The organism is Pseudomonas sp. MIS38 (assembly GCF_019891575.1).
Taxonomy (GTDB): Bacteria; Pseudomonadota; Gammaproteobacteria; order Pseudomonadales; family Pseudomonadaceae; genus Aquipseudomonas; species Aquipseudomonas putida_A.
The window spans coordinates 110,017-166,158 of record NZ_JAFLXF010000010.1; the positions used below are offsets into that span (position 1 = coordinate 110,017).

Annotated in this window: 58 protein-coding genes, 1 tRNA gene and 1 pseudogene (1 of these 60 only partly in view); 51 read left to right on the plus strand and 9 right to left on the minus strand. The window is 58.3% G+C overall.

Annotated elements, in window-relative coordinates:
* Positions 1-262 precede the first annotated feature (262 nt).
* The 32 genes from J1G18_RS13785 (at position 263) to J1G18_RS13940 (ending at position 25,546) form a co-directional block, all read left to right on the plus strand.
* Entirely contained in the window at positions 263-742 is a 480-nt protein-coding gene (locus J1G18_RS13785) for an HNH endonuclease (RefSeq protein WP_223007877.1), read from the plus strand.
* A 113-nt stretch (positions 743-855) separates the two neighbouring features.
* Entirely contained in the window at positions 856-1,194 is a 339-nt protein-coding gene (locus J1G18_RS13790; RefSeq protein ID WP_223007878.1) for an MFS transporter, read from the plus strand.
* Complete coding sequence (locus J1G18_RS13795) at positions 1,191-1,538, plus strand: hypothetical protein (RefSeq protein WP_047297554.1); 348 nt, start codon at positions 1,191-1,193, stop codon at positions 1,536-1,538. The genes J1G18_RS13790 and J1G18_RS13795 overlap by 4 nt, the downstream gene beginning before the upstream one ends.
* Positions 1,539-1,590: 52 nt before the next feature.
* Complete coding sequence (locus J1G18_RS13800) at positions 1,591-2,214, plus strand: putative metallopeptidase (protein ID WP_223007879.1); 624 nt, start codon at positions 1,591-1,593, stop codon at positions 2,212-2,214.
* Positions 2,215-2,245: 31 nt separating this feature from the next.
* Positions 2,246-2,707, plus strand: coding sequence for a DUF2280 domain-containing protein (locus J1G18_RS13805; RefSeq protein ID WP_223007880.1), 462 nt, complete (start codon positions 2,246-2,248; stop codon positions 2,705-2,707).
* Complete coding sequence (locus J1G18_RS13810; protein ID WP_223007881.1) at positions 2,694-3,995, plus strand: terminase large subunit domain-containing protein; 1,302 nt, start codon at positions 2,694-2,696, stop codon at positions 3,993-3,995. Before J1G18_RS13805 ends, J1G18_RS13810 begins: the two co-directional genes overlap by 14 nt.
* 7 nt (positions 3,996-4,002) lie before the next feature.
* Positions 4,003-5,466 carry a DUF4055 domain-containing protein gene (locus J1G18_RS13815; RefSeq protein WP_223007882.1) on the plus strand — a complete coding sequence of 488 codons (1,464 nt, stop codon included), beginning with the start codon at positions 4,003-4,005 and terminating at the stop codon, positions 5,464-5,466.
* Positions 5,459-6,502 (plus strand): minor capsid protein, encoded by a 1,044-nt coding sequence (locus tag J1G18_RS13820; RefSeq protein WP_223007883.1) that lies wholly within the window; start codon positions 5,459-5,461, stop codon positions 6,500-6,502. Before J1G18_RS13815 ends, J1G18_RS13820 begins: the two co-directional genes overlap by 8 nt.
* A gap of 82 nt (positions 6,503-6,584) precedes the next feature.
* The gene (locus tag J1G18_RS13825; protein ID WP_223007884.1) at positions 6,585-7,283 is read left to right on the plus strand and encodes a hypothetical protein; all 699 of its coding nucleotides are present in this window, start codon (positions 6,585-6,587) and stop codon (positions 7,281-7,283) included.
* Between the two features lie 6 nt (positions 7,284-7,289).
* The gene (locus J1G18_RS13830; RefSeq protein ID WP_223007885.1) at positions 7,290-8,342 is read left to right on the plus strand and encodes a coat protein; all 1,053 of its coding nucleotides are present in this window, start codon (positions 7,290-7,292) and stop codon (positions 8,340-8,342) included.
* 212 nt (positions 8,343-8,554) lie between these two features.
* The gene (locus J1G18_RS13835) at positions 8,555-9,109 is read left to right on the plus strand and encodes a hypothetical protein (protein ID WP_223007886.1); all 555 of its coding nucleotides are present in this window, start codon (positions 8,555-8,557) and stop codon (positions 9,107-9,109) included.
* A gap of 40 nt (positions 9,110-9,149) precedes the next feature.
* The gene (locus J1G18_RS13840) at positions 9,150-9,539 is read left to right on the plus strand and encodes a DnaT-like ssDNA-binding protein (protein WP_223007887.1); all 390 of its coding nucleotides are present in this window, start codon (positions 9,150-9,152) and stop codon (positions 9,537-9,539) included.
* 3 nt (positions 9,540-9,542) lie between these two features.
* Positions 9,543-9,902 (plus strand): hypothetical protein, encoded by a 360-nt coding sequence (locus J1G18_RS13845; protein WP_223007888.1) that lies wholly within the window; start codon positions 9,543-9,545, stop codon positions 9,900-9,902.
* Positions 9,902-10,477, plus strand: a complete 576-nt coding sequence (locus J1G18_RS13850; protein WP_223007889.1) for an HK97 gp10 family phage protein — start codon at positions 9,902-9,904, stop codon at positions 10,475-10,477. The genes J1G18_RS13845 and J1G18_RS13850 overlap by 1 nt, the downstream gene beginning before the upstream one ends.
* Complete coding sequence (locus J1G18_RS13855) at positions 10,474-10,869, plus strand: hypothetical protein (RefSeq protein ID WP_223007890.1); 396 nt, start codon at positions 10,474-10,476, stop codon at positions 10,867-10,869. Before J1G18_RS13850 ends, J1G18_RS13855 begins: the two co-directional genes overlap by 4 nt.
* 8 nt (positions 10,870-10,877) lie before the next feature.
* Positions 10,878-11,276 (plus strand): hypothetical protein, encoded by a 399-nt coding sequence (locus J1G18_RS13860; protein WP_223007891.1) that lies wholly within the window; start codon positions 10,878-10,880, stop codon positions 11,274-11,276.
* Between the two features lie 64 nt (positions 11,277-11,340).
* Positions 11,341-12,501 carry a phage tail tube protein gene (locus tag J1G18_RS13865; RefSeq protein WP_223007892.1) on the plus strand — a complete coding sequence of 387 codons (1,161 nt, stop codon included), beginning with the start codon at positions 11,341-11,343 and terminating at the stop codon, positions 12,499-12,501.
* 79 nt (positions 12,502-12,580) lie between these two features.
* Complete coding sequence (locus J1G18_RS13870) at positions 12,581-13,066, plus strand: hypothetical protein (RefSeq protein WP_223007893.1); 486 nt, start codon at positions 12,581-12,583, stop codon at positions 13,064-13,066.
* A gap of 47 nt (positions 13,067-13,113) precedes the next feature.
* Positions 13,114-13,308, plus strand: coding sequence for a hypothetical protein (locus tag J1G18_RS13875; protein WP_262415579.1), 195 nt, complete (start codon positions 13,114-13,116; stop codon positions 13,306-13,308).
* A gap of 59 nt (positions 13,309-13,367) precedes the next feature.
* Positions 13,368-13,808, plus strand: coding sequence for a hypothetical protein (locus tag J1G18_RS13880; RefSeq protein ID WP_103484242.1), 441 nt, complete (start codon positions 13,368-13,370; stop codon positions 13,806-13,808).
* A gap of 9 nt (positions 13,809-13,817) precedes the next feature.
* Positions 13,818-14,117, plus strand: a complete 300-nt coding sequence (locus J1G18_RS13885) for a hypothetical protein (protein ID WP_223007894.1) — start codon at positions 13,818-13,820, stop codon at positions 14,115-14,117.
* A 57-nt stretch (positions 14,118-14,174) separates the two neighbouring features.
* Positions 14,175-17,570, plus strand: a complete 3,396-nt coding sequence (locus J1G18_RS13890) for a phage tail tape measure protein (RefSeq protein ID WP_223007895.1) — start codon at positions 14,175-14,177, stop codon at positions 17,568-17,570.
* Between the two features lie 18 nt (positions 17,571-17,588).
* A complete protein-coding gene (locus tag J1G18_RS13895; protein WP_103484239.1) occupies positions 17,589-18,173 on the plus strand; it encodes a hypothetical protein in 585 nt (194 codons plus the stop codon).
* Positions 18,173-18,775 (plus strand): hypothetical protein, encoded by a 603-nt coding sequence (locus J1G18_RS13900; RefSeq protein WP_097090050.1) that lies wholly within the window; start codon positions 18,173-18,175, stop codon positions 18,773-18,775. The genes J1G18_RS13895 and J1G18_RS13900 overlap by 1 nt, the downstream gene beginning before the upstream one ends.
* 2 nt (positions 18,776-18,777) lie before the next feature.
* The gene (locus J1G18_RS13905) at positions 18,778-19,176 is read left to right on the plus strand and encodes a DUF6950 family protein (protein WP_095668793.1); all 399 of its coding nucleotides are present in this window, start codon (positions 18,778-18,780) and stop codon (positions 19,174-19,176) included.
* Positions 19,173-22,106, plus strand: a complete 2,934-nt coding sequence (locus tag J1G18_RS13910; protein WP_223007896.1) for a DUF1983 domain-containing protein — start codon at positions 19,173-19,175, stop codon at positions 22,104-22,106. The genes J1G18_RS13905 and J1G18_RS13910 overlap by 4 nt, the downstream gene beginning before the upstream one ends.
* Positions 22,103-22,456 carry a hypothetical protein gene (locus tag J1G18_RS13915; protein WP_223007897.1) on the plus strand — a complete coding sequence of 118 codons (354 nt, stop codon included), beginning with the start codon at positions 22,103-22,105 and terminating at the stop codon, positions 22,454-22,456. The genes J1G18_RS13910 and J1G18_RS13915 overlap by 4 nt, the downstream gene beginning before the upstream one ends.
* On the plus strand, positions 22,453-23,115 hold the full coding sequence (locus J1G18_RS13920) for a hypothetical protein (RefSeq protein ID WP_223007898.1): 663 nt from the start codon (positions 22,453-22,455) through the stop codon (positions 23,113-23,115). Before J1G18_RS13915 ends, J1G18_RS13920 begins: the two co-directional genes overlap by 4 nt.
* A gap of 26 nt (positions 23,116-23,141) precedes the next feature.
* Positions 23,142-24,005 carry a hypothetical protein gene (locus J1G18_RS28030; RefSeq protein ID WP_262415580.1) on the plus strand — a complete coding sequence of 288 codons (864 nt, stop codon included), beginning with the start codon at positions 23,142-23,144 and terminating at the stop codon, positions 24,003-24,005.
* Positions 24,005-24,421, plus strand: coding sequence for a hypothetical protein (locus J1G18_RS13930; protein ID WP_095668797.1), 417 nt, complete (start codon positions 24,005-24,007; stop codon positions 24,419-24,421). Before J1G18_RS28030 ends, J1G18_RS13930 begins: the two co-directional genes overlap by 1 nt.
* A 58-nt stretch (positions 24,422-24,479) precedes the next feature.
* Positions 24,480-25,028, plus strand: coding sequence for a glycoside hydrolase family 19 protein (locus J1G18_RS13935; RefSeq protein ID WP_095668798.1), 549 nt, complete (start codon positions 24,480-24,482; stop codon positions 25,026-25,028).
* Positions 25,028-25,546: a lysis system i-spanin subunit Rz gene (locus J1G18_RS13940; protein ID WP_223007927.1), complete on the plus strand. Its 519-nt coding sequence runs from the start codon at positions 25,028-25,030 to the stop codon at positions 25,544-25,546. Before J1G18_RS13935 ends, J1G18_RS13940 begins: the two co-directional genes overlap by 1 nt.
* 6 nt (positions 25,547-25,552) lie before the next feature.
* Here the strand turns inward: J1G18_RS13940 and J1G18_RS13945 are convergent, their stop codons facing one another.
* Positions 25,553-25,933 (minus strand): hypothetical protein, encoded by a 381-nt coding sequence (locus J1G18_RS13945; protein WP_316851781.1) that lies wholly within the window; start codon positions 25,931-25,933, stop codon positions 25,553-25,555.
* Between the two features lie 224 nt (positions 25,934-26,157).
* On the opposite strand from J1G18_RS13945, the gene J1G18_RS13950 reads away from it, so the two are divergent.
* From J1G18_RS13950 to J1G18_RS13975, 6 genes are all read left to right on the plus strand, one after another.
* A tRNA-Pro gene (locus tag J1G18_RS13950) sits at positions 26,158-26,226 on the plus strand.
* 318 nt (positions 26,227-26,544) lie between these two features.
* Positions 26,545-33,174 carry a DUF3320 domain-containing protein gene (locus tag J1G18_RS13955; protein ID WP_135296194.1) on the plus strand — a complete coding sequence of 2,210 codons (6,630 nt, stop codon included), beginning with the start codon at positions 26,545-26,547 and terminating at the stop codon, positions 33,172-33,174.
* A gap of 304 nt (positions 33,175-33,478) precedes the next feature.
* Positions 33,479-34,372, plus strand: a complete 894-nt coding sequence (locus tag J1G18_RS13960) for a hypothetical protein (RefSeq protein WP_227451413.1) — start codon at positions 33,479-33,481, stop codon at positions 34,370-34,372.
* A 29-nt stretch (positions 34,373-34,401) separates the two neighbouring features.
* On the plus strand, positions 34,402-34,791 hold the full coding sequence (locus J1G18_RS13965) for a hypothetical protein (protein ID WP_016774052.1): 390 nt from the start codon (positions 34,402-34,404) through the stop codon (positions 34,789-34,791).
* Between the two features lie 167 nt (positions 34,792-34,958).
* On the plus strand, positions 34,959-35,246 hold the full coding sequence (locus J1G18_RS13970) for a hypothetical protein (RefSeq protein WP_016774053.1): 288 nt from the start codon (positions 34,959-34,961) through the stop codon (positions 35,244-35,246).
* A 70-nt stretch (positions 35,247-35,316) separates the two neighbouring features.
* Positions 35,317-36,417: a hypothetical protein gene (locus J1G18_RS13975; protein WP_135296192.1), complete on the plus strand. Its 1,101-nt coding sequence runs from the start codon at positions 35,317-35,319 to the stop codon at positions 36,415-36,417.
* A gap of 169 nt (positions 36,418-36,586) precedes the next feature.
* Here the strand turns inward: J1G18_RS13975 and J1G18_RS13980 are convergent.
* Positions 36,587-36,856: pseudogene (locus J1G18_RS13980) on the minus strand (Arm DNA-binding domain-containing protein); the annotation flags it as partial.
* 295 nt (positions 36,857-37,151) lie between these two features.
* Between J1G18_RS13980 and J1G18_RS13985 the strand changes: the two are divergent.
* The 3 genes from J1G18_RS13985 (at position 37,152) to J1G18_RS13995 (ending at position 38,777) form a co-directional block, all read left to right on the plus strand.
* Positions 37,152-37,814: a DUF2625 domain-containing protein gene (locus tag J1G18_RS13985; protein WP_135296191.1), complete on the plus strand. Its 663-nt coding sequence runs from the start codon at positions 37,152-37,154 to the stop codon at positions 37,812-37,814.
* Positions 37,815-37,910: 96 nt separating this feature from the next.
* Positions 37,911-38,255, plus strand: coding sequence for a hypothetical protein (locus J1G18_RS13990; RefSeq protein ID WP_139055541.1), 345 nt, complete (start codon positions 37,911-37,913; stop codon positions 38,253-38,255).
* Positions 38,256-38,354: 99 nt separating this feature from the next.
* On the plus strand, positions 38,355-38,777 hold the full coding sequence (locus tag J1G18_RS13995) for an RDD family protein (RefSeq protein ID WP_097088693.1): 423 nt from the start codon (positions 38,355-38,357) through the stop codon (positions 38,775-38,777).
* 31 nt (positions 38,778-38,808) lie between these two features.
* Here the strand turns inward: J1G18_RS13995 and J1G18_RS14000 are convergent, their stop codons facing one another.
* Together J1G18_RS14000 and rtcR are read right to left on the minus strand one after the other, a co-directional pair.
* Positions 38,809-39,069 carry a hypothetical protein gene (locus tag J1G18_RS14000; protein WP_027611570.1) on the minus strand — a complete coding sequence of 87 codons (261 nt, stop codon included), beginning with the start codon at positions 39,067-39,069 and terminating at the stop codon, positions 38,809-38,811.
* A gap of 174 nt (positions 39,070-39,243) precedes the next feature.
* Entirely contained in the window at positions 39,244-40,851 is a 1,608-nt protein-coding gene (gene rtcR, locus J1G18_RS14005; protein WP_134786807.1) for an RNA repair transcriptional activator RtcR, read from the minus strand.
* A gap of 205 nt (positions 40,852-41,056) precedes the next feature.
* Here rtcR and J1G18_RS14010 point away from each other — a divergent pair, with 205 nt between their 5' ends.
* From J1G18_RS14010 to J1G18_RS14030, 5 genes are all read left to right on the plus strand, one after another.
* Positions 41,057-42,604 carry an RNA-binding protein gene (locus tag J1G18_RS14010; protein WP_223007899.1) on the plus strand — a complete coding sequence of 516 codons (1,548 nt, stop codon included), beginning with the start codon at positions 41,057-41,059 and terminating at the stop codon, positions 42,602-42,604.
* A 335-nt stretch (positions 42,605-42,939) separates the two neighbouring features.
* On the plus strand, positions 42,940-44,166 hold the full coding sequence (locus J1G18_RS14015) for an RtcB family protein (RefSeq protein WP_027611573.1): 1,227 nt from the start codon (positions 42,940-42,942) through the stop codon (positions 44,164-44,166).
* Positions 44,167-44,180: 14 nt separating this feature from the next.
* Complete coding sequence (locus tag J1G18_RS14020) at positions 44,181-44,969, plus strand: nucleotidyltransferase domain-containing protein (protein WP_210558985.1); 789 nt, start codon at positions 44,181-44,183, stop codon at positions 44,967-44,969.
* 8 nt (positions 44,970-44,977) lie between these two features.
* Positions 44,978-46,006 (plus strand): RNA 3'-terminal phosphate cyclase, encoded by a 1,029-nt coding sequence (gene rtcA / locus J1G18_RS14025; protein ID WP_223007900.1) that lies wholly within the window; start codon positions 44,978-44,980, stop codon positions 46,004-46,006.
* 106 nt (positions 46,007-46,112) lie between these two features.
* Positions 46,113-46,442: a hypothetical protein gene (locus J1G18_RS14030; protein WP_007961262.1), complete on the plus strand. Its 330-nt coding sequence runs from the start codon at positions 46,113-46,115 to the stop codon at positions 46,440-46,442.
* Between the two features lie 57 nt (positions 46,443-46,499).
* Here the strand turns inward: J1G18_RS14030 and J1G18_RS14035 are convergent, their stop codons facing one another.
* On the minus strand, positions 46,500-46,913 hold the full coding sequence (locus J1G18_RS14035; RefSeq protein WP_223007901.1) for a VOC family protein: 414 nt from the start codon (positions 46,911-46,913) through the stop codon (positions 46,500-46,502).
* Between the two features lie 202 nt (positions 46,914-47,115).
* Here J1G18_RS14035 and J1G18_RS14040 point away from each other — a divergent pair, with 202 nt between their 5' ends.
* Positions 47,116-48,927 (plus strand): ABC transporter ATP-binding protein, encoded by a 1,812-nt coding sequence (locus tag J1G18_RS14040; protein WP_223007902.1) that lies wholly within the window; start codon positions 47,116-47,118, stop codon positions 48,925-48,927.
* Here the strand turns inward: J1G18_RS14040 and J1G18_RS14045 are convergent.
* The 3 genes from J1G18_RS14045 to J1G18_RS14055 all read right to left on the minus strand — a co-directional run bounded on the left by J1G18_RS14045 (position 48,924) and on the right by J1G18_RS14055 (position 52,228).
* The gene (locus tag J1G18_RS14045) at positions 48,924-49,868 is read right to left on the minus strand and encodes an alpha/beta hydrolase (RefSeq protein WP_098964607.1); all 945 of its coding nucleotides are present in this window, start codon (positions 49,866-49,868) and stop codon (positions 48,924-48,926) included. The genes J1G18_RS14040 and J1G18_RS14045 overlap by 4 nt on opposite strands.
* A gap of 109 nt (positions 49,869-49,977) precedes the next feature.
* The gene (locus J1G18_RS14050) at positions 49,978-50,976 is read right to left on the minus strand and encodes an NAD(P)H-quinone oxidoreductase (RefSeq protein WP_134786800.1); all 999 of its coding nucleotides are present in this window, start codon (positions 50,974-50,976) and stop codon (positions 49,978-49,980) included.
* A gap of 61 nt (positions 50,977-51,037) precedes the next feature.
* Positions 51,038-52,228, minus strand: coding sequence for a YbfB/YjiJ family MFS transporter (locus J1G18_RS14055; protein WP_134786799.1), 1,191 nt, complete (start codon positions 52,226-52,228; stop codon positions 51,038-51,040).
* A gap of 109 nt (positions 52,229-52,337) precedes the next feature.
* On the opposite strand from J1G18_RS14055, the gene J1G18_RS14060 reads away from it, so the two are divergent.
* On the plus strand, positions 52,338-53,213 hold the full coding sequence (locus J1G18_RS14060) for a LysR family transcriptional regulator (protein ID WP_223007903.1): 876 nt from the start codon (positions 52,338-52,340) through the stop codon (positions 53,211-53,213).
* Positions 53,214-53,384: 171 nt separating this feature from the next.
* Complete coding sequence (locus tag J1G18_RS14065) at positions 53,385-53,873, plus strand: hypothetical protein (RefSeq protein ID WP_227698838.1); 489 nt, start codon at positions 53,385-53,387, stop codon at positions 53,871-53,873.
* A 52-nt stretch (positions 53,874-53,925) separates the two neighbouring features.
* Here J1G18_RS14065 and J1G18_RS14070 read toward each other — a convergent pair whose 3' ends face one another.
* On the minus strand, positions 53,926-54,648 hold the full coding sequence (locus tag J1G18_RS14070) for a pirin family protein (protein WP_095136690.1): 723 nt from the start codon (positions 54,646-54,648) through the stop codon (positions 53,926-53,928).
* 220 nt (positions 54,649-54,868) lie between these two features.
* Here J1G18_RS14070 and J1G18_RS14075 point away from each other — a divergent pair, with 220 nt between their 5' ends.
* On the plus strand, positions 54,869-55,819 hold the full coding sequence (locus J1G18_RS14075) for a GlxA family transcriptional regulator (protein ID WP_223007904.1): 951 nt from the start codon (positions 54,869-54,871) through the stop codon (positions 55,817-55,819).
* 90 nt (positions 55,820-55,909) lie between these two features.
* Positions 55,910-56,142 carry the start of an ATP-binding protein gene (locus J1G18_RS14080; RefSeq protein WP_223007905.1) on the plus strand. The gene runs 1,237 nt beyond the window's last position, so 233 of the gene's 1,470 nt are visible here — the first part of the coding sequence; the start codon lies at positions 55,910-55,912; its stop codon lies off the right edge, out of view.

A 56,142-nucleotide genomic window follows, 5' to 3' on the forward strand; every position in this document is an offset into this window, starting at 1 on the left:
CGATGCATAGGGGCGTTGACGTTGAGAAGGCCTTTGGCGGACAGGAGGGGAAAGACCCTCGAATCATGCGGGTGAATGCGCAGGCTGATGCGTTCAGCCCTCGAAGGTAGTTGGCCAAACCGACTGAGCGAAGGCTCTCGGGCCTGCTGAAATGCAGGCAGCCAACCCAAGCAGGAGTTCAGCACCTGCCACCCGCACCTATTCAGGGCCTCTGCACTTGCAGGGGCTTTTTTACGAGAATCTGAAAGTCACGGAGGCATCCATGCCCACTATTCAATTAGCGGGGCGGGATGTAATCGTCGACGCCCAAGATGCTCATCTGCTTGCCGAGTACGACTGGTATATCCGACCCTCCGGGTCAACTGCATACGTTCAAAAAGTGCTATTCGAGAACGGTATTTATGTCGGCTATCGGAGTTTGCATAGGGTCATTACTGGATGCGAGGACGGCCTGGTGGTCGATCATAAGAACGGCAATGGATTGGATAATCGCCGCGAAAATCTGCGGATTTGCACTCAGGCGGAAAACCTGAGGAATCGGAAAATCAACGAGAACAACACGTCTGGGTTCAAGGGCGTTTTCTTCGACCCTGGAACACGAAACAGTAAGCCTTGGCGATCCCGCATTGCTGTCGGTGGTCAACGAATCAATCTCGGCCGATTCGGAAGTCCCGAAGAGGCTCATGCGGCGTACTGCAGGGCATCCGCTGAGCGTCATGGCGAATTCTCCCGAACGGCGTAATCACTCATTTGCCCGCACTGCCGGCTTTTCTTTTTCGGCTCCCCACACCCATTGCTCCGAGCTGGGAGTGCAGCGGGGCCGACCTATTCACATGCACCCAGGGAGTCGAGCGCATGGAGTTATTGCAGCGCCTGCTCGACAAGATCGACAGGTTTGAATTGCTGATCGCAGGACTGGTCGGTGCTGTCGTCGCAAGCTGGTGGCATAAAGACGATCTGGCCGACTGGCGCGCCTGGCTGATCTTCCTAATCACCGGCATCGCCTGTTCGCTGTACCTGACGAGCATGGTCAGCACCTATCTGGGTGTGACCGAGCCGAAGATCGTCGCGGGTATTGGCTTCCTGCTGGGCACCTTCGGCGGATCGCTGCTCGCAGCCATCAACCGTGCAATCAAGTCCGCTGACCTCTGGGCGCTCATTCGCCAGCGGTTCGGGGGAGGCAATCCACCATGAGTCTTGAACTGATCAACTCCATCGCCTGTGGCTTGATTGCCTTGTGGGCGACCTGGTGTGTTCTGAGCGGTCGAGTGCGGGACGGCATCCTCGGCAAGCTGATCTATTCGGCGATCGCCATCAGCGGGTTTGTGGTGATGAGCCGCAACCAGAACATTTTCATCATCGGCCCAACCACTGCCGGTATCACGTTGCACGTCTCGCTGGCCCTTGCCGGTATGCGTCACATCTTCATGGTCATCTGGTGGCAGCGGGTGAAAGCCTGGCTCTGCCGGACGCTGAGTTGTGAACACTGCCTGCGTTGTGACAAGGCGCCGGGCGGGATCGAACGTCGATCCAAGTAAGTCGCGACACGTTTCGCGAATCATCAAATTGTGTCGCGACACGGAGGAGTGAATGGATAGGCCAATGCCGCCGGCTTCACTGCTCGACCTGTCTGAGCTGTCCAGCTTTGGCATTCGCCTGATCCCGGCGCCTGAAGTTTGGGAATGGCTCCAAGCCGAGATCCTCGCTGACACCGGAAGCATCCACAACGAAGAGCACGCCCATCTGATCGATGCGGACATTCGTGTGATGTGGGCGTCTGCCGCCTTCACGAAGAAAGGTCGCACGGTGGTCGGTCAGGCCGAACAGGTCGCGTTCCGTGCTGGTGGTTGGCAGAAGGCCCGGATGGAACAACAGATGCTGGATTGGTTCGGCGACGTGCCGGCCTACATCATCACGCTGGCTGCCGACTACTGCGCCCAGTGTTCCGATGCTGACTTCTGCGCCTTGGTCGAGCATGAGCTGTATCACATAGCCCAAGCGACCGATAGGTACGGTCAGCCAGCATTCACCCAAGACGGATTGCCCAAGCTTGAGATGCGCGGACACGACGTTGAAGAGTTCGTCGGTGTGGTGCGTCGCTATGGGGCGAGCCCGGCTGTTCAAGAGCTGGTGGACGCTGCAAACAATCCTGCTGAGGTGGGGAAATTGAACATATCGAGGGCCTGCGGAACCTGTCTGCTTAAGTCGGCCTGATTCCTGACAGGTCCTGACGGATGACATTCACATGGCAGCACTACGAAGCGAGGTCAAAGCCTTCATTGTTCAGGCTCTGGCCTGCTTCGATACACCTTCTCAGGTGGTGGAGGCTGTCAAGAAAGAATTCGGCATAGACGTCAGTCGCCAGACCTGTGAGGGGCATGACCCGACAAAGTACGCAGGACGTGGCTTGGCACCGCGCTGGGCGGACATGTTCCATGCCTGCCGAGAGCGATTCACTGCCGAGACTGCGGACATCCCGATCGCCCATAGAGCTTATCGGCTTCGCGCGTTGGGGCGGATGGCTGAGAAGGCCGAGAGCATGAAGAACATGGCCCTCACTGCTCAGCTACTAGAGCAAGCGGCCAAAGAGGTTGGCGACATATACGTCAACCGCCAGACCAAGAACGAGAACCCCCACGACAACGTGCCGCCCACGCGAGTGCAGGTCGACGTGGTGGACGCGAGGAAGCCTGATGCCGACGCTTAACGTCCCGCAGGCGCGATTCCTCCAGATGGAGAACAAGTTTCGCGGTTTTGTCGCCGGGTTTGGTTCCGGGAAAACGTGGGTAGGCTGCGCAGGCATCTGCAAGCACGTATGGGAATGGCCTCGGATCAACTCGGGGTACTTTGCTCCGACCTATCCGCAGATCCGAGACATCTTCTTTCCGACGATTGAAGAGGTGGCATTCGACTGGGGCCTGAAGGTCAAGACGAAGGAGAGCGACAAGGAGGTCGAGTTCTACAGCGGCGGCCAGTATCGCAGCACGACCATCTGCCGTTCGATGGAGAAGCCGCAGACCATTGTCGGTTTCAAGATCGGGCACGCCCTGGTCGACGAGCTCGATGTTCTGCCTGCGCTCAAGGCCGAGCACGCCTGGCGCAAGATCATTGCCCGTATGCGTTACAACGAGCACGGTCTGAAGAACGGCGTGGACGTGACGACCACCCCCGAGGGGTTCAAGTTCGTATACCAGCAGTTCGTGAAGCAGTTGCGCGAGAAGCCCTCGCTGCAAGGCATGTATGGGCTGGTACAGGCCAGCACGTTCGACAACGAGTTGAACCTGCCCCCCGATTACATTCCATCCTTGATGGAGTCGTACCCACCGCAGCTGATTCTGGCCTACCTCAACGGGCAGTTCGTCAACCTGAATGCCGGTTCGATCTACCACGCGTACGACCGGAAGCTGAATGGCTGCTTCGATGCGGTGGAGCCCGGCGAACCTCTGTTCATCGGCATGGACTTCAACGTTGGCAAGATGGCGGCGATCACGCACGTCAAACGTGCAGACGGGAAGCCTCGGGCAGTCGACGAGCTGATCGACGGCTTCGATACCCCGGACATGATCCGACGCATCAAGGAGCGCTACTGGCGCTACAACGGCAAGGACTACGAAAAAACCTGTGAGATTCGAATCTATCCGGATGCCTCGGGTGGCTCCCGTAAGTCGGTGAATGCCAGTGAGACAGACATTGCCATCCTGCGCCAAGCGGGATTCAGCGTCATCGCGCCGGATGCAAACCCGCCGGTGAAAGACCGCATCAACGCCATGAACGCGATGTTCTGCAACGCCAATGGCGAGCGGCGTTACCTGGTCAACCCGCTGCGCTGCCCGACGTACGCCGATGGGCTTGAACAGCAGGTATGGGCGCCGAATGGCGAGCCAGACAAGAAGTCCGGCGTCGATCACGCGAACGATGCCGGCGGCTACTTCATCCACCACGACTACCCGATCATCAAGCCGATGACTCACATTCCTGTCACATTTACCTTCTGAGGCACATATGCCCAACTACAGCGCCAAACGGCAGGAGTACGACGATGCCTTGCCCGGCTGGCAGCTGGTCAAGCGTTGCGTAGCCGGGCCTCGAGAGGTTCGCAAGTACGACGAATATCTGCCCATGCCTGACCCGCTGAATCAGTCGCCCGAGAACATCGCGCGGTATCAGCAGCTCAAGAAGCGGGCAATGTTCCTCAACGTCACCGGCCGCACGCGCACCGGTTTGCTGGGCGCGGTGTTCCGCAAGACGGCAGAGATCAAGCTGCCCTCGGCAGTCGAGTACCTGCTGGAGAACGTCAGCGGTGACGGCTCAAGCCTTGAGCAGTTGTGCAAGGAAGCTACTGGCGAGTGCCTCGACACCGGCCGCGGCGGTCTACTGACTGACTTCCCGAAGGTCGAACTGCCAGAGGGACAGACTTCGCTCACTGTCTCGCAGGCGGCGAAAGCGCGCGCCTACGTCCACTTTTACCCGGCCGAGAGCATCGTCAATTGGCGGGAAGACGTGATCGACGGCGTGCGCCGGCTGACGCTGGTGGTGCTGCACGAAAAGATCAACGAAACAACGGATGACGGGTTCGAGTTCACCGCCAAGGATCAATACCGTGCGCTGATGCTGATCAACGGGAAGTACGTGCAGCGCGTGTACTCGGAAGATACGCCGGACGGCGTTAAGACGAACCCGACCGACAAGATGGGCAAGGCCTTCGATCACATCCCGTTCCACTTCTTTGGCTCCCAGAACAACGACGCCAGCATTGACAAGGCGCCGCTGGAAGACCTGGCCGAGGTGAACATCCTTCACTACGGCAACAGCGCCACGGTGGAAGAGGCGGGCTTCATCAGTTCGCAGCCAACGCTGTTCCTTACCAGCGACCTGGACCCTGATACCTTCAAAATTCACAACCCAAACGGTGTGCAGATTGGGTCCAGAAAGGGCCACTTGCTCGGCAAACAGGGCTCTGCCGTCATGCTGCAGGCCAAGGAAACGCAGCTGGCCCGCGAGCTGATGAAGGACAAGGAAGATCAGATGCTGATGATCGGCGCGCGCATCGTCCAGCAGGGCGGTGGCGCCGAGACAGCAGAGGCTGTTCGCATTCGCTACAGCTCGGATAACTCGGTGTTGGGCACGATCGCTGGCAACGTCTCCGAGGCGGTGCGGCTGTCTCTGTTCGACGCGCAGCGGTTCATGATGGAGGCAGTCGACGAAGCTGGCACAGTCTTCTGGCTCAACCAGGAGTTCTTCGATGAGGCTATGGATGCTCAAGCGATCCTTGCTCAGATGCAGCTCTGGCAACAGGGCATCATCGCCAAGAAGGACTTGCGCACCAACCTGCGTCAGGCTGGGGTGCTGGAATCTGACCGAGCAGATGAGGACATCGACGCGGATCGTGAAGAGGAGGCGCCTGTGGTGGGCAGCGAGCCAGATTCGCCACCAGCCAACCAGCCACCCGGGGTGAATGATGAGTAGCGAGGGCTATCTGACGGATGCCACCACTCGGCACCAGGTCTACGTCCAGCGATACGCCGGCGGCAACCTGAAGCGGGTGGCGTCATTCATCAGCAAGGCCATCAACACGGCAAAGGCTCGCGTTGCGGCAGGCCTCAGCGCCTACGGTACGCGTCGGTACACCTCGCAGATAGAAACGCTCCAAGGCGATCTGCGGGGCATCTACGACGACATGAAGGGCAGGGCGCAGCTCGACCTTGGCGAGTTCGCGGTCTATGAGGCCGAGTTCAACGGCAAGATGCTGGGCAAGGTCATCAAGGCCGTTGTTCAGTTCAACGTGCCATCGGCTGAGATGGTGAGCGCGGCCGCACTGGCTGATCCGATGCTGCTGGAGGCTCGCAAGGGTGCCCAGCGCATCAGCATCAGCGGTGCGCTCGACCAGTTCGGCACCAAGAAGGCCGCCGAGATCATCGGCGAGATTCAGATCGGTTCCAGCCTGGGCGAGACCAGTCAGCAGATCGGCCGGCGCCTCACCAGCGTCCACCAGCTGCATCAGGATCAGGCATCGTCGCTCGTTCGCACCATGACCAACCATGTCGCCAGCACGGCGCGCATGGAGACGCTCAAGGCCAACGACGACATCCTGCAGGGCTGGCGCTGGATCTCCACGCTCGACAGCAAGACCAGCGCCATGTGTCAGGCGAGGGATCAGCACATCTACGGATGGGACGACCCCAAGCCGCCCGGCCACTGGAATTGCAGATCGAGCGCGCTGCCGGTTCTGAAGGGTGAGTTTGCCCGCGAGATCCCGGGTTCTACCAGGCCCTCAATCGGCCCTGATGGCGTCACGCTGGTATCCAGCAAGACGAGCTATCAGGAGTGGCTCTCGCGCCAGCCTGCCGCCTTCCAGCGCGACGTCCTCGGCCCGAACCGGTACGCACTGTTCACAAGGGGCGAGCTGACACTGGAGAAGTTCGTGGATGACAACGGCAAGACGCTGACCCTTAAGCAACTTAAAGACCTTGAGCCGCTGGCCTTCGAGCGAGCTGGCCTCTGACCACGAATCACACAAACGACCGGCCTTGAGCCGGTTTTTTATGCCTGCGGCTGAGCCAAGGGCAAATCATCCGGGGGATGACATGAAGTACAAGATCAGCAAGGCGGAATACGAAGCGCTTGATGCGGCAATGCAGGCGCTCTACAAGGCGATGGGCGATGACTTCGTCCTGACCGTTGAGGGCTTGCCCACCGGAGGCGAGGATCTGGAAGGCCTCAAGCGCCAGAACCAGACGCTGCTGGACGAGGCCAAGGAAGCCAAGCGCCTGAAGCGCGAGGCGGACGAAAAGCTCGCCCAGAAGGAACTGGACGCCGCCAAGGCTCGTGGCGACTTCGAGCAGCTGTATGCCAGCAGCGAGCAGGCCCTGGCCGTCGAGCGTACGCGCTTGGCCGAGCTGACCGCCAGCATCGAGCGCCGCGACCTGACGTCGGCAGCCTCGAAGGTTTCCAGCAGCATCGCCGACGGCGAGAACGCCGAGATCCTGGCCGAGTTCGTCCAGCGCCGCCTGAAGATCGTCGAAGGGCAAGTCAAGGTCACGGATGCCGCCGGCAACCTGACCATCGCCAGCCTTGAGGATCTGGCGAAAGAATTCCAGCAGGCGCCGCGCTACGCATCACTGGTGCGCGGAACGAAAGCGAACGGTGGCGGGGCTACCGGGGGTAGTGGTGGCGGGGCCACCAAGCAGTTGCACGAAATGAGCGATGCCGAGCGCATCCAGCTCTCCAACGAAAATCCGACCTTGTTTAACCAAATGGTTCAACAGGCAAAATCAAAGGAATAAGGCCCCATGCCAATCACCACCATCGGCAACATCATCACCGGTAATATCCCGGTGCTGACTTCGTACCTGACTCAGGACCCGGTAGAAAAAACCGCGTTCTTCCAGTCCGGCATTCTGACCCCGACCCCTTACGCGTCCGAGATCGCCCGCGGCCCGTCGAACATCGCGAACATTCCCTACTGGAAGGCGATCGATGCCTCGGTAGAGCCGAACTACTCGAACGATGTCTACGCCGACGTTGCAGAGCCACGCAACATTGAAACCGGCGACATGATGGCTCGTGTTGCGTACCTCAACGAAGGCTTCGGCCAAGCTGACCTGACCGTCGAGCTGACCAGCAAGAACCCGTTGCAATCCGTTGCGGCACGGCTGGATAACTTCTGGCAGCGCCAGGCTCAGCGCCGCCTGCTGGCGACTTCGCTGGGCATCTACAACGACAACATCGGTGCGACCGACGCATCGCACACTCAGAACGACATGGTGATCGACGTGTCCGCGTCTGGCGGCTTCGATGCTGGTGCATTCATCGACGCAACCCAGACCATGGGTGACGCGCTGATGAGCGACAGCGGTCAGGTTCTCGGCGTGATGGCGATGCACAGCTTCGTGTATGGCGACATGCGCAAGAAGCAGTTGATCGACTTCATCCGCGACGCTGACAACAACACCCAGATCGCGACCTATCAAGGTTACCGCCTTGTGATCGACGATCAGATGACCGTCATCGGCACCGGCAGTTCGCGCAAGTTCATCAACGTGATCTTTGGCCAAGGCGCGATCGGTTACGGCGAAGGCAATCCAGAGCACCCGACAGCCTACGAGCGCCAGGAATCTCGCGGTAACGGCGGCGGCGTGGAAGTCCTGTGGAGCCGCAAGACCTGGCTCCTGCACCCACTGGGCTACAGCTTCCTGTCTGCCACCATTACCGGCAACGGCACCGAAACCACGCCACGCTCTGCCTCTTGGCAGGATCTGGCGCTGGCGACGAACTGGAACCGTGTGATGGAACGTAAGCACATCCCGATCGCATTCTTGGTCACCGGTGTTCCGGCACCTTAATCCATAGGGGCGGCGAGCCGCCCCATTCAGGAGCAAATGCCGATGCCTAACCAAAAAACTGGTAAGGGCTTGCCCCGATCTCTCCGGACCGCAAAGCCGTCCGCAGCGACGGTTCAAGTCGCCGCCGATGCAACGAACGGCATCGCTGCCGGCGACCTTCAGGCCGCTCTCAGCGCGCTGGCAGCCCGAGTAAAAGCACTGGAGACACCGTAATGACCGATAACAACGTAAAGAAAACCCGGTTCGCCGGATTGGAGCAGGACGAAAATGGTCAGGTCCGGCTGAAGTCGGACGATGTGCCAGAATCTGATTTGCTCGGTCACGGCACGACCGAGAGCGGCGGTGAGTTCAACGGCGGCGGCGAATTGCAGGCTCAATTCGCAAAGCTCAAAGCTGAGAATGTCGGCCTGTCCTCTCAGCTGAAAGAAGTAGGGAAACTGGCCGCTGGCCTTGAAGCTGGCGTGCTGAACCCTGTTGAAGGCGAAGGCCCAGCGATGCACCTGTATGAAGCCCTGGCCGGCATTCAGTCGGGCATGCAGCGCTTGGCAAGCGATCGCGATTCCGCTGTGAGTAAGTCGGAGGAGCTGCAGAAACAGGTCGATGACTTGCTGGTGCAGGCAGATAAAAATCGCTTGGCCAATGCGACCGATCCGCTCGACGAGCTGACGGTCGTGCAGATCAAGGAACAGCTCGACGCCAAGGGCGTGACCTACAAGGTCAACGACTCGAAGCCTGAGCTGCTCGCGTTGTTGAAGGCCAACCAGTAACAACTGGGGCTTCGGCCCCACTCATTCAAGCGGAGGCCTGATGGCTACCTACATCACCGTGGCGGACGTTGACGCCGAGCTCGGGCCTTCATGGGCGCCAGACGACAAGAAAGCTCGCGCCGTGCTGCAGGCGAATGCCTATCTGACCTCGCTCAACCTGGTCGGTATCGACATGGACGCCATTCCCGAAGAGGTGAAGCAGGCCGGCGCCGAGCTGGCGGTAGTCGCGTCTGAGGGCAAGCTGTACCAGCAGCAGACCGAGGGATCGCTGGAAGCCAAGACAGTGAAGGCTGGATCGGTGACCACCAGCAAGACGTTCGCCTCGATCGACACCAGCAAATCCACCGCGCTTCCCGATGGCGTCCAATTCGCCCTGGACCTGCTCGCGCCATGGCGCGCTAGCGGCTTCAGCTTCAACGTGTACAGGTGACCCATGGGCCTACGTGAGGAGATCCAGGCGGATCTGGCCGAGGCCTTCGACACTGACCTGGCGGACGCTGTGCAGCCCTTCAGCGGCGGCGTGATGCTGCCGGGAACGTGGGATCCGGTCAATGAGGTGGCGGGTGACCCTGTTGTCATCGCCTACACCGGACGGGGCGTGTTCGACGCCTTCAAGATTGCCCAGGTCGACGGCGTGAACATTCGCGGCACCGACCAACTGCTGATCGCGCTGACCAACGAAACGATCGGCGGGGTTCCGGACATCGGCCACAAGATTAACGATTTCGACGTGGTCAACGTCCAGACCGACCCGGCCGGCGCCCATTACGAGATCCAGCTGAGGAAAGTCTGATGGCCAACAAAGCGGGCTGGAGCCATAGCCTCACGGAGTTCGCCGACCAGGCAGGTGAGGACATCACTCAGATGGCGCGCGTGATCGCGACCGCCATGCTCACAGAGGTGGTGAACCGTTCGCCGGTCGGCAACCCTGACCTATGGCAGGCCAACGTGGCGTTGCGCACGAAGAACGTAGCGCTGGCTGATGCCTATGACGCGAACGTAGACGCACGCAACGCTGCGCGCACCGGTGGCAAGGCCTTCAAGAAGCTGACCAAGCGAGAGCGCGAAGAGAACTACTTCGTCAAAGCGCAGGCGGCTGGGAAAGGGTACATCGGCGGCACATTCCGAGGCAGTCATCTGGTCTCGATCGGCGCTCCGGACTTTACCGTGACCGACATCATCGACCCGTCCGGCCGCGAAACCATCAGCAAGGGCAGCATGCTCATCAAGGCATCGGGGCAGTTTCCCGTGATCTACATCCAAACGAACAGCCCCTACGGCGAGATGCTGGAGCTGGGGCATTCCACGCAGGCTCCGGGCGGTGTCTACGACCTTGCCTTCATCGGCGTATCTGAGGCCTACACATGACCTTCGAGCAGATCAGGCAGCTCATCACCGGCCGGATGGTGGCCTTCACCGGCATTGACCAGGCGCGGATCGATTACCCGAACCAGCCGGAAGTGTTCACGCCGCCGGCGACCGGCCTCTGGTGCCGGCTGAATATCCAGTACGCCCCGGCCTTCATGGCTGGCATGGCCGATCGGCCGCACACCCGCAAGCCCGGGCAGATCAGCGTCCAGTGCTTCGCCCGAGAGCGCACCGGCACCAAGGCCATCAACGAGCTGGCCGACGCGCTCGAAGCGCACTTCGCCTACTGGATGTCCGGGGACCTTGAATGCATGGAAGCCAGCCAAGTGGTCGCCGGTGAGTTCGAGGGCTTCTACCAAATCAACGTCAACATCCGGTTTCGCGCCGGCTGAGAGGGAAAATGCAGAGCGCAGATTACGTGTCGGGTGTGTCCGGCTGGAAGTTCACCAAAGGTTTGCTCGAGATCAACGGAGGGCCGATGGGCCCGGTCAGGATCGGTGATCTTGATAAGGAGGAGTCTGGCTCTCCGTCCGCAGCAGAGCCTTCGCCAAAACCATTCATCATCGTTGATGGCGTGACGTACATTCGTCAGGAGTCAAGCAACGAATCCAGCACTGAGAAGCCGAAGCTGGCTCCGCAGTGGGCCGTGAAATTCGAGCTGCTCGACGGCAAGTACGTTGCGGCCGGCATCGGGCTCAGCCTATCTGGCTCAATCAGTAAGCCTGACATCGTCGTCAAAGCTTCCAGCATCGAAATGCTCGACGACGGAATGGTCCGAATCAAGCAGCAACAGAGCTGAACCACCCAAGCCAGCCAATCCCGCCTTGAGCGGGTTTTTTTATGCCCGCGAATAGGAGGCTCCAATGAGCTCTGGCGCAAAAGTCGTTTCACACATCATTCCCGAGGTGACGCCCGGCGTTACCCCGACCGGCACCTGGGACACGCTGCGCCTGACCGGCAATGCGCTGACCCCGACCGTCAACACCCAAGTCAGTGACGAAATCACCGACACCCGGCTGAGCCAAGGCTCGGTGGCCACCAGCATCGATATCGGCGGAGATCTGACGGCGGAATTCTCGTTCGGCTCGTTCGATCAGCTGCTGGAGGCCGCTTTCTACGGCAACTGGACCGGTAATGTGCTGAGCGTCGGTGATACTCGTCACACCTTCAGCATCGCCAAGGGCTACGACGACATCGGCGTCCATGGTGTGTTCAAGGGGGCGCATGTTTCGACCTTCTCGCTCGACATCCCGTCCGACGGCAAGATCACCGCCACCTTCAACATGGCGTGCCTGGACTACGCCGACAGCGAGACCTCGATCGTCGTCTCGCCGAACGCACCGACCACCACCCCGTTCCTATCGAACAACAACGTCGGCACGATCCTGGTGAATGGCCAGTCGCTGGAAGGCGTGGCATGTGTTTCGGCCATGACCGTCAACCTCGACAACAGCCTGCAAACGCAGCGCTGCCTCGGCTCTGACAGTCTCGGCCCGGGTGCACACATTGCGACCGAAGCGGCGATCACCGGCAGCATCACGCTCGCCTGGTCGAAGCGGGCGTGGGAGATCTGGAAGAACACCTTCACCCGCGCGCCAATCGGCGTCGTGTTCCCGATCACCGACAGCCTGGGCAACAAGTACACCTTCAACTTCCCTGCGGTGGAAGTGGACGGCGAACTACCGAATGGTGGCAAGCGCGACTTGATCGAGGTGACGCTGAACTACACCGTGGCGAAGGTCAGCCCGACCATCACCCGCGTTCCGTTCGTGCCGGTGACCAGCGTCTCGGTGGCGCCAGCGACTGCCTCCATCGCGGTAGCCGCGACTCGTCAGCTCACTGCGTCGGCATTGCCGGCCGAAGCCGCGCAAAACGTCACTTGGTCCAGTTCGGCACCGAGCGTTGCCACTGTCAGCTCTTCTGGACTGGTCACCGGCGTTTCTGCTGGCTCCGCGACTATTACTGCCACCAGCGTGTCGGACGTCACCAAAACCAGCACGGCGGCGATCACCGTCACTGCATAAACCAGCTCGACCTTTGGCCACCCCGGCATTCACGCCGGCCGGGGCGGCCCTTTTATCGGCGCGGCGTTGAGGAATTACCATGGCTCTGCAACTGGGCAAAAAGAAGCCGGCAGTCACCGGCGAGCGCTGGGCGAACTTCGACAAGGACACCAAGGTGCTGCTGGCCGGCATCGACAACCCTGAGTATCAGGTCGCGCTGGAGCGCATGCGCCGCCGCATTCAGCGCAACGATGCGCGGTTTGAAGAGGGCCAGGTTGGCGTGGTAGCCGGCGAGAAGACCGAGCACCAGAACCACTCGATGCTGCTGGCAAGCTTCATCGTGAAGGACTGGGATGGCGTACTCGATGCCGAGGGCAGCCCGATCAAGTACAGCCCGGAGATCGCCGCCGAGCTGCTGGAGACCAACATCGAGTTCTTCGTCTTCGTCCTGCGTGAGGGTGCTGCTGCAGCCAATGACTCCGCCGAAGAGCGAGCTGAGTCGGTGGGAAAGCCGTCTGCCGCTTCGAGTGGGAGCAAGAGTGGGGCGGGGAAAGCGAGAAGCGCCGCGCGGTCTACGCGCGCCTGAAACTAGCGGTACCGGATGAGCCCGAGAACGACCCGATCACCGCGTACTTGCTGAATCTCTATCGCAACGTGTGCCGCGGCCGCCGCTACATCGCCGGCATGGCCGGGGCGTTCCCTCTGCCACTGTCGGCGCGGGAAATCTCCGATTGGCTGGAATCGCATCCGTCGCCGCTGCCGCGCGATGAGGTTGACGATGTGATGTTTGCTCTGGATGCGGTGTGTTTGGCTGGCGACGAAGAGTGATTTTGTCGAGGCCCTCCCGTTGGTGCTAGATTCCTCCTTCAAACAGGGAGGGGGTGTCTTTGAAAAGACAAATAGCATTTGGTGTTGCATTCCTGCTGCTGGCGGGCTGCGAAACAACTAGAGTCGCGCCAGAAAAGGCCTCTCAGGTCCCAGCAGAGGATGTTTTCGCTTTCGGTAAGCCAAGCGCAGCAGATGATGCGCGTATTGTTTTCACGCAAGACGCTGGCGCTTTGAGCTGCTTAGGTGCCGGCATGCAGGTGTTCTTGAACGAAAGGCTTGCTGCTGAAACAAGTAGCGGAAAATCGGTGAAGCTTTACCACAAGCCTGGCCCTGTGCAGCTGAGCATCAAGAACAATGCCGCATGCGCCGGCGGTGATCTGCGCGGGCTATTGCTTGATCTGAAACCAGGCTACTCGTATTCGGTTCGCGGGTACCGCGGCATGTGGGATAAAGCGGAGCCGCTTCTTACTGCACCCGAGCCGTACAAGTACGCGAAATAGCGAGGACTTATGAGAACGATAATCGCCGCACTCATTGCTGTAACTGCGCTTTTTTCAATGTCGGCGCAGGCTGCCGAAAGCTCTTGCAAGAAAATTTCTGCCTTGGCCGGTGAGGCAATGACTGCTCGTCAAAAAGGTGAGCTGCTCGAGGACTCGCTCGACAAAATTGGTGATGGCAGCAAATTCGCCAGAGGGGTGGTTCTCAAGGCTTACGAAAAGCAAGTCATGATCACAGACACCATGAAGGAAGAAGCAGTAAAAGAATTCCGCAATGAGGCATATCGAGTCTGTCTCAACGCGAACAGCTGAATCAGCACCCAATGAATAACCCGCTCCGGCGGGTTTTTTTGCGCCTGGAGAAAGACAATGGCTCAGACATCCCGCCTCGTTCTGGAAATCGACAGCCGGGACGCCGAGCAAAAGGCTGCCGACATCAAGCGCGCGCTTGAGGCGCTGGAAGCCTCCGGTCTGCGGGTCAAGCCTGCTCTAGACAAGGCCAGTGACGGTATCGAAAAGGTCGGAGAGTCGAGCTCCAAGTCGGAAGGATCAGCTCGTCGCTTCGGACGTGCATTCGAGGAGGCTGTATCGGGCATTGGCGCCAGCACTCAACAGATAGTGCGCGAACTCCAGTTGCTCAACTCGAAGCAAGACGCGTCAGTCCAAGCCATCAATGCTTTGGGCTTGTCACTCAGCCAGACTACTCAGCGTATTGAAAAGGCCGGGTCGGCGATGTCAGCCTACGCGCCTAGTGCTGACGCTGCCAGCGCAGCTAGCTCTAGGGTTGGAGAGACGGCAGATCAGGCATCGGCCCGTCTTCTGCGACTTGCTAAAGAGGCCGTGGAGGCTCGCCAGGCACTACTGGGAACCTCTACTGCAGCGCAGGCAGCGGGAGCTGAGCTCGACAGGACGGGCAGATCCTCCGCCAACTTGTCGAAGCTTCAAGCAGAGGCGAATGTCCGTGGCGCTGCGCTCAATCGAACGCAGGATCTATCTGCTAAATCTGCTCTCGAAGCTGCAAACGCGACGGAGGCACAAACCTCCGAGTTAGCAGATCTACTCGGGCGAATTGACCCAGTCACCCGAAAACTGGGCGAGTTGGACAAGCAAGAGAAGGAACTGGCCAAAAACCGCAAGCTCGGCTTGATCGATGCGGACACGTTTTCCGAATACCAATCGAAGATCAACACCACCCGAGCTGATTTGGGGCGCTTCAACGCGGACCTCGGAAAAACCGGCATGACGGCGAAGGCGACAGCTGCCGCATTGCGGGGAGTCCCTGCGCAGTTCACTGATATCGCCGTATCGCTCCAGGGCGGTCAGGCGCCACTCACCGTTTTCCTACAGCAAGGTGGGCAGCTTAAAGATATGTTCGGAGGTGTTGGGCCGGCAGCAAAAGCGCTGGGCGGCTATGTCCTCGGCCTGGTCAATCCTTTCACTGTGGCTGCGGCAGCGGTAGGCGTGCTCGGTCTGGCCTACTACCAAGGCTCGAAAGAGCAGGATGCCTACCGCCTTTCCCTCGTAACAACCGGTAATGCTGCCGGCACCACGACGCTCGCGCTGTCTGAAATGGCCAAGCGCGTCAGTGGCACCGTCGGCACTACGGCGGATGCTGCCGCGGCGCTTGCGCAGCTCGCCGGTACAGGGAAGATCGCCAGTTCCAGCTTCGAGCAAATCGCAACTTCCGCCATCGCCTACGAGAAGGCGACCGGGAAGGCAGTGTCAGAAACCATCGCAGAGTTTGTGCGGCTGGCGGACGACCCGGTGAAGGCGGTCGCTGAACTCAACAACAAGTACAACTTCTTGACCGCTTCGGTATATGAGCAGGTCCGAGCGGCGCAGGAGATGGGCGAGAAGGAGGCCGCTGCAGCCATCGCTCAGGAAGCTTACGCCAAGGCTTTGGGTGAGCGAGCCGCAACTATGAAGTCAAACTTGGGCTCGCTCGAAAAGGCATGGAACGATCTTGCAGGCGCCGCGAAGAGTGGCTGGGATGCAATCCTCGGTATCGGGCGCGAGTCGAACACCGGCCCGGACGTAAAGGCGATTCAGCAGAAGATCAATTACCTGAAATCTACCCTTGATACTGGTTATGAGGACGACAACACCAGAGAGCGGATCGCTTCGCTGCAGGCCGAGCTCGATGCCTACGACAAGAAGTCGAAGGCTGAGCAGAAGGCTGCTGACGATGCCGCCCGTACAGCCCAAGTTCAGCGTGATGGGCAAGTGGCTTACGAGGCTTTTGAAAAGAGCCTTGAGCAGAACTTCACCAAGCGCCAGAAAATGAACAAGGCGCTTGAGGATGAGGAAAAACGCATCAACGCCGCTCGCACAGCAGGCTATACCATCACCGCTGAGCAGGAGGCCACAGCACTAAAAGCGATTCGCGAGAACTCCATCTACAAGGAGTCCGAGGAGAAAAAGCCGAAGGCTTATACCGAAGACGCCGGCATGAAGGCGCTCGACCAAGCCCGCCAGCAATATGCCGTGCTGCAACAGCAGAACTCGCTGATCGGAGTGCAGAAAGGTGAGGTCGACAAGCTCGGCGCCGCCGGCCAGGCCCTTGTGAAGTGGGAGCAGGAACTCGCTGACATCAAGGGCAAGCAGACCCTGACGGCTGATCAAAAATCGTTGTTGGCCAACCAGGAGCTGATCACCGCTCAACTGAAGAAGAACGCAGCGCTCGAAAAGGAAAACGCGCTGCGCAAGATCGCGACCGACGAGACGCAAAAGCTCGCCGCATTCCAGACCAACCTTGCAAGCCAGTTGGCGAAGGCTCAGACCGGGCTGGACAACAATCTGGCCGGCATGGGAATGGGGGATCAGCAGCGGCAGCGCCTGCAGGAGCAGCTCAATATCCAGCAGCAGTACCAGTCTCAACTGGACGCACTGGAGCAGCAGCACAACGAAGGAAGGATCAGCGACAACCTTTACAACCAGGAGACTGAAGCCCTGCGTTCGGCGCTGCAAACTCGCCTCGCGATGCAGCAGCAGTATTACTCGGACGTAGACAAAGCCCAATCGGACTGGTCGCTCGGCGCCTCATCGGCGTTTCAGACCTACTCCGAGCAGGCCCGCGATGTTGCCGGCCAAACCCGCAACCTGTTCACCAACGCCTTCAGCAACATGGAGGACGGCATCATCCAGTTCGTGAAGACCGGGAAGCTGTCGTTCAAGGATCTGGCGGACGGCATCATCGCCGACCTGATCCGCATCCAGGTGCGTCAGGCGGCGGTGGGCATCTTCGGCACGCTGTTCAGCGGGCTGGCGGGTGCTGGTGCATCTGCTGCTGGTAATGGCTTCGCGGCTGGATCGGCTGCTGCCACGTCCTCCAGTCTGGGCGCATCGGCGGCCGGTTACAGCTCGAAGTACGGCTTTTCCGACGGTGGTTATACCGGCGACGGCGGCAAGTTCGAGCCGAAGGGTGTGGTACACGGCGGTGAGTTCGTGGTGCGCAAGGATGTGGTCAGCCAGCCAGGCGCCCGGGAATTCCTCGAGCGCATGAACGCGAACTCGAAAGGGTACGCGGATGGCGGCTACGTCGGATCGGCTGCCGTAACCACGAAATCCAATGTCGTGCCGATCTCCTCGGCGTCACCCGCTGCCCCGGTCATCCAGCAAAGTTTCAGCTTTCAAGGCACTCCAGATGAGGCCACCGTCAACATGGTCAAGGAGGCCGCGATGCAGGGGGCGAAGGGGGGCTACGAGCTGGTCGTGCGCGACCTGAAACAAAACGGAACCATCCGCCAGCTGATTGCGCGGCGATAAGCCTTTAAGGAGTACCGCATGGCTCTCACGTGGCCGGCTTCGTTGCGCCCGTCAGAAATGACGTGGGGCATCGTCAACAACAGCAGGGCGTTCACTTCGACACTTTCGAACGCCCAGCAAATCATCGGCTACCCGGGCGCCTACTGGCAGTGCACGCTGACCTTCGGGCTATTGACGAGGGCTCAGGAGCGCGAGCTGTCGGCGTTCCTTGGGAGACTCGACGGCATGATGGGCACCTTCAACCTTCCGGCGTTCACCCGGCGCAGGACGAACAGTGTCGGCGCACTGACGGTGGTCACCGGTAACGCTCAGGCGCGATCGATGGTCATCGGCGGCGCAACGGCGAACGCGCCCGCTTTCAGCGCCGGCGACTACATCACCATCGCCGGCGAGATGTTTGAAGTCACCGATCCTGCATCAGCAAATGCGCAGGGCAGAGTGACTGTGCTGCTCAACAAGCGGATCCGCAAGACGCTCACGGCCGGTACCGCCGTCGAGTACCTCAACCCCTACTCGGAAATGCGGATGACCTCTGACACCTGGTCCATGTCCGTGCGCCCTGTGGTGTCGAACGGCAGCTATCAATTCAGGGAGGCCTTCTGATGCCCTCAGCATTCCCGTTCAGCCAGAACGTGGTGAACATCATTGCCACCGGACGGTTCATGCCGGTGTACGCCGTGCAGCTCGACTTCGTCGACGGCATGGTCTTCGCGCATACCGGCACCGGCGACCTGGTGGTCGACGGCATCACCTATCAGGGTGTTGGCAATTTCGGCCAGGTCAGCCAGTCGCAGGAAAGCGACAACTCCGGTTCGCCAATGTCGGTCGAGCTCACCCTCAGCGGCCTGGATGCCTACATCCTCTCCGAGACGAACGTACGCGGTTGCCGCGGCCGTATGGCCAAGGTCCTGTTCGTGGTGTTCGACGAGGCTGGCAACTACGCGGCGGACATCCTGTTTTCCGGCCGGATGGATGCAGCCAAGTTCTCGTTCGCCGGCAACGGCCAGGACGGCAACAGCATCACTGTTCCCGTCGTTGACCGTATGGCTGAGTGGAGCCGCACCGGTACCGAACGCTTCACCGATGAAAACCACCGCGCGCGCCATGACGGCGACCGGTTCTTCTATGCCATCGCTCAGATGTCCGAGTGGCCCATTTATTGGGGCTCGAAGAAAGACGCACCGACATTCACCTATGGAAGTTAGCCATGCGCTACCGAGACTGGACAACCCGTCTGAACGACGTGATCAAGGCCGCCCAAGAGCGGCCTTTTTCATGGGGCGAATTTGACTGCTGCCTGTTTGCTGCGGACTGCACGGCGGCGATTTGTGGCGTCGATCCGGCCGAGAACTATCGCGGCAAGTACACCACGGAAACCGGCGCCAAGCGGCAGCTGAAAAAGCAGCACGGCAGCCTTGAGGCGGCGTGGGATGCCCATTTTGCAAGGGTGCCGCTGACGTTCATCCAGCGCGGTGACGTGGTGCTGTACGACGCCCCCGGCGGCCGAAGCATGGCTGTTTTCTGGGCTGGCGATTATTGGGCAACAACCGACGACGGCGCAGCCCGTGTCGTATGCGAGCCACTGGCCGCGTGGAGGGTTGAATGAGCGGCGGCGTCAGAAAACTTGCCTCGGTTGTGGTTGGTGCGGTTGTTGGTTTTGCCCAAGGCGGCCCGTGGGGCGCAGTCGCTGGCGCTGCGCTGGCCTTCTACGCATCGGAGCAGCAGGAAAAGCTCAACACCAAGTCGCCCCTGCGCGACAACGAGCCGTCGGCGCAGACCGTGCGATCGTCGAAAGCACCGGTTCGCTTTATCCTCGGCCGAGTTTCAACCGGCGGAGTGCTGGTCTGGGCGCAAGAGCAGGCTGGCGCGCAGGGTGAGGGCGAATGGCTGCACCTGGTGTACGTGTTGTGCGAAGGCCCGATCACCGCACTTGAGAACATCTATCTGGGCGAGGAAGAGATCGGCAGCTACGGCGCGCAGGCGACTTATGAGCTGGTGGTCAATCCGACCCAGGTGAACGCCTTCCTGAAGGCCAACTGCCCAGACTGGAAGGACAGTCAGATCGGCCGTGGCCTGTCGTTCGTTCGGGTTTCGCTGCAGTACAGCGCAGAGAAATTCCCGTCGGGCATCCCGGACACCCGTTTCGTGGTGCGCGGCCGCAACGACGTGTACGACCCACGTACCGGTACCGCGGTTTATAGCGCCAATACCGCGTTGCATCTGCTCTGGTTCCTGCGCGCGCGTTGCGGCGTGCCGGACGACGAGATCGTGTTCGAAACCTTCGCCAGTGCTGCCAACGTGTGCGACGAGGCCCTGACCAATGCCGATGGCTCGACCAGTCAGCGCTATCGCAGCGGCTGCGTGATCGGTGCGGACGAGCAGCGTACGGGTGTGCTGCAGAAGCTTGAGGCGGCCTGCGGTGGGCATCTGATCCGTGTCGGCGGCCGCTGGATGCTTCAGGCGGGCGCGTACTACGGCCCTTATGACTTCGAAATCACCGAGGACATGGTGATCGGCACAGTCACCGGCAGCACCGAGCCGACCAATGACTCGGCAATCAACACCGTCCGGGGCACGTTCATTGATCCGTCGCAGTCTTGGACGGAAACCGATTACCCGGAGGTCAGTGTCGCCGAATGGATCGTTGAGGACGGCGGCGAAGCGGCAGAAACGCTGACCTATTCCTACGTCACCGATCCGTATCAGGCCCAGCGCCTGGCGAACATGGAGTTGCGCCGTCGGCGCGCGGGCGGGGCGATCAGCATTCCGATGAACTTCGCCGGCTACAACTGCCGGCCGGGCCGCGTGGTGCGAGTAAACCTGCCGTCGCTGAACATCCTGGGCGAGTTCATCGTTTCGGACTGGTCCATGGGCGACAGCGAAGGCTGCACCGTCCAGGTCAAACAATACGAAGCGGCGATATTCGATGATGCCGTGGGCCAGCCGTACAACCCGATTGGCTTCATCAATCTGCCGGCCGGCGGTCTCGGCACACCGAGTGCGGTCACATGGACGCAAGACACCACCGCCGAGGTTACTCAGGGCGTGCTGTCGTGGCTGCCGCCGACGGGCATCGTCAAGGAATACATCGTCATCATCCGGCAGGGCGCGAGCGCGGTGCAGTCGCACAACGTTCCTGCCACCTCGACGGAGATCGCCATCAACGGCCTGCCATCCGGCAATTACACAATGAGCGTGGCGGCGGTTGGGCCTATGGCGCGCTCCGGTGAGGCGACAATCACCGTCAGCATCAACGGGCCGCCAATTCCAGAAAGCTGCGTGGTGCAGTCCTCGATCGACAGCATTGTGCTGATACCGAGCAACTCGCAAAACGGCCTGAACGGAGGGACTTACGAATACTTCTTCAGCACCTCGCCAACGGCAACGGCTGCTGATGCCGAGTATCTGGGGCAAGGCCTGACGTTCACTCACAACGGTTTGGGTTTCTGGACGAACTACTACTACTTCATCCGCTCATCGAACGCTTATGGCAAAAGTGCCTTCCTTTATGTTCCTGCCCAAACCTCAAACGATGTTTCGGCTTACCTCGCCGCTTTGGCTGGGAAGATCACCGAGACGGAACTTGGTGAGCATCTACTCGAAGAGATCAATAAGATTCCTGGGCTGCAGGAGCAGATCGATGCACTCGACGGGCTGGAAGGCTATGACCCAGAGGCTACGTATGTCGAATACGACCTGGTGGTGCAGGGTAAGCGGATCTATCAGGCCACTGGGCCTGTGCCACTCAATGCGCCGCCGCCGAATCCGCTTTACTGGCTCGATGTGGGCCAGACCGTGGAAAGTGCCAACGGACTGGCTCAGCAGGTTCAGCAGAACACGGCGAGCATCACTGACCTATCAGCGGAAACCAAGAGCTTGCAGGTTCTCCGAGCTGCGTATCGCGATGATGGCGGCGAGGGAGATCTTCAGGGAGCGCTGAAGCTCTGGGACACCCAGGCCGCTTATAGCCGGGAAGTGGTCGTCAGAGCCACGCAGGATCAGGCTCAGGTAACAGCGACCGAAACGCTACAGGCGACTGTGGGTGACAACACGGCGATTGTTCAGCAGGTTTCGCAGGCGCAGGCCAATACGGACGGCAAGTTGTCCACGATGTGGTCTGTGAAAATGCAGGTAACGGCGAACGGGCAGTATGTCGCGGCCGGCATCGGACTTGGTATCGAAAACACCGGCGCCGGATTGCAAAGCCAGTTCCTGGTTGCGGCAGACCGGTTTGCCATCGTCAACACCATCGCCGGCGGCGCCATCTCGGTGCCGTTTGCAGTGCAGGGTGGCCAGGTGTTCATGAACTCGGCATTTATTCAGGACGGCAGCATCACGATGCTGAAAATCGGCCAGTACTTGCAATCCGACAACTATGTTGCCGGTGCGCTGGGTTGGCGCTTGGATAAAGCAGGAAACCTCGAGTTCAACGGGCCAGCGCCCGGTGGCGGGCGACTGACGATGACCAACAGAGCGATAAAGGTGTTCGATCAAAACGGCGTGAAACGGGTGCAGCTTGGAGATCTGGACGCATGACCTATGGAGCAAGAGTCTGGGACGAGAATGGCAATCTCGGGATGGATACCAACAGCTTTACCTATCAGGTGCTGTGGCAGGGCGTGATCGACTTCAGCGGTAGCACGCCCAGCTACACACTCAATATTCCAGGCTTCAACCCAGCCAACTGCGTGTTCATGATCATTCCGATGCGTGCACAGGATGTGCAGTCGTCAGAAACAGACGGTAGCGGCAATGCCAAGTCCTATCCCTATGTCACGACTGCCGTCGGCCAAGTGATTGTCAGGCCTAAGAATCCGTCAGCCAGCGCCTCGACAATTCAGACAAGGATCGTCGCCAAGGGATACGCCATCAGGTATTCGACATGAGTTACGGCTTTCAGAGCATCAATGACAACTCGTTTGTTCAAATTGATTCTGAGGCACCCAGGCTCTGCCTTCTCACCAAGGGTACCTATTCCGGCGTTGCAACTGCATCAGGTACGTTTGCCCGGGCGGTGACCAGCCAAGACCCGCCAATGGTGTTTATTCGTCCTGATCAGGGCGGCGCGATTCAGGTTCCCATTTCAGTGTGGTTTACGGGAGGGCCGGGTAACTGGACTGGCTTTGCCATGAACGCGTCACGGGTGAATGAAACTCTCAGTGGGCAGTATTTCGTGGCGGCATGGGCTTCGATGGGTACCGCTGCTTATGGGATGCGGCTGTGGGATGGCGCTGGCGCGCTTGTTTACGACAGCGGGGCCCCGGCGGTGGTCGTTACGTTCGCTTCAGGCAACTGGACGTATCTCGGAACCGAGCAGCTTAGTGTTGGGCGTCGGTACTTATGGGGCATCAACAAGAGTCTGGGGGTAGGTGAGTACGTGTCCCTCAATCCTTTCACGATGAACTGCCACAACGACGGTACCGGCGGCGGCTGCGCTCTTGGGGTCGATTACGCCGGCGGCCGCATCATGATGTACAGCCTTGCCTTTACAGCTTGGACCGATCAGGGCCACCGGCCATTCCTTTGCGCCAAATTGCTGGCCTGACTCAAAAAATATTCTGGAGATACTCGATGCCCTGGTACAAGTCCGGGACGGTTTCTGTCGTCCAAAATAATCCCACGGTTACCGGAACGAACACCGCGTTCGCCGCCAACGCGCGAGTGGGTGATGCGTTTCTCGGTCCAGACGGTCGCTGGTACGAAGTTGGCAACGTGGCGAGCGATTCGGTCATTTCCATTATTCCGCCTTACCAAGGCTCGACCGCTGGCGCTGGGGTATATGCATTGGCTCCGATGCAGGGCTACGTCAAGGACTCGGCTGATCAACTTCGCATACTGGTCAACAAGTTTGGCTCCCTTGCATCATCGGCGGCGATCAACGCATTAGCGGCGGTGACAGGAGTAGCAGACCGAATTCCTTATTTCACCGCCGCTGACACCATGGCTGTGACTGCATTTACAGGAGCCGCCAGAACGTTGCTTGCAGCTGCAAACCAGGCTGCTCAACGGGAGGCTGTGGGATTGGGACCGACTGCTTCGCTGTCGATTGGCGCTGTTGAAATCACCGCACCCATCCCATTCATCGACTTTCACTTCAACAACACCACCACAGACTATGACGTACGCCTGATCAACTCAGCATCTGGCACGCTGAATGCGGTGGTGCTGAACGGGAATGAATTCAGGATCAACGGCAGCACTGCTTGGAACGATGCAATTGCCGCCGCAAAGCTTGCTGCTATCGGCGTCGGCGGCATCGGCTCTTACGCATTCTGCCTGACCAATACGGCACTGACCCCGGGCGCTACAACGGTTGGTGGAAATCTCCAATACGCGTTCGCTATCGGTCAGGGTACGTCCAGTCCTACCGGCACCTGGCGCTGTATGGGCGACACTGTGGCCGGCGGTCGAACACTTTTTCAGAGGGTTTCGTGATGACGTATTCAAATCCGCATTCGCCGGTATGGGGGAATGCTGCACACACCATCGTGAACCTATCGGTCACATTCGACTGGCTGAGCGAAGAGGTGGGTTTCACGGCGTCTCCGGATGATGTCGAGGAATACGGCCGCGAACTGCATGCCCGTGCCATTGCAGGCGATTTCGGGGAGATCGCCGAGTACGTACAGCCTCCGCTTTCTATAGGCCAACTCGGCACCATTGAAGATGCGTGGCGGACTGAAGAAATGGATTTTATCGCCAACCAACTGATCGCCATGGAGGACAGTGCCCCGGATGCATTACCAGGTACTGAGCAGCAATGGCGCGCGTACCGGACGCTCATCCGGGGCTGGAAAGAAGGCGCTGATCATTTTCCGGATCAGACTTTCCGTCCGGTAAGGCCTGCGTAATCGACAACGAAGATAAGAACCCGCCATTGAGCGGGATTTTTTTGCCTGGAGAAAGCCGATGACCATCACCCAGCAGCAGTTGCTGCAGATCCTCCCGAACGCCGGCGCGAAAGCCGGCGTTTTTGCCCCTGCCCTGAATACGGCAATGCAGCGGTACCAGATTGTCGGCACCAAGCGCGCTGCTGCGTTCATCGCGCAGATTGGCCATGAATCTGGTCAGCTGCTGTACGTGCGCGAGATCTGGGGGCCGACCGCCGCACAGCGCGGTTACGAAGGTCGCAAGGATTTGGGAAACACCGTGGCCGGTGACGGCCTCAAGTACCGAGGGCGCGGCCTGATCCAAGTGACCGGGCGGGCGAACTATGCCGCGTGCGGCGAAGCTCTGGGCCTGGACCTGATCAATCATCCGGAACAGCTTGAGCTTCCACAGCATGCCGCTATGTCGGCGGCGTGGTTCTGGAAAAAGAACGGCCTGAATGACCTGGCCGATGCCGGCGACAATGCAAACATCGGCAGCATCATCAACACCGGCCGGCGGGGGCGGGTGCCGAACGGCGCCGAGGATCGCGCTGCACTGTACGCCAAGGCGCTGAAGGTGCTGGCGTGATTGCCGTTCCGTGGAAAGCGGTGGGCGCGATAGCGCTGGTACTGATCGGCGCCGGCAGCGCCTGGCAGTTTCAGGACTGGCGCTACGGCAAGCAGTTGGCCGAGCAGTCCCAGCAGCACGCCGAAACCCTCAATCAACTGACCCAGGCCGCGGCCACTGCACAGCAGGCCGAGCAGGACAAGCGTCTGGCGCTCGAGCAGCGGCTGGCGGCCAGCGAGCAAACCCACTTCAGGAAAATGACCGATGCCCAACGTGACCAAGATCGCCTGCGCGATCGCCTTGCCACTTCTGATTTGCGGTTGTCAGTCCTCCTCGACGCAACCGACGCTGCCAAAGGCTGCGGGGTGCCAGCCACCGCCGACGCCGGCGGCGTGGATCATGCAGCCGTACGAGCCCGACTTGACCCGGCGCATGCTCAAAGAATTGTCGCCATCACCGACAGCGGTGACCGTGGACTGATTGCGCTGCAGGCGTGCCAAGCCTATATCCGGACGTTGATTCCGTCGCGTGTCGAATAAAGGCGCTCAGTCCAGCGGTATTGGATCAGGGGATTTTGGAAATATGCTCTTGCCTTGTAAAGCCAAGACCTCGGCCTTCAGTTCGCTGATGTGCCTGTTCTTCGCCATCAGTTCCCAGTTGCTCCGAGTTTCGATGTCGCTGGCGCGACTGTTCGCCTCCGCGGCTTCAGCTTTGGCTGTGGTCAGCTGTGACCTTAGAGTGTCGCACTCCTTGCTGATCTCGGCGTGCATCTCGACCAGCTTGAATATCCGTTCCCTTGCGTGGCGCAGTTGCAGGTTCAGTTCCTCGAACTCATTTTCGTAGAGGGCAAGCTGGTGCCGGCAGGTTTCAAGCGGCGTCGGGCAGCCGAGCCAGTCGTCGGTGTTTTCGATATCGGAGGGATCCACGGAAGGCGCCTTGCTTTGTACTGTTTGGATATACAGTAATCGAGACGTGACGAGCGGGCGAGGGTGAGGCGACGAGCTGTAGGGTTTTGGATTGGTAACGGTCGGCAGGACGCCGGGGATGGTGCCAAAAAGGCTCAGTGACTTTTCGAGTGAATTTGTACAACACGGTTGCGCACGGTTGGGCATCGTTGCAGCGAGCGCCCGGCGCGAAGCCTCTGTTTTGGCGGGCTGTGGATCAGTCCGCTTGCATGGGGTGCTAGGGGTCGAGTGTTCGAATCACTCCGTCCCGACCATATTATTCAAGGGGTTGCGAGATTTTATCTCGCGACCCTTTTTTATTTGTCCGCGTTTTTACCCCCACAAAAAGGCTGGCTCTGAGTGGATTTTTCGGATGTGTTACCAATATCGGATTTTGTCCTAGGGGCTTTTGGCAGGCGGATTGCTCTGGTCTACCTAGCGGCCATTCGATGATGGGATGAGAAATCAGTAACGACCAAAGGCACATTACGGCTCTCACTAGAAGAGCTATCATCCCGCCATCAGCTCAAGAGGGGCTCCCTGGCCGGCCAATTCCGGCACTCCCTTGGGCATAACGACAAGGATGGTTGCGCATGGACGACATCGTTCAGCCCCTCACGCCCCAAGAAGAAGTCCAGCCTAAAGAAGTAAAAATCCTTGCCACCTTGGTGGCGAAGCTGAACCTTGCAGATTTCCAGAACGCCATCCCTGTGATACGCGAGCTTGGCATCTCGAACGAGACGAGTGATCGTTTCGTCAATGCGACTCTTACCCTTCGCTCGGCGCCCGAGGTATTTAAGTCCAAGATCTGGCGGATTGACGAGATCGCTGCAGATAGCTTCCGGGTCATACCTGGGCTTGATCTTGTTCTGGATGGCCCGTTGTTGAATCGCTTGACAGAAGCGGAGATGTCGACCTTTACCTTCGTTCTTGAAGCCGATGACAAGGAGGCGGAAAGCGGTCGCAAGGAAGTTGCTCGGCTTGAACAGGTCGTAGACCTTTTGCCCAGAAACCAGTGGGGCGGATTGCGGCATATACCAGATATGACTGCGGCTTTTGTTCAGCCGAATGATGCGGCGGTTGAGCGGTTGCTCAAACAGGCGGCCGAGTTGCTTCGTCTTAGCGATAAGCCATCCGCACTTGATGGATATGAGGGTGGCCCCAAAAGAGCTTGGCAGTTGGCGTCGGCAGTGTGGGGTGCGGTGGCGCGCATGAAGCTCGACTATGCGTTGCCACCGGCAAGCTTCGAACAATCCGGACAGAAGATTCGTAGCCCCAGTCAGATTGCGGACTCCGGGTTGGCTACTTGTCTCGACCTGACTCTGCTTTTCTGCGCGGCATTGGAGCAGATCGGTCTTAACCCTGTGATCGTATTCACCCATGGTCATGCTTTTGCTGGTTTGTGGCTTAAGCCCGAAGAGTTTACGACTGCCCTGGTGGATGATGTCACAGCAGTACGTAAGCGGGTGAAGCTTCAGGAACTCGTGCTGTTCGAGACTACCCTCATTACTCACAACTCAATACCGCCATTCTCTTATGCGGTAGAGATGGGCACGAAACAGGTCGCCGAAGACGCTGAAAGTGTTTTCGAGATGCTGCTGGATATCCGCCGCGCCCGTCTGCAACGTATCAAGCCACTCGCCAGCTCAGAGGCTCAGATCGCGCGTGTTGCCGTTACTGAATCTGACGAAGCCCCATCGCTTCTGGTGGAGGAGGGGATCGGCATCGCCGATGACAACATTGAGGTGCAGGTTGAGGATCTCTCCAAGCTCGATCCAGCAGATCGCCTCGGCCGTTGGCAGCGTAAGCTTTTGGATCTGTCGCTTCGAAATAACTTACTCAATTTCAAAATGGGTAAGCGTGCGCTGAAGCTTGAATCTCCTGATCCTGGTGCGCTCGAGGACATTCTTGCAAGTGGACAGTCTCTGAAGTTGCTTACCAGGCCTGACCTGATGGATGGTGCAGATCCGCGTGAGCGCGCACTCTATGAGCAGCGTGAGCGAGAAGATGTTCGCCGTCGTCATGCTGAAGATGCTCTTAAGCGCAGGGAAATATTCGTTGCGCTGACGTCCGCCGAAATGGATGTCCGGTTAACTGAGTTGTATCGAAGCGCTCGTACTGCTTTGCAGGAAGGTGGTTCCAACACTCTGTTCCTGGCCATCGGTTTTCTTAGCTGGACGCGTGAGGATAGGGCGGGGCAGAAGTACAAAGCGCCGCTGGTGTTGGTACCAGTTACGTTGGAACGTAAGAGCGCCCGCTCCGGATTCACCATGGTGCTGCACGATGATGAGCCTCGTTTTAACCCGACTCTGATCGAGATGCTGCGTCAAGACTTTGAGTTGGGCTTGGGTTCGCTGGAGCAGGAGCTGCCTCGGGACGACTCCGGTCTGGATATCGCAGGTATTTGGAACAAGGTTGGTCATGCGATCAAGGACATCGCTGGTTGGGAGCTGAACGAGGACGTTGTACTCTCGATGTTCTCGTTTGCTAAGTATCTCATGTGGAAGGATCTTGCCGAGAATGCAGAGCACCTTCGACAGAGTCCAGTAGTCCAGCACCTTCTGGATACGCCACGCGATTCGTTCATCTCCGATACCCCGTTTCCGGAGGCTGAGTCTCTGGACCGTGATTACGGCCCAACTGATGTGTTCTGCCCACTGCCATCTGATTCATCTCAGCTTGCGGCTGTGATGGCAGCAGCCAAGGGCAAAGACTTCGTTCTCATCGGCCCACCCGGCACGGGTAAAAGCCAAACGATTTCCAACATGATTGCCCAGTCGATCGCTCAAGGGCGCCGGGTTCTGTTCGTATCTGAGAAAATTGCTGCCCTGGACGTCGTGTACCGGCGCTTGCGTGAAATCGGTCTGGGTGAGTTCTGCCTTGAACTTCACTCCAGCAAAGCTCGGAAAACGGATGTCCTTGCTCAGTTGCAGTCGGCTTGGGAGGCGAAAGGGCAGGTAGACGCTGCCGCATGGGAGGTGGAAGCGCAGCGGCTCGCTTCCCTGCGTGACAGCCTCAATATTTATGTCGAGCGTCTGCATCGCCGGCACCGCAACGGCTACACCATCTACGATGCCATCGGGACGGTGACATCTGGTGTTGATGAGGCAGTAGCTTCACTTGGTTGGCCATCTCCGGAAACGCATGATCAGAAGGCCATGCTTGAGCTTCGAGAGCTGGGCGACCGCCTTGAAGTGAACGCACAAGCTGTGGGCTACAGTCAGTTGGCAGGCAACGCTTTGTCCGCGGTAGGCCAAGCAGAGTGGTCGCCTCATTGGCAACAACAACTCGTGCAGGCTGCTCGTGACGTGCTTCCCGCAGTGCTTGAGGTCCAGCGAGCTGCTGATCGCTTTGTTGAGCTGTCCGGGCTTCCTGTTACGCAGTACACCCCTACAGCGCTTGAAGGGCTATCGATCCTTTCTCAAGCACTTCCGGCTGCCGCTGGGCATGATTGGCGTTTCGCATTGCGACCTGATGCTCGCTCAATTGCTCAGCGTCTGAGTGACGGTTGTACCGGGATCGAGCAGCACCGTGACATCAACTCTAGGCTCTCAACTTTCTGGCCGTCTCGTGTTGTTGCTGATGCTAAACAAGGCATTGATCTGCTGCAGCAACGCCGCGCAACTTTCGCAGAACTGGGCCAAGCCTGGCCACAAAGTGTCTGCGACGTCCTTGGGCAAGCTGTCACATTACTGGATCAGATAGACGACCTTAAGCAGCAGCTAACCGCGTCCTACAGTGACGCCATTGAAGCGCTTGATACCGAGCTCCTGCTGCGCGAGTGGAAAGATGCGGAGGAGTCTTTCTGGCCTAAGTCTTGGCTTGGAAAACGCCGAATCGCTGGGCTACTGGCTCCGATGCAGACTTCAACAGGTGAAGTCGACAATGGTAAGGATCTCGCTACTTGGGTAGAGATTCGGTCGGTGCGTCGAGCAGTCGATGAGCTGGAGCCAGGTCATGAGTGTGTCGCTGTTTGGCAAGGTGCTAAATCCGAAGCAACGCATCTCGCGACAGCAATCAAACTGCAAGAGGTCATTAGGCTTCAGAAAAATAACTCCGTCTGGATCGATGATGGCTTCCAGTTGGTTGAGCAGGGCCAGCTTGGTGATGAGTTGAAGGAGGAACTCCGCCGGCTGCGTGCGCTTACTCGTCTCGATGCTGGGTTAGATGAGCTGGTTGAGCTCGGCTCAGCAACTAGCTCTCTCTGGAGCGGTTTGAACACTGATATTGATGTGCTGACAGCAGCGCTGTGCTTCCAGGCTGAACGACGTGATATCGAAGAATGCGGCCGGCTTGTCGACGACCATCCTCATGTAGAGGAGGGGCGTTGTGGCTCGTTGTTCAAAGCTGATTTTGAGCTGCTCAAGAAAAGAGCAGCAATTGAACGAGAGTTGGTGGATCTGGCTGATCTGCGAGAAATTGCCCCTGCCTGGAATAACTTGAAAACGAAGGTTGATGTTGCACGTAGGGCGGTAGCATTCCAGGGGGAGATGGCTACCGCAGTGGCGAAGCTAGCACTTAATCCTGAGCAGGTCGCGGCCTATAAAGCACCACTTCAAACTTTGCTGGGGGATGGTAACGCACTGCTTGAGCCGGAAGCTGCTATAGCTATTGCCGGAGTTACCCTTCGCGAAAAGCTCGAATTGCTCCAGGAGCGAGCAGCGCACCTGACTGCCGTCGGTCATTTTACCGAAATGGGCGTCATCGAAATTGCCCATCTTGCACTAATCGATATCAAGAAAAACTGCGAAACGGTTGTCTCGTCTGAATCGCGCCTCAAGGCATGGTGCGCTTGGCGGAAGGTTCGCGATGAAGCCTACGCTGTCGGACTGGCTCCGATTGTTCAAGCGATGGAAACAGGAGCCATTACCTCTGGAAATGTCCGTCGTGTATTGGAAGTGAATTATGCCCGCTGGTGGCTGAACACGACGGTGGACAACGAGGAGGTGATCCGGACGTTCGTCAGCGTTGAGCACGAACAGCGCATTCGTGATTTCCGGGCTTTGGATGACAAGTTCACCGAGCTGACCAAGGACTGGCTCCGAGCTCGGCTGTGTTCCGACCTACCAAGCCAAGACAGCGTAAGTCGCTCTTCAGAATGGGGAGTCCTGCGCCATGAGATGGGCAAGAAGACCAAGCATATTCCATTGCGGGAGCTGATGAGTCGTGCGCCAGAAGCGCTAACCAAACTCACTCCATGCTTGCTCATGAGCCCTCTCTCCATTGCTCAGTATCTGCCGCCTGCCTCAACACCGTTCGATCTCGTAATCTTCGATGAGGCATCTCAAATACCTGTCTGGGATGCCATCGGGGCCATGGCCCGAGGGAAGCAGGTAGTGATGGTGGGCGACCCCAAACAGCTCCCTCCAACTTCCTTCTTTGACCGAGCTGAGTCGACCGCTGAAGATGAGGATGTAGAGGCTGATCTCGAGAGTATTCTGGACGAGTGCATCAGCGCCAACCTGCCGATGCGTAATCTGAACTGGCACTACCGCAGCCGCCACGAGAGTCTGATCGCCTTCTCGAATCAGCGTTACTACCAGTCGAAGCTGGTGACCTTCCCATCACCGTTTACGGCCGACAAGGCAGTACGGCTGTGCCCTATCCCTGGTGTATATGACAAGGGAGGGTCAAGAACCAACTTGATCGAAGCAAGATCGTTGGTTGCCGATCTGGTAGCTCGCCTACAGTCTCCGGTTTTCCGTGAAAGCAGGAGAACCGTGGGGGTCGTAACCTTCAACGGTGAGCAGCAGAAGCTCATCATGGACATGCTGGACGAGGCTTGCCGGAAAGACCCATCACTCGACGTGTATTTCGCTGAGTCCGAGCTGGAGCCAGTTTTCGTCAAGAACCTTGAGAGCGTTCAAGGTGATGAGCGAGACATCATCTACTTCTCAACCACGTACGGGAAAGATGCTGCTGGCGTGCTGTCGATGAACTTCGGTCCGATGAACCGCCCTGGTGGTGAGCGTCGACTGAATGTGGCTATCACCCGCGCTCGCCAGGAGCTTTTGGTGTTCTCGACCTTGCGACCAGAGCACATTGATTTGGCTCGTACGCAAGCGATTGGGGTGCGGGATCTCAAGCACTTCCTAGAGTTTGCAGAGCGTGGCCCGCGGGCTCTCGCAGAAGCTAACTCTGGCAGCGTGGGTGGTTTCGACAGCCCATTCGAAGAGGCGGTTGCAGCAGCCTTGGCCAAAAAGGGGTGGCAGATACATACCCAGATTGGCGTTTCTTCCTTTCGTGTAGACCTTGGGGTTGTTCACCCTGATGCTCCCGGGCGATTCCTTGCCGGTATTGAATGCGACGGTGCTACCTATCACCGCAGCGCGACTGCTCGAGATCGCGACAAGCTCCGTGAGTTTGTGCTGCGTGGACTTGGCTGGGAGATCGTTAGGATATGGTCGACGGACTGGTGGGTAGATGCAATTGGAACTGCTGAGAAGGTGCATCAGCGTCTGAATGAGCTCCTCGCTGAGTCTCGAGCCAAGCAAACTGTCATTGATGCAGCTCTGGAGGCAGAGCGACTGAAAATCGACGCGGCTATGGCTGAGGTCATTGAGGTAGTGGATCAGGTGGCTGTGGTCGCCGCAGCGGATGGTTTGGCCGAAGCCAATGATCCCTCAGGCGCTTTGCCTGAGTTGAAGTACGCCAAGGCGGCATCTCTCACGCCAGTCGAGGATGTCCTGGCTTTTGTTCGCCCCCTTGAACATTTGATTTATAAAGAAACCGACCCTCGTCAGGCGGTAGGGTTGGTCGATCCAGATCAGTTCTTTGACGCGAGTTACACAGAAACGTTGGAGCAGATGATTGCTCATGTGGTAGCGGAAGAGGGACCGGTTCTGGACACGGTGCTCGCAAGGCGCATTGCCCGTGCTCATGGCTGGGTACGAACCGGCTCACGGATACGTGATCGCGTTGACCAAATTGCCCGTGCTCGATTCCGCTTACATGAAGAGGAGCAGGCAGGAGTTTTTTTCTGGCCTACTCATATAGAGTCGGATACCTGTGTCGTTTTCCGTAGGCCCGGCGACGAAGATTCCACGAGAGGGCTATCTGAAATCTGTCTGCCAGAACTGCGTGCTTTGGTTGACGAAATGGTGCAGCGGGGCCACGAAGGGGAGTCATTGATATACGCTGTTGCGAAGGAAGCTGGTGTAAGCAAGCTTGCTCATGCGGGACGTCAGCGAATTGAGAAGGCCATACGCCAAACGGCGGAGTAAACGAGAAACAAGGGGGTCATGAAGGTCCCCTTGCTTCTGGGTAACTGGTCGTGCCTTTGCTCTGAGAAGCGTGGAGTACAAATGCGCTATTTCTGGGTTAACTGATATTTCGGTTTCCAAATACTCAGGTGATTCAGGCAATGCCACGAGTTATGTTAATGTGCCATCATGTGAACGGTATGGAGAGTCGTGATGGGTTGGAAAGGGACTGTACGTTCGCTGCAAAGCGTCTGCGCGGCGATCAGAGCGCAACGCTCATCGCCGTCAGCGTGAGCTTGAAAAGCGACAGAAAGAGTACGCAAAGATGGAAGCGCTGGAACAAGCAGCGTATGAAGTTGAGGTGTACGAAAATCACGTAGATATCCTCCTTTCGATGCACAAGGAGTGTGCCGAGCCTGTGAAATGGAAGCGAATTCTCTCCAATCCTGAACCTAAACAGCCTCTCAAGAGCGGTGCTCTTGAGCAAGAAGCTACGCATGCGGCCGCTACATATCACCCCAATTTCTGGGCTCGGCTTTTCAAGCTAGAGGCTCGTCAGCGCATGGCCCTGGAAGGAAAAATTGGCACCGCGCAGGCGGAAGACGAAAGGCAATATCAGGCTCAGCTTGATGAATGGAAAACTGCCCATACCGAGTGGGCGGAGGAGAGGGACATTGCGATCCGTATCCTTGATGGTGACCGTCAGGCCAAGCTAGATGCCATCGAAGCTTTCGAGTCGTTTGCAGAAATATCACACCTCGGCTCAGCTATTCAGATGATTGTTCATGAAGGTGGTGTCTTAGAAGCGAAAGTCGCTATTCATGGCTCCGACGTGATTCCGACCGAAATAAAATCTCTACTCAAAAGCGGCAAACTGTCGACCAAAGCTATGCCTGCTGGGCGGTTCAACGAACTTCATCAGGACTACGTGTGCAGTTGCGCCCTGCGAGTAGGTCGAGAGTTGTTGGCAATCCTGCCGGATGACCTGGTCATCGTCACCGCTCTGGACAATGTGCTCAACAGCTCGACAGGTCATATGGAGGAGCAGCCGATTCTGAGTGCTGCGTTCTCTAGACCAACTGTTGACGGACTTAACCTCGAAACCATCGATCCGTCTGATGCGATGAAGAATTTTGTCCATAACATGAGTTTCAAAAAGGGCGCTGGATTCTCGGCTGTTGCCGCCCTTGATGCTCAGCGCTTCGCCGTAGTCGTATAACTGAATCATCTGAGAATCCAGAGAATGACATGGCAAACATAAAAAAAATTGGCTTGTACACAGGCATATTGGGGGCTTTGGCATCAGTGGCGGCGCTCGTCCTGCCAACCCCGGCGGTTTCGCACAGCTCCAGCGGCAACAACAGTCCGGTCATTTCTGGCAATGGCAATAACGTCAACTATCAATCCGGCTTTCCCGATCTTGAAACGATAAGAGCCCAGCGTCCCAATATTAGTGATCAACAATACGCTGCAATTAAACCCGGCATGACTTATGAACAGGTGCTGGACATCGTCAAGATTCCCGGTAAGGAGGCTGCCAGTGGCGGCAACGTGCAGGTCTATACGTGGGGGACGGAGGTGTACGTATATATGGTGGTGACCTTGGTGGATGGCAAGGTTCAATCCAAGTCACATTGACGCGGTTTCAAGGTATTGCATCGCCCACCGGCGGGATGCGCATTAGAGAAAACTCAAGATTGAGAGTCAACGCTTAAGCCTGATTTTTCTCACTGGCTCCCGACCGTCATCACAAAGCCAATTTTGGTGCTCTAGAATGAGCGCTTGCTTAAGCCGGGAGAAGAGTTATGACTGTTCAGCTCAAGAAAGAACACCTGCAAACTGCTAAATATACCTACACTTGGAAACGCGACAACGGTGATGGTAGATACGCAGGCCCTAAAGATCGGTCGCGTGTCGACAAAGACGAGGGCTACGAGGTTCTGGAATTCATCGAGAACCTGATGAACAAGCACAGCAAGAAAACGCTGGGGGATGTTCATAATGCCGAGAACGCGCTCCATGCAAAAGAGCTGAGTGCCGTAGTAATGCGTGATGACCTGAACGCAAAGGTTAAAAAAGCGTTGGGCTGGTAACCTACTCGGCAACTCCTCAATGCCCGCCGGCTTGCCGGCGGGCATTTTGTTGGTTCGATGAAGGGATTGCATGACAAGGCGCAACGCATTTTTGAGAAGGCAGCAGGAGCGAGTGGAGACGAGCAGCCCCACCACCAGCGGTGATCGGGTTGGCACTGAATCTGTTCGTGAGAAAGCGGATTGGCTTTCTTTCGTAGAAAAGCTCTCGCAGATCGTTCTCGTGGTAGTAGCAGTTTTCGGCTATTTCTACACCGTGAAACCCATCTACCAAAAGGATCGGCTGGAAGAGCAGGTTGCTGAGTACGAGGGCATCCTGAAAGAGCAACGACCCAAGGTTGCCGCGCTGGAAACCCAACTCAAGTCCCTGGCGGCTGAGCGAGACTTCGCCAAGGGTGAGCTGGAGGGCTTAGAGCGCAGTCTCAACGCTGCTCGCCAGGATAAGAAGCAGCTCCAGAATCAAACGCGCTACATGGAGTACAAGTACTACACGGCGGAGGGGATGCCGGCCGTAACGGATAAGCAGGTGGCTGATGCTCAAGGTCGCGGAATAGAGGCTTCCTATCTATCAAGCATAAAAATGTTTTGCGGGCTTGTCGGTATAAGGACTGAAGAATTCGGAAGTTTTCGCAGTTCAAAAGACATGCCTAAGGACGAATTCTACCCGTTCACCAAAAAGGAGATGGCTATTTGGAGTAGCGTCGGCGCTAAGCTAGTTGTCGATAGAGCTTTAAGTTGTGTTAAAGCGCAAAGTGCAAGTTATTCCAGGAAGTATGCAGATGACCCAGCCCACAAGATTTTAATCGCTGCGGCGGAGAAGGTCCTTCTACAGAACATCAGCGAGCGTGCTACCAAGAACCCTTGGAGGCCAAAAGTTGAGCCTAAGGATATTATCGCTGAGCATCGTGGAGCGCTTGAAGGTTTCAAGCGTCGGAAGGCTGAAGAAGTGGCGAAAGCTGAGAAGGATTATGGCGGTTGGGAGAACGTGTGGGGAGATGCTCGGCGTACTATTGCCAAACAAAACTACGAAACGGCGATGAAAAACGCTGAGATCAAAGCCTGGAGTGACAGCTTTGGCGCTAATTATGCCGCAGAATCCAAAGCAAATGATTTTGCTCAGTCACTCAACAAGGCCTCTGCTGATCTAGTTCATGCCAGTATTTCAAACCAATAAGCCACGGGTTGACTCTCTCAAGCCGCCCTAGGTGCCATAGGCAGATCGAGAGTTCCCACTGCGCTGATAAAGTCCCTGGCAGACAACTCTGCAGCTTTGAAGATTCCGGTCGACCTTTTCTTGTGCATCGTCAAAATCACGCGAGCCAAATCGACATAATGATCGAGATTTTCTTTTGCTCGTTAGGATTGATCTGCTCATCAATGAGCGCCTGGGCCTGGTTGCGTGCCTTGTGGATGTCTGTCAGGGATTTGCGCGGCCAGGAGCCACAGGCGTACTCTTTGTTTTGGTCGCCCCAGCGATACCGATAGAAAAAGCTGACTGATACACCGTCCTTACGCACTGAGATTCGACCGGAGAGATTGCCATCTTCCCTGAGGATGCGGCCGGCATCTTCAGCGGTCAGCGACTCGAACTCTTTGATGGTGATTTTGGCCATGAAATGGGTTCCCCCTACTTTTACCCCCACAAAAACGTCGGCTCTTGATGGACGTTCTTGGACACTCGTAGAGCAGAACACCGCTGGAGCTCAAGTAAATACTCGCTTGGAAAAATCCAGAGTGAAATTTTGGAAGCTTTCAAGAAATATGAAAAAAGAGATGGGGTGCTAGGGGTCGAGTGTTCGAATCACTCCGTCCCGACCATTATTCCTGAGTAAAATCAGACACTTAAGCCGATCATCTAGATCGGCTTTTTTGTGCCTGCGCAAAGCTCGCGCAAAAAAAGGTCGCTGGATGAAAAATTTGGATCACTTGATAGACAAGCGGGATCCGGCGCTGCCCATCATTGAAAAAATGCTGGGGGAAGCCGTACTCAACTATCAGTTACTCCCTCCCTCCACCGAAAATGGCAGAGTTCTTTCAGGTCTTCAGCTCACGACTAAATCGACGTTGGGTGCGATCGCCTTCGAAACGGGTGGGCTGTTGATTGATCACGGCTGGTTACGTGTGCTCGGCTCCGGGCATCCGCAATTACCGCGAAATCTTCTGGATTGGAATGGCGGCCGTGCTGATGCTTATATGTTGGTCGCCGACGATGCTGCTGGAGGTTTTTTTGCTCTCAATGGCGGTGGTTTGGGTGAAGAGGTTGGGGCGATGTATTACTGGGCGCCTGACACGCTGTTGTGGGAGCCATTGCACATTACTTACACCGACTTTCTGGGTTGGGCGTTGAGTGATCGGCTCGCGACCTTCTACGACGGTTTGCGCTGGAACGGCTGGATTCACGACCTGCAGGCGCTGGAAGCGGATCAGTGCTTTTCGTTTTTCCCGTTTCTCTGGACTCGGGAAGGCTCAGTCGAAAAGAGTCGCCGTACGGCGATTGATGTCAGCGAACAGTTCGAAATGAATGTCGAGTTGGCACGCAAGCTCGGCAAAGGTTCTGCGCAGTTACTCTGATGTCGGGTTGATACTCTGCCTGCCAGGGCTGAAGATGCTCGCTCAAATACACGAATGTTGCAGGCCACATCTTTTCCGTCATTGGTTCATAAGAAAATGGATAAGTTATCTCGCTTGAACTCGCTTTTGATTCAACACAATGCAGTCGTTTCTCTGAATATTGAAATTCAAGACTTCAAGTACAATCTGGCCTTGACGATGTCGTCGCTCGATGACGCAGCAGAAAGCACTATCACTATAAATTTTCAGGATGTCAGTGCGCTTGATCTAAGTGGCTTTGGCGGCGGATTAACTCAATTCATGGAGCTCGTCGTTACCCGAATCGATCGTGGGCTCGACAGAATCAGATATGAATTAAGAGACGTAGAGGACGAAAAAATTTCCTTCTACTTCTTTACCTTCAGCGAGCCGAGCCATGCGCAGCAGTGTTGCGGGGTTTGATAGACCGTACTGTCAGTGCGCTCGCCTCTGAAGCGCCATTAAATATTGGCGATCGGTTGCCGATACTCCGGTATCTAAATTCCGATCGAGCGAAGGCGCATGGACATCAGCAATACCAGCAGTGAATATCAAAAGCCGAAAAATCTCGCAGGGCTGGGCCGTCGCTGGGGTGGGCAGATCATCGATACGTTGATCACCTACTTTTTGATCCTCTTCGTAGGACGGCTGGCGGAGTTTATTGGTTTGCCGCCAAATGTGGTGGCTGTCCTGGCTCTTGGTACGGGTGTGGCGTATTACCTGTTTTCCGACGCAATGCCCAACGGGCAAAGCCTGGGTAAAAAGCTGCTGGGGATGTCGGTGATTGATGAGCGTAGCTACTTGAACTGCAATCTGTATCAATCGTTCATACGCAATATCACAACGCCGTTTCTGAACATCCTCGACTGGATTTTCATCTTCTTTGGCTCGCGCAAACGCCTGGGCGACATGCTTGCGTCAACAATTGTGATTCGTGTCAGGTGAGTCAAGTGGGGCGACGGCAGTCGCCCAAGTGTTAAGGTTTCGAATCTTGCTGAATATCCTCCGAGTCACTGGAGGTTGCGGCGTCCTTCTGCGTTTCTTGCGGTTCGGCGCCGGAGTTTGAGCCTGACGCTTCTTCGCCTTTTTTATTGGCTTTTTCCTCGTTGGACTCTGAGCTTTGCGCCTGATTTGTGCCGGAGGAGGCCGTCGGTGTTGCTGCCGAACTGGTCTGCGTGAAGAGCGAGCCAGTCAACAGCAGGCTTGCAAGCGTCAGGGTTGCAATCGACTTGTTCATGATCTGAGTCTTCCGCGCGATGTGGGTAACTCTTTGGAGGCATGAACAGGCCTAAGGTGCTGGCCGTTGGACGAGCGGTAAAGTCACAGATACCCGGCCCAATGTGAAAGTAGAAGGATTTCTACCAAGCCGACCACAAACATGACCGCGACAAAGCGCCGCGAAAACACCGCGCTATATTTTGCGGCCTTGCAAGTCGGCCCATTCAATCCCGAAGCGGCTCAGGTATTTTCTCAAGCGATCTGCATCATTCGGCTGCGCCTTGGCCTGGCGCGATACGCCGAACAGTCTGCGTCCGGCATCCGACAGACTGTCCGCTTGCCGACATACTTCAATTACCGCTTTCAATTGCAATCGATCAAACAGGTCGAGGCTATCGGCGTCTCCCGGGAGGTCATCCGACACGCCGTCCGCTTGCGCCAGTCCCCACGCATAACGCAGTCGATCAATTTCTTCCTGCACTTGCGCCTCATCAATTCGTCCGCTGTCCGCCAGCGTGGCCATCCGGGTAATCGACGCTGACAGTTCGCGAAAGTTGCCCAGCCATGCTGCTTCCCGAGAGCTGGCGAAGGCGAGGTAGCGTCGGCGCGCTTCGAGGTTGAAGCGCACCAGTTGGCCGTGATCGCGAGCGTGACGTTCGAGCTCGAAATCGATGTTGGGCTCGATGTCTTCGCGGCGGCCGGCCAGGCCGGGCAAGTCAAATGTCCAGAGGTTGATGCGTGCGTACAGATCCTCGCGGAACAGGCCTTCGGCGACGCGGCTGCGCAGATCGCGGTGAGTACCGGCGATGATCAGGAAGTCGCTATCGACCTCCTTGTCGGAGCCGAGCGGAAAGAAGCGCTTTTCTTCGATCGCCTTGAGCAGCATCGCCTGTTCGTCCGCGCCCAGCTCACCGATTTCATCGAGAAACAACATGCCGCCGTCCGCTGCCCGTAGCAGGCCGTCGCGGGCGTTCTGCGCGCCGGTGAATGCGCCTTTGACGTGACCGAACAAAGCCGACATCGCACCGTCGCCCCGCAGGGTGGCGCAGTTCACCTCAACAAACCGGCCCTGCATTTGATGGCGGCTGCGTTTGAGTTCATAGATGCGTCGGGCGAGAAACGATTTGCCGGCGCCGGTCGGGCCGATCAGCAGCATGGGCGCCTTGGAGCGCACGGCCACGCGTTCAATCTGTTCGATGGAGCGGTTGAACGCCGCGTTACGGGTGGCGATGCCGGACTTCAAGAACTCCAGGCCTTCGAGGCGTTTGTTGGCGAAACGCGAGGCGATGCGGTCATAGCGCGACAGGTCGAGGTCGATCAGCGCGTGAGTGCCGGTGGCTTGTTCATCTTCGCTTTTGCGTCGGGCGGGGGAAGTCTGGATCAGGCGCGCCGGCAGATAGCGTGCTTCGGTCAGCAGGAACCAGCAAATCTGCGCGACGTGGGTGCCGGTGGTGATGTGAACCAGATAGTCCTCGTGCTCGGTATCGAAGCTGTAGGCCGTCGTGAAGTCATGCAGTGCGCCGTAGACCTCTTCGAAATCCCACGGATTGCGCAGTGCCATGGGGTGCAGGTGTACCTCGGTTTCCGGCGAGACCTGCTGGATATCGGCGCGAACCCGTTCAGCGAGGCTGATGTCGCGCGCGTCGATACCGTGAATCAATTCCAGGCGATGGATCAGCACGTCCGGTTGCTGGCACAGGCCCACGCTAGGTCGCCAGTGGCTCCAGCGATTGGCGCCTTTGCCAACGCGGTCCAGGGTGGCGCCGATAAAACCGATGGCGACGGTGCGTTTGTTGGGCATGGCTATCTCAAAAGATAAATGACGATATCAAATGATAGGTTTCTCACACTGGGTTTGTCTTTGGTTCAGCTCAAAGAAATCGATAAAAAATAAAAAAAACTAGATAAATCAATAAGATAAAAAATAAATTTTGCGCCTATCAAAAACTGGCACAGCCGCTGCAATACCTATCGCAACGAACAGGACAACACAGCGAGACGCCACGATGGCCAACTTCAAACTCTTCAACACGCAATCGAAACAGCTGGCAGCCTGCGACACTTTGAATGCCTCCGGCGCCTCGGCATATGCCTACACGCCGAAGCATCAACTGGCTCAACTGGCGGTCACCGGTTGCCTGAACCAGACGTTTTACGCCAGCGCTGAAAGCCAGCTGGATCAAGTGTTGAAGCTGGTGGCTGAACTCGACAGCCGTTTCGTGGCGAAGGCTGCTGTCTACGCTCGCCAAAAGGGCCACATGAAAGACATGCCGGCATTGCTGCTCGCGGCGTTAACGGCGAACCGTTCGACGTTGGTACCTGAGGTGTTTGAACAAGTGATCGACAGCGGCAAGATGTTGCGCAACTACGTGCAGATCCTGCGCAGTGGCGCCACCGGGCGCAAATCCCTCGGTTCGCAACCCAAGCGTCTGGTGCAGAACTGGCTGAACCGCGCGACCGAACGTCAACTGCTGCAAGCGTCGATTGGCAACCAGCCATCGCTGGCGGACGTGGTGAAGATGGTTCACCCAAAGCCGGCTGAGGCCTGGCGCGAAGCGTTCTTCGCCTGGCTGATCGGCAAACCGGTGGATGTGCAGGCATTGCCCGAGTTGACCCGTGATTTGCTGGCATTTCGCAGCGGTGCGAGTCGCGAAGTCCCCGCGGTACCGTTTCAACTGCTTGGCAACGAAATTCTGAGCAAAGAGCAATGGGCGGCGCAGGCCTGCAACATGGGCTGGCAGGGGTTGCGCATCAACCTCAACACCCTGGCGCGGCATGGCGCGTTCGAGGTTCCGGGTTGCGTCGATTACGTGGCAGCGCGACTTGCAGATCCGCAAGAAGTGGCAAAGGCGCGGGTTTATCCATACCAGTTGCTGGCGGCCTATCGGATGGTTGGCGATAACGTACCGCCGCAGATCCGCGAGGCGTTGCAGGATGCACTTGAGCTGTCGCTGGCCAACGTGCCGAAGCTTGAAGGCGCGGTGGTGGTTTGCCCGGACGTATCGGGTTCGATGGGCAGCCCGGCGACCGGTTATCGTCAGGGCGCGACCACGGCGGTGCGTTGCATCGATGTGGCGGCACTGGTCGCGGCAGCGGTGTTGCGCAAACAGCCGGCGGCGCGGGTGATGCCGTTCGAAGTGAAGGTGGTGGATATCAAGCTCAATCCACGGGACAGCGTGATCAGCAATGCGGAGAAACTGGCCGCGGCCTTTGGCGGCGGCACCAACTGCTCGGCGCCATTGAAGAAACTGGCGGACAGCAAGGCCAGGGTCGATACGCTGATTCTGGTATCGGACAACGAGTCCTGGATCGACACGCGGCGCCGTGGTGCCAGTGAGACCATGCTCCAGTGGGAGCGCATCAAGCGGATCAACCCGCAGGCACGGCTGGTGTGCATCGATATCCAGCCGGGTTATGCAACGCAGGCAGCCGACCGCGATGACATCCTGAATGTCGGCGGTTTCAGCGATGCAGTGTTCGATGTGGTCGAGCAGTTCACCAGCGGTCGTTACGGTGCCCAGCACTGGGTCGAAGCGATCGAGAAGATGCAATGAATTGATTTGTCACAGGCGCTGAATGCCGGTGGGACTACATCCAAGACGTCTCATCAAACCCTTGTCAGCGTGAGTGACGGCACGAATGCCTGATGGCTGTACATCTGAGGCCGGTTAACCCCGGTGCGCGGCGACGCGCAACAGTCATCAACTTTTGTCGTGCCACCTTATTGAAAAAGAAGGCAGCGAATGCAACAGGTACTCCATCGGAACGCGGGTTCGAATCCCGCCCCGGCAACGGGGGCTCGACTGGCAGAGCCACAGTGTCTGTTTTTTTGTCGCTGCACATGACGGAACAACGCCGAATCATCGGCCAACGAATAAAGAATAGAGAAATGAAAGCACACACTTACCAACTGCTCGAAGTCGCCAACGGCAAGCCGATCAAACTCTGGACCGAAGGCGTCCCGGTGGAAAACGAGGCCCGCGAGCAGCTGATGAACACGGCAAAGATGCCATTCATCTTCAAGCATCTGGCGGTGATGCCGGATGTGCATCTGGGCAAGGGCTCGACTATTGGCAGCGTGATTCCGACGGTGGGCGCGATCATCCCTGCGGCCGTCGGCGTGGACATCGGTTGCGGCATGATCGCCGCACGCACGTCGCTGACCGCAGCCGACTTGCCGGACAACCTGCAAGGTCTGCGCAGCGCCATCGAGCAAGCGGTGCCCCATGGCCGCAGTTCGAACCGTTCTCGGCGCGACAAGGGCGCATGGGACGAGATTCCGCAGCAAGCCGATCAGGCCTGGGCGGGGCTTCAGCCACGTTTCAAACTGATCACCGACAAGTACCCGAAACTGACCAACACCAACAACCGTGGGCACTTGGGCACGCTCGGCAGCGGCAACCACTTCATCGAAGTGTGCCTGGATGAAGCCAACCGGGTCTGGTTCATGTTGCACAGTGGTTCTCGCGGTGTCGGCAACGCCATTGGCAACCTGTTCATTCAGATGGCTCAGGCGGATATGCGGCAACACATCGCCAACTTGCCGGATCGTGACCTGGCGTACTTCGAAGAAGGCAGCCAGCACTTCGATGATTACGTGGAAGCGGTGAGCTGGGCGCAGGACTTCGCCAGACAGAACCGCGAATTGATGATGCGCGCGGTGATTCAGGCCACGCGCCAGATCATTCGCAAACCGTTCGAGGTGGCGCTGGAAGCGGTCAACTGCCACCACAACTACGTGCAGAAAGAGCGGCATTTCGGCGAAGAAATCCTGGTCACCCGCAAAGGCGCGGTGTCGGCGAAGAAAGGTGAACTCGGGATCATTCCGGGTTCGATGGGCGCCAAGAGTTTCATTGTGCGCGGCCTGGGCAACGAAGAGTCGTTCAGCTCCTGCAGCCACGGCGCCGGCCGCACCATGAGCCGAACGAAGGCAAAGAATACATTCACCGTCGAAGACCAGATCCGCGCCACGGCGCATGTCGAGTGCCGCAAGGACGAAGCGGTGATCGACGAAATTCCGATGGCCTACAAGGACATCGACAAAGTCATGCACGCCCAGCGCGAGTTGGTGGAAGTGCTGCACACCCTGCGGCAAGTGGTGTGCGTCAAAGGATAAAAGGATCAGCAGTCATGGAATTTGCAGAACGCCACCCGCTGTGCGCCACGATGCGTGCGCGGGTACTGGAAGAGTTGGCGCGTATAGAGCGCGAGCGCAATGTCACGGTGTTGTACGCCTGTGAGTCCGGCAGTCGGGCCTGGGGCTTTGCCTCGACCGACAGCGACTACGACGTCCGGTTCGTGTACGTGGAAAAACCGCAGTGGTTCGTTCAGGTCGACACGCCGCGCGCTGTGATCGAGCGGCCATTGGACGACGAGCTGGACGTCAGCGGCTGGGAACTGCGCAAGACCCTCGGGTTGTTGCGCAAGTCCAACCCGACGTTGCTGGAGTGGCTCGACTCGCCATTGGTGTACCGCAGCGAAAGCGCGCAGGTTACGCAACTGCGGGAGCTGGCCGAAGCGTTCTACAGCCCGCCGGCAGCCCGCAACCACTATCTGTCGATGGCGAAAAACAACTTTCGCCAGTACCTGCAAGGCGACAGCGTACGGTTCAAGAAGTACTTCTACGTGCTGCGGCCGTTGCTGGCGGTGCGCTGGATCGATCAGGGGCGTGGGCGTCCACCGATGACCTTCGCCGAGCTGCTGACCACGGTCGACGACCGCGCACTGCTGGCTGAAGTCGACGAACTGCTGGCACTTAAACGCAATGCCGACGAGCGCGCCTACGGCCCGCGTCGTCCGGCGCTGCACAGGTTCATCACTGCCGAACTCGAGCGCGATGTGCCCACATTACTCAGAACTCAGGAAGACTCGCGACGACTGGATGACTACCTCAGGGACATCGTCGGGTTGTATGCGTAAGGATTGAAATGGAACCGCAAGTGATTGAACTGGACGGCGCGATTGGCGGCGGTCAGGTGTTGCGCAGCGCGCTGAGCCTGTCGATGGTGACGGGCCAGGCGTTTCGCATTAAACAGATTCGTGCCCGCCGCAGTCGGCCGGGATTGTTACGCCAGCATTTGACGGCAGTGATGGCGGCCGCCGAAGTCTGCGGCGCACGGATCGCGGGAGCGGAACTGGGCTCGCAGGAGTTGCGCTTCGAGCCGGGAGCGATTCGTTCGGGTGATTACCGGTTTGCGATCGGCACGGCCGGTAGTTGCACGTTGGTGTTGCAGACATTGCTGCCGGCGCTGTTGCAGGCGCCGGGCACAAGTCGCGTACGGATCAGCGGCGGTACGCATAATCCGTTGGCGCCGCCTGTCGATTTCCTTACGCGCAGCTGGTTGCCGTTGATGCGGCGCATGGGTGCCGGCATTGAGCTGGATCTGCTGCGTCACGGCTTTGTCCCGGCCGGTGGCGGTGAGATCGACGTCACGGTGCAGCCGTCGCAGCTGACGCCGCTGGACCTGTGTGAGCGTGGGGCGCTGCTGTCGCAGCAAGCCTTGGCGCTGACGGCCGGTCTCGCACCGAGCGTCGCCGCGCGTGAACTGAATCAGGTGGCGAAACGCTTGCGCTGGGCAGCGGAAACTTTGCATCCGATCACGCTCGACCCGGCGCGTGGCCCCGGTAACGTGCTGTTACTGGAGTACGTGTTCGAGCAGGTCACCGAAGTCTTCAGTGCCTTTGGCCAGGTATTGTTACGGGCGGAGAAGGTCGCTGATACCGCAATCAATCAGGCGACAGACTGGTTACGCAGTGACGCTGCGATGGCGGAACACCTCGCCGACCAGTTGCTGCTGCCGATGGCGCTGGCCGGTGGCGGATCGTTCACTACCCCAAGAATGACCGAGCATCTGCACAGCAACATCGCGGTGATCGAGCGCTTCTTGCCGGTCACTATCGAATGCTCGGAAGCGGGCCCCGAGCGTCTGCGGGTTGAGGTCCGCAACGGTCGCTGACCACGTCGCAAGCCCGGATCAATCTCGCGAATGCGGCAATTTGCTGGCCCCCAGGCTTGGGCTTCCCCGGCAAAATCGCCTTTTTTCAAAAGGTTAGGTTGGCTATATGCGGACGATTGTCATAACCGTTGCAACGCTTTCCCTGGCTGCCTTCGCTTCGGCCATTGAAGCGAGGGAGTTGAGCAAGAGTCACCGGTTTGCCTGTACGTGGGGCTCGGACATCGCCGCCGGCGCACAACAGTCGAAGCTCTCGGGGATCTCGTTGTACGGCGCGCGCAAGCAGTTGCAGGTGCGCAAGTTCCAGCAACCGTGGATGCGCATGACGGCGATGGGGATTACCGAGCAGACGTACAACAGCACGTCGAAGCTCAAACCTGCAGCGGTCAAGCAGACCTATTACGAACAATGCGTGCGGCATGAGCTGGCCCAGCGATAAATCAAAAAGCCCAACCTGAAGAGGTTGGGCTTTTTCATGCCTGACGAAACGTCGGCGTTACTTGTCAGTCTCGCAATTGATCATCCACGACACCCCAAAGCGATCGACCAGCATGCCGAACCGGGCGGCCCAGAACGTGGTTTGCAGCGGCATGTCGACGCGAGCGTCCTTGGCCAGCGCGTTAAACACTCGCTCGGCTTCGGCAATGCTGTCGACGTTGAGGGAGATCGAGCACCCGCTCATGCCCTCGGTTGGCCGGTCAGGTGTGGTGTCCGAGGCCATGATCATCTGGTCGCCAACCTTCAGGCAGGTATGGTTGACGAGGTTGTGGTGCTCTTTCGGTACGTGTTCGGTGGCGGGTGTTTCGCCGTAGGTCATCATTGTTTCGAGTTTGCCCTGCAAGGCTTGTTCGTAAAAGGTGAAGGCCTCGCGGCAGTTGCCGTTGAAGATCAGGTAGGGATTGATTCGCATGATGGCGTTCCTGGCAGTAGGCGCGGAGAGAGGCGATTTTCGCCAGGTTCCGCGAAAGGCGGTTAAACCATAGCAAAGCATTGGACGCCGCAACGACCAGAGTTTTTCCAGATGTTTTTCTTCTGAAAACGCCGCGCTTCAGCACGGATAAAACCTGCGGAGTACCATGACACCCTGTACGACCTATCGAGCTTGTTCTGCCATGCCTTTGATTTCCCGCTTCAACGCCTTGATCGATCAGGCCCGGCGCGCCCTGTTGCTGGTCTGGGCGACTTCACGCGGTTTATTTCTGGGCCTGGTGCTGGCGACCCTGATTGCCGGCGTTCTGCCGGCGTTGGCAGCGTGGCTGGGCCAGCGCATTGTCGATGCGGTGGTGACGGCGATGCAGTTGCACGCGCAGCAGGGCGATGCACCGCTGTGGCCGGTGTTGCGTTATGTGCTGATGGAGGCGGGCGTGCTGGCGTTGTTGTCCGGTACGCAACGGGCGCTCTCGGTGCAGCAGTCGTTGTTGCGGGTGCAGTTGGGGCAGAAGGTCAACACACTGATTCTGGAAAAGGCGCAGACCCTGTCGCTGGTGCAGTTCGAGAACTCCGAGTTCTACGACAAGCTGGTGCGCGTGCGCCGCGAAGCCTCGACCCGGCCGCTGGCGTTGGTGATGAAGTCGCTGGGGTTGATCCAGAACCTGATCATGCTGATCAGCTTCGGTGTGCTGCTGGTGCATTTTTCGCCGTGGGCACTGCTGTTGCTGGTGATCGGCGCGTTGCCGGTGTTCTTTGCCGAGGCGCATTTCTCCGGCGACGCTTTCCGCCTGTTCACCCGCCGGGCCCCGGAGAGTCGGCAGCAAAATTACATCGAAACCTTGCTGTCCCATGAGGCCTACATCAAAGAGGTCAAGCTGTTCGGCTTCGCGCCGTTGTTGTTGCAGCGTTATCGGGACACTTTTGCCAAGCTCTACGCCGAGGATCGGCGCCTGACATTGCGTCGTGATGGCTGGGGTTTCGGTCTCGGCTTGCTCGGTACAGGGGCGTTCTATCTGGCTTATGCCTGGGTGGTGATCGATGCGGTGCACGGCAATATCAGTCTCGGTCAGATGACCATGTACCTGGTGTTGTTCAAGCAGGGGCAGAGTGCGGTCAGCAGCAGCCTGAGTGCGATCAGCGGTTTGTATGAGGACGGTCTGTACCTGTCGAGCCTGTATGAGTATCTGGCCGAACCGGTGTTGGCTGATTGCGGTCAACTCACCGTCGGCGCGCATCCGGGTGATGGCCTGCGCTTTGAAAACGTCGGTTTTCGGTATCCGGGCGCCCACCGTGCGGCGCTGGAAGGCATTGACCTGCACTTGGTGCCGGGCAAGAGCGTGGCGCTGGTGGGGGAGAACGGCTCAGGCAAAACCACGCTGATCAAATTGCTGACGCGCCTTTATCGGCCCGATCAGGGTCGGATTCTGCTTGATGGCAGCGATTTGCAGGATTGGGAAGAGAACACCTTGCGGCGGCGTATCGGCGTGATTTTTCAGGACTACATTCGCTACCAGTTCACCGTGGGCGAAAACATTGGCGTGGGGGATACCTCGGCGTTCAACGATGAATCGCGCTGGCAGGCCGCAGCGGCCGAAGGCATGGCCGCGCCGTTCATTGAAGGCCTCGACCGTGGCTATGCCACGCAGTTGGGCCGCTGGTTTGCTGGCGGTCAGGAGTTATCGGGCGGGCAATGGCAGAAGATTGCCTTATCCCGGGCGTACATGCGCCGCGATGCCGACATCCTGATTCTCGACGAACCGACCTCGGCGCTGGATCCGGCAGCGGAAGCGGCAGTGTTCGAGCATTTCAGCCAACACACCGAAGGGCGCATGACCTTGTTGATTTCCCATCGCTTTTCCAGTGTGCGCAATGCCGATCAGATCATGGTGCTGGAGGGTGGACGGATACTGGAGAAGGGCGATCACAACAGCCTGATCGCTGCAAACGGGCACTACGCCAAGCTGTTCGATCTGCAGGCTCGCGGCTATCGCTAGGAATCCTGCGCGCTGCGCACCAATGCTGGGCCGGCCACGCGCGGCGCGGGTTTGGACTGCATCAGCGCATCGATCGCCTTGCGATAATTCTGCCCGCCCAGCGCCATGCTGTTGTTGTGGGTGGCACCCGGCACCAACAGCAGTCGTTTCGGTTGTCGGGCGGCGTTGAACAGCTGCTCGCTGAAGCGTGGCGGCACGAACGCGTCGGCCATGCCGTGTACCACCAGCAATGGCATGTGAATCTCGGCGATCTTGTCGATGGAGTCGAATTTCTGCGACAGCAGCCAGCGTACCGGCAGCGAAGTGTTGGCCACCGCCGCCGCCACATCGGCGAGAGAGGTGAAGGTCGACTCGATCACCAGGCCTTTGACCGGCAGCGGGGTATGGTCCCGAGCCGCGTCCTGGCCGAGTTCGGCGGCCAGATCAATCGCCACGGCACCGCCCAGGGAGTGACCGTAGATCAGGCGCTTGCTCGGGTCGGGCTGCAGCAGTTTGAAGCGCTCCCACGCCACACGGGCATCTTCGTACACGCTGCTTTCCGAAGGCAGATCGCCCTTGCTCTGGCCGAAACCACGGTAGTCGATCGCCAGTACCGAGTAGCCGGCCGCGCGCAATTGCTCGATGCGGAACAGCTGTCCGGTGAGGTTCCAGCGCACGCCATGCAGATAGAGAATCGCCGGAGCGTTCGGTCGTTCTGCGGGCCACCACCAGGCATGAATATTCTGCCCGGCCTTGAAGCTCTTGGGCTGCAAGTCGAGTTCCTGCACGCTGCCCGGCAAGCCGTGATACCAGCCGGCCGTGCCCGGTTCGATGCGAAACAGCAGTTTGCGCTCGGTGTGTTCGAGCACCGCACAACTCGTCGGCACGCCAATGATCAGCGCAGCCATGCAGGCGAACGCCAGACGGCGACGACGCAAACGGGTCATGAAGGACAGGAACATTAAACGGTTCACCACAACGCAGACAAAGAAGGCTTTTTACCAGAAGGCTCGGTCTGCGCGTGACTTTTTCGACCACCGTCTACTCGCAACGATTACAAAATGCTGCAGCTCAGCCCACGCGCAGGACGATTTTGCCGATGTGGTCGCCACCTTCCATGCGCGCATGCGCCTGGGCGGCATCGTTCAGCGAATAAACCTTATCGATGATCGGCAGGCAGCGTCCGGCGTTAAGCGCCGGCCACACGTGTTCGCGCAGTTGCTCGGCAATTTCGGCTTTTTCCTCTGCGGTGCGCGCTCGCAGCAACGAGCCAGTGATCACCGCACGCTTGGCCATGATCGCCAGCAGGTCGATGTCGTTGGCCTTGCCGCCACCAAGAAAGCCCAGCATCACCAGCCGGCCATCCATCGCCAGCGCGCTGACATTTCCGTTGAGGTACGAGGCGCCCATGATGTCGAGAATCGCGTTCACCCCCTGGCCTGCAGTTTTTTCGGCGATGACCGTGGCGAAATCCTGCTCGCGATAATTGATCGGCTGCCCACCCAGTTTGCTGATTGCCGCGCATTTATCGGCACTGCCGGCGGTGGCGAAGGCTTCGATGCCGAACTCGCGGCACAGCATCAGCGCGGTGGTGCCGATGCCGCTGGTGCCGCCGTGAATCAGCACGCGCTGACCGCGCTGAGCGTCGCCGAGGCCGAACAGGTTGGCCCACACGGTAAAGAAGGTTTCCGGGATAGCGGCGGCCTGCACCCAATCCAGTCCATCGGGGATCGGCAGGGTTTGCCCGGCCGGGACGTTGCAGTATTCGGCGTAACCGCCACCGTTGGTCAGCGCGCAGACCTTGTCCCCGACGGCAAACTGACTGACACCGGCACCCAGCGCCACCACTTCGCCGGCCACTTCCAGACCGGGGATCGGGTTCATGCCCGGCTTCATCGGGTATTTGCCGGCGCGTTGCAGGGCGTCGGGGCGGTTGATCCCGGCGGCATGCACGCGGATCAGCACTTCGCCGGCTGCCGCGACGGGCAGGGACACACGTTTGGCTTGCAAGACTTCCGGGCCACCGGGTTGAGTGATTTCGATCCGGGTCATTTCGTTGGGCAAAGTCATGTCGATTCCTGTTGCTTTAGGTTCTGAAGATGGGAGCGCAGCCCGCGGGCAATGATTCCCTTCAATTTTCACAGACGCGTGGTTCAGTCGCTGAGGGCAGCCATTTCAGGGCGTGCTCCAGAAGGATCGCCACGGCAATCGCCCCTGCGGCGATCACGAAGAGCATTGCGTGCTGACCGCCCGTGGCATTGAACAGCGCCGAATAGGCAAATCCGGCCAGCGCCTGAAACGTGGCAAACGATACGGTCGCGCGGCTCCAGGCGATTTGCTGGCGATGGTGATCCGGCACCAGTTCATGCACGCGGGCCAAGGCCAGCGGGACGATGCCGGGCGGGAATGAACCGATGATCACTGCCAGCACGGCCAACGCCATGAAAGAGTGGGAAACCGCCAGCAGTCCCAGCGCAATCGCCTGCACCACCAATACCAGCCGGATGCCCATCCGCGCGCCAAGCCGGTCCGCGAGAAAGCCGTAACTTACCGGGCCGACAATTGCGCCCAGGCCATACATCACCCAAACCAGTGCACCAATCTGCGCCCCGGCACCGAGCCCGCGAGCCACGTAATCCACCAGAAACACCATGGCCGGCACCAGACCTGCGGCCATGAATGCGTATTGGCCGAACAGCAAATAGACGGCGGAGGGCGTTGGCTCAACCGTCGCGCCTGCGTGAGTGGCGGTCGGGTGCGGTAGATCAGCAGGCCAGCCAAACCAGCTGATCGCGGTCAGCAACAACGACAATCCGCCCAGTCCCAACCAGGTGGCGGGCAGGCCCATATTCAACAAGGGCGGGACAAGGGTTCCGGAGGCGGCGATGCCCAGGCCGATACCGAGAAAAATCGCACCGCTGGCCAGCCCTTTGCGGGATGCCGGCACGTGGGGCAGAACAGTCGCCGCCACCAGCACCATAATTGCGCCGCCGGTAATCCCCGACAACAACCTCCAGCCAAAGAACCAGCTCACCGACAATGGAAATGCACAGGCAAAAAACGCTGCGGTGACCAGCAGCATCATCAGTCGCAGGGCGTTTTTATTGCCCAGTTGCCGCGCTATCGGCCGGCCGAGCAGGGCGCCGATCAGATAGCCGACCAGATTGGCTGCGCCGAGGTAGACCACGTCATTGGCAGAAAACCACTGCGCCTGAATCAGCGAGGGAATAAGCGGTGTGTAGGCAAAACGTGCCAGCCCAATGCCGACCAGGCTGGCGCAGAGTCCCGAGAAAATCGGTAAGGCTGAGGTTGATGTACGCATGACAGCGATCCTGAGGAAGGTCTATGGCGCTCAGAATATCGGCTATCTTTGCTGCGGTAATGCAGCGATTTGGCTTTATAGTGATGCAAATTTGCATGGGGCGGGCAGCATGAACTGGGATGATGCGCGGGTATTTCTCGCGGTATGCAGGGAGTCGACATTACGCGGCGCAGCGCGGGTTTTGGGGGTGGATCAGGCGACTGTCGGGCGACGGATCACGGCGCTGGAAAAGTCCCTGAGCGCGACCTTGTTCCTGCGCACCTCCGACGGCTACGCATTGACCGCGGTCGGCGAGGTCGCGCTCAAAAGCGTGGAAAAAATGGAGCATTCGGCGCTGGAACTTGAGCGGCAGATTCAGGGCCTGGATGATCGTCTGACCGGCACCGTACGCGTCAGCACTACCGACTCGCTGGCCATCGACTTCCTGATCCCGGCCATTAGCCGCCTGCACGCGCAGCACCCGGACGTGCGTGTGCAACTGGACGCCTCCACGCAGATCCTCAGCCTGGCCAAGCGCGAGGCCGACATCGCTGTGCGCAATACCCGGCCTGACAATCCCGATCTGATCGCGCGGCGGATTGCGCGCTGGCCCGTGGGATTGTTCGCATCACAGGCGTATATCGACGCCCATGGCATCCCGCCTCAGGGTACGGCGTTCGAAGGCCATGATCTGGTGGTCTACCAACCGTATTTGCAGACGCACAAGGACATGACGCTGGTTTGCGAACCGCTGCATCGCGGGCGGATTGTCGCCAGCCTGAGCTCCAGTCTGCTGGTACGCCGCTCGATTGCGGCTGGCCTGGGCGTAGGAGAAATTCCGCTGTACATGGGCGAGCGCGATGGCCTGATCAGGCTTTGGCCGGAGCGCAATCGCCCGCAACCGTATGAGGTCTGGCTGGTGACCCACGCGGACTTGCGCCACACCGCACGGGTCAGGGCGGTGATTGAGCAGATTGTCGAGGCGTTTGCACTGGAGAATGAGTGACGGCTCAAAGCGCTTTGGAGAAGCTACATCGTCTGATGAAACGCCCTACATCCACAGCAGAATCTGCCGGCTTGTGGGCTTGGAGCGCCAGTCCTAAGGTTGATGCAACTCGCAGCGCCAGGAAATCGGTGCGCCAGAGAAGGTATCGCTAACCCAGGGAAGGGGATCGGATTGAAAGCCAGGGAATTCGAGCAATATCAAAGCTTCGACACATTGAGCAAAGGTCGTAACACACAAGCCATGAACGCTATCAGCCGTGAAGAATTCAACGCCAGGATCGAGACCATCGAGGCAAGGATGGATGCTCGGGTAGAGCGAGTGCATGCAGATATCCGAGAGTTCCTTTGCTCCCAGGCAGAGCGAGACAAGGCGAATGAGCGCATTCAGGTCGAACGGGATAAACGCTACGACTCGATGATTCAAGGCATTGCCATCGAGTCCAGAGAGGCGCTCAAAAAGGCGGGTACCGTCAATGCCAACGTCTGGATGGCAACGGCTGTGCATCTGTTTGGTGTGGTCAGCATTGTCGTGGGTGGCTATTTCGCCAGTCAGGCCAACCTGTATGCAGCGATACAAACAACCTTGGCGGCGGTTCAGGCGGGCAAAGATGTCGGTGCTGCCAAGCCTGCCGAGTTGCCATCATCGGTGTTGCCAAAATAAAAAAACGGCCTTCAATCGAAGGCCGTTTTTGTTGGCTTTGAAAACCCATGCCTCATGGCATTTGCGGCAGCTCTTGCGGACGCAGGTCAAACACCAGGACTTCGGCATCCACGCCATTGCTCAGGGTCAACGCCTGTTCCTCACGAACCCGCACGCCATCACCTTCCTGCAGCAACTGGCCATTGAGTTCAACACTGCCGCGAGCCACATGTACGTAGGCGTAACGGTTGGCCGACAGTTTCAGGGTGGCGCTTTCCTTGCCGTCGAACAACCCGGCGTAAACCCGAGCATCCTGGCGTACTGTCAGCGAACCATCGCTGCCGTCCGGCGAGATGATCAGTTGCAGGCGACCACGTTTTTTTTGCGCACTGAAGTGCTCCTGTTGATAGCGCGGTTTGGCGCCGCTGATCTCCGGCACAATCCAGATTTGCAAAAAGTGCACGGGCTTGGTGGCCGAATGGTTGAACTCGCTGTGCGCCACGCCGCTGCCGGCGCTCATCAGTTGTACGTCGCCAGGGCGGATCACCGAGCCGGTGCCCAACGTGTCTTTATGTTCCAGCGCACCTTCGAGCACGTAGGAAAAGATCTCCATGTCGCGATGCGGGTGCTGGCCGAAACCTTTGCCGGCGGCAACGCGGTCATCGTTGATCACCAGCAGGTCGGAAAAACCCTGTTCACGCGGGTCGCGGTAGCTGGCAAAGGAAAAGGTGTGGAACGACTTCAACCAGCCATGATTGGCGAGGCCACGATCGGAGGCTTTGCGAAGAGTCAGCATGATGAAATCTCCTGGGGGGACGTGAATTCGTCCGAGTGAGGAGAAGGTTACTGTTTACTCTTCGGGGTAATAAGTAGATGGAAATTGAAATACTGTCCCTTTCTGGTTGACAGTTGTGTGCGCTTGATCACGTATTTTTTTCCGACGATTGTGTCGCAGTTGGCCATAATGCTCAGCCAGTCTTGTCCGTCCATTTTTCATTATCAGTGATGTGTACCCCATGAAAACCGTGGCCATGGTGTTGTTCCCCGACTTTCTGCTGCTCGACATGGCCGGGCCGCTGGAAGTGTTTTCGGTGGCCAATCGCTATTTGAAACCGGAGTCGCACTATCAGCTGACGACCCTTGGCACCGAGCGCGGGCCGTTGTGTGCGTCCAACGGTGTGCTGGTCCACACCGACCGGCATATCGAACAAGCCCTTGAGCGCTACGACTTGCTGCTGGTGCCAGGAGGGCCGGGGGCCTACAACGAAAAACACCCGGCGTTGCTGGCCTGGCTGAAAGCGGCGGTGCCCTGTGCCGAGCGGTATGGTTCGATCTGCACCGGCGCCTTCGTACTCGGCCATGCCGGGTTGCTCGATGGCTATCGGGTGACCACTCACTGGAATTACACCGAGCGCCTGATCAAGGCATTTCCAAAGGCGAGCGTCGCCACCGACCAGATTTTCATTGAGGATCGCAATCTGATCACCTCTGGCGGGGTCACGGCCGGCATCGACCTGGCGCTGGCGCTGGTGGCGCAGGATCACGGCAAGAAGTTGGCCCAGGACGTCGCCAAAGTGCTGCTGGTGGTGATGAAACGTCAAGGCGGACAGGCGCAGTTCAGCCCCTTGATGGCGGCGGTGGCGCCTCAGGAAACACCGATCACCCGAGTACAGAATTACGTCCTGGACCATCTCGACGAAGCGTTCACTGTCGAGCGCATGGCTGGATTGGCCAACATGAGTGCACGGCACTTCGCGCGGACGTTTGTCCGCGACATCAATATGACGCCGATGGAGTTCCTGCAAAGTGCGCGTATCGACTGCGCACGAAATCTTTTGGAAACCACTGACCTGCCTTTGAAAACCGTGGCCTACAAGAGTGGTTTTGGCAGTGTTCGGCACATGCGTCTGTTGTTCGCGGAAAAACTTGGCCTTACCCCTGTGCAATACCGCGAACAGTTCAGCTAGAGCGGTTCTGTCCGTTGTGCGCACCCGGATGTCCGTGCTGCGCCCTGTGTGAAGGTTGTGCCGTCATCGCAGGCTGCCAAGATAGTTGGCATGAACAGCCTCAACGATTTGCACTCGGCGTCAGTCCTGTATTTCGGCCCTTACGCCTTTCATTTGCGCCAACGGCTGATCCTCGACGGGGATCGGCAACTGCGCATGGGCGGGCGTGCGCTGGATATTCTGCAGGTGCTGGTCGAGCGTGCAGGCCGAGTGGTCAGAAAGGAAGAGTTGATTGCACGGGTCTGGCCCACTTCGGTGGTCGAAGAGATCAATCTTCGCGTCCA

Excerpts from the sequence above, each read along its gene's own strand:
- J1G18_RS13895 (WP_103484239.1), top strand. The coding sequence starts at position 17,589 with ATGGCTCTCACGTGGCCGGCTTCGTTGCGCCCGTCAGAAATGACGTGG.
- J1G18_RS13800 (WP_223007879.1), top strand. The coding sequence starts at position 1,591 with ATGGATAGGCCAATGCCGCCGGCTTCACTGCTCGACCTGTCTGAGCTG.
- J1G18_RS13970 (WP_016774053.1), top strand. The coding sequence starts at position 34,959 with ATGACTGTTCAGCTCAAGAAAGAACACCTGCAAACTGCTAAATATACC.
- J1G18_RS14015 (WP_027611573.1), top strand. The coding sequence starts at position 42,940 with ATGAAAGCACACACTTACCAACTGCTCGAAGTCGCCAACGGCAAGCCG.
- J1G18_RS14020 (WP_210558985.1), top strand. The coding sequence starts at position 44,181 with ATGGAATTTGCAGAACGCCACCCGCTGTGCGCCACGATGCGTGCGCGG.
- J1G18_RS13860 (WP_223007891.1), top strand. The coding sequence starts at position 10,878 with ATGCAGAGCGCAGATTACGTGTCGGGTGTGTCCGGCTGGAAGTTCACC.
- J1G18_RS14070 (WP_095136690.1), bottom strand. The coding sequence starts at position 54,648 with ATGCTGACTCTTCGCAAAGCCTCCGATCGTGGCCTCGCCAATCATGGC.
- J1G18_RS13920 (WP_223007898.1), top strand. The coding sequence starts at position 22,453 with ATGAGTTACGGCTTTCAGAGCATCAATGACAACTCGTTTGTTCAAATT.
- J1G18_RS13930 (WP_095668797.1), top strand. The coding sequence starts at position 24,005 with ATGACGTATTCAAATCCGCATTCGCCGGTATGGGGGAATGCTGCACAC.
- rtcR (WP_134786807.1), bottom strand. The coding sequence starts at position 40,851 with ATGCCCAACAAACGCACCGTCGCCATCGGTTTTATCGGCGCCACCCTG.
- J1G18_RS14050 (WP_134786800.1), bottom strand. The coding sequence starts at position 50,976 with ATGACTTTGCCCAACGAAATGACCCGGATCGAAATCACTCAACCCGGT.
- J1G18_RS13835 (WP_223007886.1), top strand. The coding sequence starts at position 8,555 with ATGACCGATAACAACGTAAAGAAAACCCGGTTCGCCGGATTGGAGCAG.
- J1G18_RS13960 (WP_227451413.1), top strand. The coding sequence starts at position 33,479 with ATGGAAGCGCTGGAACAAGCAGCGTATGAAGTTGAGGTGTACGAAAAT.
- J1G18_RS13865 (WP_223007892.1), top strand. The coding sequence starts at position 11,341 with ATGAGCTCTGGCGCAAAAGTCGTTTCACACATCATTCCCGAGGTGACG.
- J1G18_RS13900 (WP_097090050.1), top strand. The coding sequence starts at position 18,173 with ATGCCCTCAGCATTCCCGTTCAGCCAGAACGTGGTGAACATCATTGCC.
- J1G18_RS13805 (WP_223007880.1), top strand. The coding sequence starts at position 2,246 with ATGGCAGCACTACGAAGCGAGGTCAAAGCCTTCATTGTTCAGGCTCTG.
- J1G18_RS14075 (WP_223007904.1), top strand. The coding sequence starts at position 54,869 with ATGAAAACCGTGGCCATGGTGTTGTTCCCCGACTTTCTGCTGCTCGAC.
- J1G18_RS13915 (WP_223007897.1), top strand. The coding sequence starts at position 22,103 with ATGACCTATGGAGCAAGAGTCTGGGACGAGAATGGCAATCTCGGGATG.
- J1G18_RS13785 (WP_223007877.1), top strand. The coding sequence starts at position 263 with ATGCCCACTATTCAATTAGCGGGGCGGGATGTAATCGTCGACGCCCAA.
- J1G18_RS13955 (WP_135296194.1), top strand. The coding sequence starts at position 26,545 with ATGGACGACATCGTTCAGCCCCTCACGCCCCAAGAAGAAGTCCAGCCT.
- J1G18_RS14010 (WP_223007899.1), top strand. The coding sequence starts at position 41,057 with ATGGCCAACTTCAAACTCTTCAACACGCAATCGAAACAGCTGGCAGCC.
- J1G18_RS13905 (WP_095668793.1), top strand. The coding sequence starts at position 18,778 with ATGCGCTACCGAGACTGGACAACCCGTCTGAACGACGTGATCAAGGCC.
- J1G18_RS13885 (WP_223007894.1), top strand. The coding sequence starts at position 13,818 with ATGAGAACGATAATCGCCGCACTCATTGCTGTAACTGCGCTTTTTTCA.
- J1G18_RS13935 (WP_095668798.1), top strand. The coding sequence starts at position 24,480 with ATGACCATCACCCAGCAGCAGTTGCTGCAGATCCTCCCGAACGCCGGC.
- J1G18_RS14040 (WP_223007902.1), top strand. The coding sequence starts at position 47,116 with ATGCCTTTGATTTCCCGCTTCAACGCCTTGATCGATCAGGCCCGGCGC.
- J1G18_RS14030 (WP_007961262.1), top strand. The coding sequence starts at position 46,113 with ATGCGGACGATTGTCATAACCGTTGCAACGCTTTCCCTGGCTGCCTTC.
- J1G18_RS13815 (WP_223007882.1), top strand. The coding sequence starts at position 4,003 with ATGCCCAACTACAGCGCCAAACGGCAGGAGTACGACGATGCCTTGCCC.
- J1G18_RS13965 (WP_016774052.1), top strand. The coding sequence starts at position 34,402 with ATGGCAAACATAAAAAAAATTGGCTTGTACACAGGCATATTGGGGGCT.
- J1G18_RS14000 (WP_027611570.1), bottom strand. The coding sequence starts at position 39,069 with ATGAACAAGTCGATTGCAACCCTGACGCTTGCAAGCCTGCTGTTGACT.
- J1G18_RS13790 (WP_223007878.1), top strand. The coding sequence starts at position 856 with ATGGAGTTATTGCAGCGCCTGCTCGACAAGATCGACAGGTTTGAATTG.
- J1G18_RS14035 (WP_223007901.1), bottom strand. The coding sequence starts at position 46,913 with ATGCGAATCAATCCCTACCTGATCTTCAACGGCAACTGCCGCGAGGCC.
- J1G18_RS13840 (WP_223007887.1), top strand. The coding sequence starts at position 9,150 with ATGGCTACCTACATCACCGTGGCGGACGTTGACGCCGAGCTCGGGCCT.
- J1G18_RS13850 (WP_223007889.1), top strand. The coding sequence starts at position 9,902 with ATGGCCAACAAAGCGGGCTGGAGCCATAGCCTCACGGAGTTCGCCGAC.
- rtcA (WP_223007900.1), top strand. The coding sequence starts at position 44,978 with ATGGAACCGCAAGTGATTGAACTGGACGGCGCGATTGGCGGCGGTCAG.
- J1G18_RS13870 (WP_223007893.1), top strand. The coding sequence starts at position 12,581 with ATGGCTCTGCAACTGGGCAAAAAGAAGCCGGCAGTCACCGGCGAGCGC.
- J1G18_RS13825 (WP_223007884.1), top strand. The coding sequence starts at position 6,585 with ATGAAGTACAAGATCAGCAAGGCGGAATACGAAGCGCTTGATGCGGCA.
- J1G18_RS13855 (WP_223007890.1), top strand. The coding sequence starts at position 10,474 with ATGACCTTCGAGCAGATCAGGCAGCTCATCACCGGCCGGATGGTGGCC.
- J1G18_RS13890 (WP_223007895.1), top strand. The coding sequence starts at position 14,175 with ATGGCTCAGACATCCCGCCTCGTTCTGGAAATCGACAGCCGGGACGCC.
- J1G18_RS14045 (WP_098964607.1), bottom strand. The coding sequence starts at position 49,868 with ATGTTCCTGTCCTTCATGACCCGTTTGCGTCGTCGCCGTCTGGCGTTC.
- J1G18_RS13810 (WP_223007881.1), top strand. The coding sequence starts at position 2,694 with ATGCCGACGCTTAACGTCCCGCAGGCGCGATTCCTCCAGATGGAGAAC.
- J1G18_RS28030 (WP_262415580.1), top strand. The coding sequence starts at position 23,142 with ATGCCCTGGTACAAGTCCGGGACGGTTTCTGTCGTCCAAAATAATCCC.
- J1G18_RS13910 (WP_223007896.1), top strand. The coding sequence starts at position 19,173 with ATGAGCGGCGGCGTCAGAAAACTTGCCTCGGTTGTGGTTGGTGCGGTT.
- J1G18_RS13845 (WP_223007888.1), top strand. The coding sequence starts at position 9,543 with ATGGGCCTACGTGAGGAGATCCAGGCGGATCTGGCCGAGGCCTTCGAC.
- J1G18_RS13995 (WP_097088693.1), top strand. The coding sequence starts at position 38,355 with ATGGACATCAGCAATACCAGCAGTGAATATCAAAAGCCGAAAAATCTC.
- J1G18_RS13795 (WP_047297554.1), top strand. The coding sequence starts at position 1,191 with ATGAGTCTTGAACTGATCAACTCCATCGCCTGTGGCTTGATTGCCTTG.
- J1G18_RS14060 (WP_223007903.1), top strand. The coding sequence starts at position 52,338 with ATGAACTGGGATGATGCGCGGGTATTTCTCGCGGTATGCAGGGAGTCG.
- J1G18_RS13975 (WP_135296192.1), top strand. The coding sequence starts at position 35,317 with ATGACAAGGCGCAACGCATTTTTGAGAAGGCAGCAGGAGCGAGTGGAG.
- J1G18_RS13820 (WP_223007883.1), top strand. The coding sequence starts at position 5,459 with ATGAGTAGCGAGGGCTATCTGACGGATGCCACCACTCGGCACCAGGTC.
- J1G18_RS13990 (WP_139055541.1), top strand. The coding sequence starts at position 37,911 with ATGGATAAGTTATCTCGCTTGAACTCGCTTTTGATTCAACACAATGCA.
- J1G18_RS14055 (WP_134786799.1), bottom strand. The coding sequence starts at position 52,228 with ATGCGTACATCAACCTCAGCCTTACCGATTTTCTCGGGACTCTGCGCC.
- J1G18_RS13985 (WP_135296191.1), top strand. The coding sequence starts at position 37,152 with ATGAAAAATTTGGATCACTTGATAGACAAGCGGGATCCGGCGCTGCCC.
- J1G18_RS13830 (WP_223007885.1), top strand. The coding sequence starts at position 7,290 with ATGCCAATCACCACCATCGGCAACATCATCACCGGTAATATCCCGGTG.